The sequence below is a fragment of the Planotetraspora sp. A-T 1434 genome (assembly GCF_025420585.1).
Taxonomy (GTDB): Bacteria; Actinomycetota; Actinomycetes; order Streptosporangiales; family Streptosporangiaceae; genus JAOEGB01.
This window is the reverse complement of sequence record NZ_JAOEGB010000020.1, coordinates 1-57,671: the sequence shown is the minus strand read 5'-3', so window position 1 is coordinate 57,671 and position 57,671 is coordinate 1. Positions and strand designations below refer to the sequence as shown.

52 protein-coding genes (1 of these 52 running past the window's edge) are annotated in these 57,671 nt (G+C 70.3%); 24 read left to right on the top strand and 28 right to left on the bottom strand.

Annotated features, from left to right (window positions below; genetic code table 11):
- Together N5079_RS24375 and N5079_RS24370 are read left to right on the top strand one after the other, a co-directional pair.
- On the top strand, positions 1-243 hold the 3' portion of the coding sequence (locus N5079_RS24375) for an ROK family transcriptional regulator (protein WP_261586343.1). The gene continues 912 nt to the left of window position 1, outside the view; only the last 243 of its 1,155 coding nucleotides appear in the window; its start codon lies beyond the left edge, outside the window; it ends in the stop codon at positions 241-243.
- An 81-nt stretch (positions 244-324) separates the two neighbouring features.
- Complete coding sequence (locus tag N5079_RS24370; RefSeq protein WP_261586342.1) at positions 325-1,101, top strand: ion transporter; 777 nt, start codon at positions 325-327, stop codon at positions 1,099-1,101.
- Here the strand turns inward: N5079_RS24370 and N5079_RS24365 are convergent, their stop codons facing one another.
- From N5079_RS24365 to N5079_RS24345, 5 genes are all read right to left on the bottom strand, one after another.
- Positions 1,102-1,665: an AAA family ATPase gene (locus N5079_RS24365; RefSeq protein WP_261586341.1), complete on the bottom strand. Its 564-nt coding sequence runs from the start codon at positions 1,663-1,665 to the stop codon at positions 1,102-1,104.
- Positions 1,662-2,186 carry a nitroreductase family deazaflavin-dependent oxidoreductase gene (locus tag N5079_RS24360; RefSeq protein ID WP_261586340.1) on the bottom strand — a complete coding sequence of 175 codons (525 nt, stop codon included), beginning with the start codon at positions 2,184-2,186 and terminating at the stop codon, positions 1,662-1,664. Before N5079_RS24360 ends, N5079_RS24365 begins: the two co-directional genes overlap by 4 nt.
- 313 nt (positions 2,187-2,499) lie before the next feature.
- Positions 2,500-2,754 carry a hypothetical protein gene (locus N5079_RS24355; RefSeq protein WP_261586339.1) on the bottom strand — a complete coding sequence of 85 codons (255 nt, stop codon included), beginning with the start codon at positions 2,752-2,754 and terminating at the stop codon, positions 2,500-2,502.
- 17 nt (positions 2,755-2,771) lie between these two features.
- The gene (locus tag N5079_RS24350; RefSeq protein WP_261586338.1) at positions 2,772-4,133 is read right to left on the bottom strand and encodes a S8 family peptidase; all 1,362 of its coding nucleotides are present in this window, start codon (positions 4,131-4,133) and stop codon (positions 2,772-2,774) included.
- A gap of 294 nt (positions 4,134-4,427) precedes the next feature.
- Positions 4,428-6,062: an LCP family protein gene (locus tag N5079_RS24345; RefSeq protein WP_261586337.1), complete on the bottom strand. Its 1,635-nt coding sequence runs from the start codon at positions 6,060-6,062 to the stop codon at positions 4,428-4,430.
- Between the two features lie 180 nt (positions 6,063-6,242).
- On the opposite strand from N5079_RS24345, the gene N5079_RS24340 reads away from it, so the two are divergent.
- The 3 genes from N5079_RS24340 to folP all read left to right on the top strand — a co-directional run bounded on the left by N5079_RS24340 (position 6,243) and on the right by folP (position 8,520).
- A complete protein-coding gene (locus N5079_RS24340) occupies positions 6,243-6,416 on the top strand; it encodes a hypothetical protein (RefSeq protein ID WP_261586336.1) in 174 nt (57 codons plus the stop codon).
- Positions 6,417-6,752: 336 nt separating this feature from the next.
- A complete protein-coding gene (locus tag N5079_RS24335) occupies positions 6,753-7,622 on the top strand; it encodes a LysR family transcriptional regulator (RefSeq protein WP_261586335.1) in 870 nt (289 codons plus the stop codon).
- Positions 7,623-7,671: 49 nt separating this feature from the next.
- On the top strand, positions 7,672-8,520 hold the full coding sequence (gene folP, locus N5079_RS24330) for a dihydropteroate synthase (RefSeq protein ID WP_261586334.1): 849 nt from the start codon (positions 7,672-7,674) through the stop codon (positions 8,518-8,520).
- Here folP and N5079_RS24325 read toward each other — a convergent pair.
- From N5079_RS24325 to N5079_RS24315, 3 genes are all read right to left on the bottom strand, one after another.
- Complete coding sequence (locus N5079_RS24325; protein ID WP_261586333.1) at positions 8,507-9,925, bottom strand: pyridoxal phosphate-dependent decarboxylase family protein; 1,419 nt, start codon at positions 9,923-9,925, stop codon at positions 8,507-8,509. The genes folP and N5079_RS24325 overlap by 14 nt on opposite strands.
- Positions 9,922-11,274 (bottom strand): sensor histidine kinase, encoded by a 1,353-nt coding sequence (locus N5079_RS24320; protein WP_261586332.1) that lies wholly within the window; start codon positions 11,272-11,274, stop codon positions 9,922-9,924. Before N5079_RS24320 ends, N5079_RS24325 begins: the two co-directional genes overlap by 4 nt.
- A 64-nt stretch (positions 11,275-11,338) precedes the next feature.
- Positions 11,339-12,013 carry a response regulator transcription factor gene (locus N5079_RS24315; RefSeq protein ID WP_261586331.1) on the bottom strand — a complete coding sequence of 225 codons (675 nt, stop codon included), beginning with the start codon at positions 12,011-12,013 and terminating at the stop codon, positions 11,339-11,341.
- A gap of 148 nt (positions 12,014-12,161) precedes the next feature.
- Between N5079_RS24315 and N5079_RS24310 the strand changes: the two genes are divergently transcribed.
- The 4 genes from N5079_RS24310 to N5079_RS24295 are packed head-to-tail and all read left to right on the top strand — an operon-like array spanning position 12,162 to position 15,555.
- Complete coding sequence (locus tag N5079_RS24310) at positions 12,162-13,301, top strand: LolA family protein (protein WP_261586330.1); 1,140 nt, start codon at positions 12,162-12,164, stop codon at positions 13,299-13,301.
- A gap of 5 nt (positions 13,302-13,306) precedes the next feature.
- Entirely contained in the window at positions 13,307-14,251 is a 945-nt protein-coding gene (locus tag N5079_RS24305; protein ID WP_261586329.1) for an ABC transporter ATP-binding protein, read from the top strand.
- Complete coding sequence (locus tag N5079_RS24300) at positions 14,238-15,050, top strand: ABC transporter permease (RefSeq protein WP_261586328.1); 813 nt, start codon at positions 14,238-14,240, stop codon at positions 15,048-15,050. Before N5079_RS24305 ends, N5079_RS24300 begins: the two co-directional genes overlap by 14 nt.
- A gap of 34 nt (positions 15,051-15,084) precedes the next feature.
- Entirely contained in the window at positions 15,085-15,555 is a 471-nt protein-coding gene (locus N5079_RS24295; RefSeq protein WP_261586327.1) for a hypothetical protein, read from the top strand.
- Here the strand turns inward: N5079_RS24295 and N5079_RS24290 are convergent.
- The 3 genes from N5079_RS24290 to N5079_RS24280 are packed head-to-tail and all read right to left on the bottom strand — an operon-like array spanning position 15,485 to position 17,875.
- A complete protein-coding gene (locus tag N5079_RS24290; protein WP_261586420.1) occupies positions 15,485-16,285 on the bottom strand; it encodes an ATP-binding cassette domain-containing protein in 801 nt (266 codons plus the stop codon). The two genes, N5079_RS24295 and N5079_RS24290, sit on opposite strands and share 71 nt — an antisense overlap.
- A 35-nt stretch (positions 16,286-16,320) precedes the next feature.
- Positions 16,321-17,118 (bottom strand): ABC transporter permease, encoded by a 798-nt coding sequence (locus tag N5079_RS24285; RefSeq protein WP_261586326.1) that lies wholly within the window; start codon positions 17,116-17,118, stop codon positions 16,321-16,323.
- Complete coding sequence (locus tag N5079_RS24280) at positions 17,111-17,875, bottom strand: ABC transporter permease (protein ID WP_261586325.1); 765 nt, start codon at positions 17,873-17,875, stop codon at positions 17,111-17,113. Before N5079_RS24280 ends, N5079_RS24285 begins: the two co-directional genes overlap by 8 nt.
- 207 nt (positions 17,876-18,082) lie before the next feature.
- Between N5079_RS24280 and N5079_RS24275 the strand changes: the two genes are divergently transcribed.
- From N5079_RS24275 to N5079_RS24265, 3 genes are all read left to right on the top strand, one after another.
- Entirely contained in the window at positions 18,083-19,063 is a 981-nt protein-coding gene (locus N5079_RS24275; RefSeq protein WP_261586324.1) for an alpha/beta hydrolase, read from the top strand.
- A 210-nt stretch (positions 19,064-19,273) separates the two neighbouring features.
- Positions 19,274-20,803, top strand: a complete 1,530-nt coding sequence (locus N5079_RS24270) for a serine/threonine protein kinase (RefSeq protein ID WP_261586323.1) — start codon at positions 19,274-19,276, stop codon at positions 20,801-20,803.
- 20 nt (positions 20,804-20,823) lie between these two features.
- The gene (locus N5079_RS24265; RefSeq protein ID WP_261586322.1) at positions 20,824-21,627 is read left to right on the top strand and encodes an ABC transporter ATP-binding protein; all 804 of its coding nucleotides are present in this window, start codon (positions 20,824-20,826) and stop codon (positions 21,625-21,627) included.
- 65 nt (positions 21,628-21,692) lie between these two features.
- On the opposite strand, the gene aceA is transcribed toward N5079_RS24265, so the two are convergent.
- The gene (gene aceA / locus N5079_RS24260; RefSeq protein ID WP_261586320.1) at positions 21,693-22,985 is read right to left on the bottom strand and encodes an isocitrate lyase; all 1,293 of its coding nucleotides are present in this window, start codon (positions 22,983-22,985) and stop codon (positions 21,693-21,695) included.
- Positions 22,986-23,228: 243 nt separating this feature from the next.
- Here aceA and N5079_RS24255 point away from each other — a divergent pair, with 243 nt between their 5' ends.
- From N5079_RS24255 to N5079_RS24245, 3 genes are read left to right on the top strand one after another with little or no spacing between them, the layout of a single operon-like run.
- Positions 23,229-24,701, top strand: coding sequence for a helix-turn-helix domain-containing protein (locus N5079_RS24255; RefSeq protein ID WP_261586319.1), 1,473 nt, complete (start codon positions 23,229-23,231; stop codon positions 24,699-24,701).
- A gap of 36 nt (positions 24,702-24,737) precedes the next feature.
- Entirely contained in the window at positions 24,738-25,715 is a 978-nt protein-coding gene (locus N5079_RS24250; protein ID WP_261586318.1) for a glucosyl-3-phosphoglycerate synthase, read from the top strand.
- Between the two features lie 29 nt (positions 25,716-25,744).
- On the top strand, positions 25,745-26,971 hold the full coding sequence (locus tag N5079_RS24245) for an acyl-CoA dehydrogenase family protein (protein ID WP_261586317.1): 1,227 nt from the start codon (positions 25,745-25,747) through the stop codon (positions 26,969-26,971).
- 108 nt (positions 26,972-27,079) lie between these two features.
- Here the strand turns inward: N5079_RS24245 and N5079_RS24240 are convergent, their stop codons facing one another.
- Positions 27,080-29,149: an MMPL family transporter gene (locus tag N5079_RS24240; RefSeq protein WP_261586316.1), complete on the bottom strand. Its 2,070-nt coding sequence runs from the start codon at positions 29,147-29,149 to the stop codon at positions 27,080-27,082.
- Positions 29,150-29,254: 105 nt separating this feature from the next.
- Here N5079_RS24240 and N5079_RS24235 point away from each other — a divergent pair, with 105 nt between their 5' ends.
- Positions 29,255-29,785, top strand: coding sequence for a MarR family winged helix-turn-helix transcriptional regulator (locus N5079_RS24235; RefSeq protein WP_261586315.1), 531 nt, complete (start codon positions 29,255-29,257; stop codon positions 29,783-29,785).
- A 41-nt stretch (positions 29,786-29,826) separates the two neighbouring features.
- On the opposite strand, the gene N5079_RS24230 is transcribed toward N5079_RS24235, so the two are convergent.
- From N5079_RS24230 to N5079_RS24205, 6 genes are all read right to left on the bottom strand, one after another.
- Complete coding sequence (locus N5079_RS24230; protein ID WP_261586313.1) at positions 29,827-31,047, bottom strand: putative PEP-binding protein; 1,221 nt, start codon at positions 31,045-31,047, stop codon at positions 29,827-29,829.
- A 410-nt stretch (positions 31,048-31,457) separates the two neighbouring features.
- Positions 31,458-32,018 carry a carboxymuconolactone decarboxylase family protein gene (locus tag N5079_RS24225; RefSeq protein ID WP_261586312.1) on the bottom strand — a complete coding sequence of 187 codons (561 nt, stop codon included), beginning with the start codon at positions 32,016-32,018 and terminating at the stop codon, positions 31,458-31,460.
- Positions 32,018-32,617: a TetR/AcrR family transcriptional regulator gene (locus N5079_RS24220; RefSeq protein WP_261586311.1), complete on the bottom strand. Its 600-nt coding sequence runs from the start codon at positions 32,615-32,617 to the stop codon at positions 32,018-32,020. Before N5079_RS24220 ends, N5079_RS24225 begins: the two co-directional genes overlap by 1 nt.
- Before the next feature lie 93 nt (positions 32,618-32,710).
- The gene (locus N5079_RS24215) at positions 32,711-34,882 is read right to left on the bottom strand and encodes an FAD/NAD(P)-binding protein (protein WP_261586310.1); all 2,172 of its coding nucleotides are present in this window, start codon (positions 34,880-34,882) and stop codon (positions 32,711-32,713) included.
- Between the two features lie 192 nt (positions 34,883-35,074).
- Entirely contained in the window at positions 35,075-35,584 is a 510-nt protein-coding gene (locus tag N5079_RS24210; RefSeq protein ID WP_261586309.1) for a GNAT family N-acetyltransferase, read from the bottom strand.
- 211 nt (positions 35,585-35,795) lie between these two features.
- Positions 35,796-36,236 (bottom strand): winged helix-turn-helix transcriptional regulator, encoded by a 441-nt coding sequence (locus tag N5079_RS24205; protein WP_261586308.1) that lies wholly within the window; start codon positions 36,234-36,236, stop codon positions 35,796-35,798.
- Positions 36,237-36,350: 114 nt separating this feature from the next.
- On the opposite strand from N5079_RS24205, the gene N5079_RS24200 reads away from it, so the two are divergent.
- Entirely contained in the window at positions 36,351-37,259 is a 909-nt protein-coding gene (locus N5079_RS24200; protein ID WP_261586305.1) for an NADP-dependent oxidoreductase, read from the top strand.
- Between the two features lie 243 nt (positions 37,260-37,502).
- On the opposite strand, the gene N5079_RS24195 is transcribed toward N5079_RS24200, so the two are convergent.
- Both N5079_RS24195 and N5079_RS24190 read right to left on the bottom strand, forming a co-directional pair.
- Entirely contained in the window at positions 37,503-39,497 is a 1,995-nt protein-coding gene (locus tag N5079_RS24195; RefSeq protein WP_261586304.1) for an HNH endonuclease signature motif containing protein, read from the bottom strand.
- 437 nt (positions 39,498-39,934) lie between these two features.
- Positions 39,935-40,987 (bottom strand): GNAT family N-acetyltransferase, encoded by a 1,053-nt coding sequence (locus N5079_RS24190; RefSeq protein ID WP_261586303.1) that lies wholly within the window; start codon positions 40,985-40,987, stop codon positions 39,935-39,937.
- 147 nt (positions 40,988-41,134) lie between these two features.
- On the opposite strand from N5079_RS24190, the gene N5079_RS24185 reads away from it, so the two are divergent.
- The 3 genes from N5079_RS24185 (at position 41,135) to N5079_RS24175 (ending at position 45,160) form a co-directional block, all read left to right on the top strand.
- Positions 41,135-41,710, top strand: coding sequence for a hypothetical protein (locus N5079_RS24185; protein ID WP_261586302.1), 576 nt, complete (start codon positions 41,135-41,137; stop codon positions 41,708-41,710).
- A 240-nt stretch (positions 41,711-41,950) separates the two neighbouring features.
- Complete coding sequence (locus N5079_RS24180; RefSeq protein ID WP_261586301.1) at positions 41,951-43,720, top strand: DUF262 domain-containing protein; 1,770 nt, start codon at positions 41,951-41,953, stop codon at positions 43,718-43,720.
- 183 nt (positions 43,721-43,903) lie between these two features.
- Complete coding sequence (locus N5079_RS24175) at positions 43,904-45,160, top strand: cytochrome P450 (protein ID WP_261586300.1); 1,257 nt, start codon at positions 43,904-43,906, stop codon at positions 45,158-45,160.
- On the opposite strand, the gene N5079_RS24170 is transcribed toward N5079_RS24175, so the two are convergent.
- Positions 45,142-47,481 carry a lantibiotic dehydratase family protein gene (locus N5079_RS24170; protein WP_261586299.1) on the bottom strand — a complete coding sequence of 780 codons (2,340 nt, stop codon included), beginning with the start codon at positions 47,479-47,481 and terminating at the stop codon, positions 45,142-45,144. The two genes, N5079_RS24175 and N5079_RS24170, sit on opposite strands and share 19 nt — an antisense overlap.
- An 89-nt stretch (positions 47,482-47,570) precedes the next feature.
- Between N5079_RS24170 and N5079_RS24165 the strand changes: the two genes are divergently transcribed.
- Entirely contained in the window at positions 47,571-48,446 is an 876-nt protein-coding gene (locus N5079_RS24165) for an acyl-CoA thioesterase (RefSeq protein ID WP_261586298.1), read from the top strand.
- On the opposite strand, the gene N5079_RS24160 is transcribed toward N5079_RS24165, so the two are convergent.
- The 5 genes from N5079_RS24160 to N5079_RS24140 are packed head-to-tail and all read right to left on the bottom strand — an operon-like array spanning position 48,436 to position 52,874.
- Complete coding sequence (locus N5079_RS24160; RefSeq protein ID WP_261586297.1) at positions 48,436-49,203, bottom strand: ABC transporter permease; 768 nt, start codon at positions 49,201-49,203, stop codon at positions 48,436-48,438. The two genes, N5079_RS24165 and N5079_RS24160, sit on opposite strands and share 11 nt — an antisense overlap.
- Positions 49,200-49,970: an ABC transporter permease gene (locus N5079_RS24155; protein ID WP_261586296.1), complete on the bottom strand. Its 771-nt coding sequence runs from the start codon at positions 49,968-49,970 to the stop codon at positions 49,200-49,202. Before N5079_RS24155 ends, N5079_RS24160 begins: the two co-directional genes overlap by 4 nt.
- Positions 49,967-50,905, bottom strand: a complete 939-nt coding sequence (locus N5079_RS24150) for an ATP-binding cassette domain-containing protein (RefSeq protein WP_261586295.1) — start codon at positions 50,903-50,905, stop codon at positions 49,967-49,969. The genes N5079_RS24155 and N5079_RS24150 overlap by 4 nt, the downstream gene beginning before the upstream one ends.
- A 40-nt stretch (positions 50,906-50,945) precedes the next feature.
- The gene (locus N5079_RS24145; protein ID WP_261586294.1) at positions 50,946-52,463 is read right to left on the bottom strand and encodes a GMC family oxidoreductase; all 1,518 of its coding nucleotides are present in this window, start codon (positions 52,461-52,463) and stop codon (positions 50,946-50,948) included.
- A 3-nt stretch (positions 52,464-52,466) separates the two neighbouring features.
- Positions 52,467-52,874 (bottom strand): VOC family protein, encoded by a 408-nt coding sequence (locus N5079_RS24140; protein ID WP_261586293.1) that lies wholly within the window; start codon positions 52,872-52,874, stop codon positions 52,467-52,469.
- Positions 52,875-52,953: 79 nt separating this feature from the next.
- Here N5079_RS24140 and N5079_RS24135 point away from each other — a divergent pair, with 79 nt between their 5' ends.
- On the top strand, positions 52,954-53,970 hold the full coding sequence (locus tag N5079_RS24135) for a phosphate acyltransferase (RefSeq protein WP_261586292.1): 1,017 nt from the start codon (positions 52,954-52,956) through the stop codon (positions 53,968-53,970).
- On the opposite strand, the gene N5079_RS24130 is transcribed toward N5079_RS24135, so the two are convergent.
- Complete coding sequence (locus N5079_RS24130; RefSeq protein WP_261586291.1) at positions 53,904-55,163, bottom strand: condensation domain-containing protein; 1,260 nt, start codon at positions 55,161-55,163, stop codon at positions 53,904-53,906. The two genes, N5079_RS24135 and N5079_RS24130, sit on opposite strands and share 67 nt — an antisense overlap.
- Before the next feature lie 154 nt (positions 55,164-55,317).
- Between N5079_RS24130 and N5079_RS24125 the strand changes: the two genes are divergently transcribed.
- Together N5079_RS24125 and N5079_RS24120 are read left to right on the top strand one after the other, a co-directional pair.
- A complete protein-coding gene (locus N5079_RS24125; protein WP_261586290.1) occupies positions 55,318-56,217 on the top strand; it encodes a ferritin-like domain-containing protein in 900 nt (299 codons plus the stop codon).
- 8 nt (positions 56,218-56,225) lie between these two features.
- The coding region (locus tag N5079_RS24120) for a condensation domain-containing protein (RefSeq protein WP_261586289.1) at positions 56,226-57,671 on the top strand (1,446 nt) is incomplete at its 3' end.

Below are 57,671 nucleotides of genomic sequence, written 5' to 3'. Positions count from 1 at the left end.
GGCGCGGTCAACCTGCTCAACCCGGCCGTCGTCGTGCTTGGAGGAGACGTGGCCGAGATGTTCCAGCCGCTGGTGTCGGGCGTCCGCGAGGTCGTCTACCAGCGATCGACGCAGCTCTCGACGCGGAGCCTGCGGATCGAGCGCAGCCGCCTGGGGCCCGGCGCAGGCATCACCGGTTGTGCCCTCCTCGTCATCGACCACGTCCTGTCGGCGGACGCCATCGACGCGGCGACGCCCCGCTGACGCCGGGGGCGGGCGGCTCGCCCGGGGACGCGACACCGGTATAACTGGTTGCGCCCACCGAGTCACCCCCCAGGAGCATGTGTGCGTGAGCGCGTCCGCCGCGTGATCGAGTCGAAGCGGTTCCAGCAGCTGATCATCGTGGTGATCCTGGTCAACGCCGCCACGCTGGGCGTCGAGACCTCGCCTCAGGCCATCGCCCGCTACGGCGTGGCGCTGCACGTCGTCGACCACGTCGCGCTGTACGTCTTCGTGGCCGAACTGCTGGCCAAGATCTACGTCTACCGCCTCCGCTTCTTACGCGACCCGTGGAACGTCTTTGACGCGATCATCATCGGCTTCTCGTTCCTGCCCACCGCCGGCGGCCTGTCCGTGCTCCGGGCACTGCGCGTGCTCCGCGCCCTGCGGCTCATCTCGGTCGTGCCGTCGCTGCGGCGCGTCGTCTCCGCCCTGCTGACGGCCGTGCCGGGGATGACCTCGATCGTCGTCCTCCTCGGGCTGGTCCTCTACGTCGCCGCCGTCATGGGCACCAGGCTGTACGGCACCGCCTCTCCCCGGTATTTCGGCGACCTGCCGACCTCGCTCTTCACACTGTTCCAGGTCATGACCGGCGACGGCTGGTCGGAGATCACCCGCGAGTTGATGGTGACGCACCCCTCGGCCTGGGTGTTCTTCGTTGTGTTCGTGCTCATCTGCACGTTCGTGGTCCTCAACCTCTTCATCGCGGTCGTGGTGAGCGCGATGGAGGAGGAGCACCGAGGCGAGCAGACCCCTGACCAGACCGTCCTGGCGGAGGTCATGGCACTCAGGGCGGAGATCCAGAGTCTCCGCGAGACCCTGCTCGACCGGGTCTCCTCCTGATCACGCCGCCGCGACCCGGCCGATCTGCTCATCGAGGGACGGGGCGCCGAGACGGTTGTCGATCTCGACGTACGGCACGGCCGGCGGCTCGTCGACCCTGATCGCCTTCAAGAACTCCTCGAACCGGTCGAGCTTCTGACCGTCCCGGTGCGAGCCACGCGCGGTGAGGCGTTCGCGCAGGGTGGCGGCGTCCGACCGCACCCAGACGAGACGCACGTCCGGACCCCCGAGCTCGGCGACCCACTTCTCCCACAGCCCCGCGTCGTGGACCTGGCTCGTGAAGGGCCCGCCCAGCATCACCGGGCAGCCGTGCGCGCGGATCTCCCTCGCCGTGGCCGTGAGCCCGGCGTACTCGTACCGCTTGATGTGCTCGTCATACCAGGGGCCCTCCCGCTCGCCCGGCGGCCTGCCGTGCGTCGCGAGGGTGGCCTCGACGAAGCCGCCGTAGAGCGTGTCCTTGTCCAGCAGGGCCGGAACCGGATCGAGATGGCGCAGCAGGATCGCGCAGACCGTCGACTTGCCCGACCCCGGCGGCCCCGACACAACCCACGACGGCGCGGTCATGCCGGCGTCAGCCTGAAGACGCGCAGCTCCCGGCCGGACTTCTCCGTGTAGCGCTCGTAGAGCGGCCAGTTGGCGAGCAGGCGCTGCCAGGCGTCGTCCCGTTCGGCGCCTTGGAGCAGCACTGCGGTGACGGCCATCTCCCTGCCGCGGAAGCCGACCTTCGCCACGGGCGTCTTGATCAGGTTCGACGTCCAGGCCGGGTGGCTCTCACGCCCGAAGTTGCTGCCCACGACCAGGAACGAGCCGTCGGGCTCGGGCCGGCAGGCCAGCGGCGTCTGTCGTGGCTCGCCGCTCTTGCTGCCCGTCGTCGTGAGGAGGAGGTGGGGGATCACCTGGTCGCCCATGAGGATCCTGCCGCCGCTGAGCCGGTACACCAGCCGATCGGCGTGCGGCACGATCTTCGGGGCGATCCAGGCGAACCCGTCGGTGCCGGAGAGCCACTGGAAGAACGACCGCAGCGCCCCGCTGATGCGCCCTGTGACGCCGGCAGGTGCCCCGCCGCCCGAGCTCTGATCCGCCATGGCCACCTCGCATCGAAAGACGGTCTCCACCGTAATGTCAACGGCCGAGCCAGGTCCATACGCGATCTTCAGGCCAGGGGTGTCTCGCCAGGATCGATCCGGGCCACTGGGGTGGGGCTGGAAGTCCCTGCCACACGGTCCTTTCGGCTCTGCGCCTGCGGTCCGAGGACTGCCACAGTGACGGTATGACCATGAGTTCGAGCGCCACGCGCGGCGCTGAGAAGCGGCCTCAGGCGCGGGGGCCGCGGACCGCGCCGGCTCCTGCCGTAGACGCGATAGCGGACCGGTATCCGGTGCGACGCTCTCCAAACCGTTAGGACGGCGGGCCGTAGGGCTCGATGCGGGGGTTGGAGTAGGGGCCCGGATAGTGGGTGGAGTCTCCGGCCGCCGCGTGGATCCGGCGGCCGGTCTCCTCGGAGACCCGCAGGGCGTACAGGCCCTCGTCGGGGTCGATGGGCACGAGGCCGTAGGAGCCGTCCACCTCGTCCTCGGCAAGCTCCAGCTTCCGCATGGCGGACTCGAGAGTCGCGTCGCGTGGGAGCCGTACGGTGATGAGCACGCTGGTCACGGTGGCGCTCCCTCGTCTCAGGCCGCCTTCGCCGCCCTCCGCCGGAGGGCCGCGATGATGCCGGCGACATCCAACACGCCGTATCCGTAGTCGTAGTCATACCCCACGACGCCGCGATCATCGGCCGTACGGCGGAGCAGGGTCCGGAGCTGGCTCGGGGGCAGCTCGGCCGAGGACCATTGGGTCCGGATCGCGGCGACCAGCCCGGCGGCCACCGGGCAGGCGGCCGAGGTGCCGGAGTCGGGCTCGGCGTCGCCGAAGGCCCTGGATCCGGAGAAATGGGTGTACGCGCAGACGTCGGGCTTTCGGGCGGTGAGCCGTCCGGGGCCCTGGGAGGAGTAGCCGACGCGGTCGCCGTCGGTGTCGACCCCGGCGATCGACAGCACCCGGCCGTGGGAGTTGGCCCCGGCGATGGGCCGGTCGGGGTAGGCGCACCGGCCGTCCTTGCACTCCCTCCCGCAGTTCCCGGCGGCGAAGAGGATGTCCGCGCCCGCCTGGGCGAGGCTGCCCACGATGACGTTGAACGGATGGGCCGGGTTGTCCGAGTAGTTGCCGGGATGGCCTGGAGGGAAGTCCCACCGCGGTGAGAACGACCCCCAGCTGTTGCTGATCACGAGTGCCCGCGACTCGGCGGGCTGGGCGTCCAGGACGCCGCGCAGGTGCGCGTACGCGGCGATCGCGTCGGAGAGCAGGCCATCGAGCTCGGAACCGCCCGAGCGCTGTGAGAGCAGCACGGAGACGTCGATCAGCGACGCCTGCGGCGCGGCGATGAGGGCGTCGAACGCGCACATCGAGCCGTGGTCGACGTCGAACTCGCCGGGGATGCCCGTGACACCCGAGGGGCTCCAGCTCCGCTCCTTGTCGATGGTCAGTCCGCGGCCCAGTGCCTTGGTGACGTGGGCGGCGTTGATGCCGGTGTCGGCGATGGCGAGAGCGACGCCGGAGCCGTCCAGCCCTTCGGCCGCCAGGTCGGCAACCCTCAGCAGGCGCTCCACGTCGTGCCAGTCGCCCACCGGGTCGTCGCCGCCGCAGGTGAGCGTCTTTTCGATCTTCGGGTCCGCGAAGACGCCCACGACATCCCTGTGGGAGGCGGGCAGCAGCGAGACGCGGGTGGAGATCTCGTCGTCGGCGATCTCTCCCCGGACGAGTACGGACGCCTCGTCGGGGGCCATGGAGTAGATCAGCGGCTGGTTGAGCGACAGGGGGTCGCCGCCGGGTGCGGCGGGAATCGGGCGGGGGACCGCGACGGGCGTGAACGAGCGGTCCAGGACCACCCCGGGCAGCCCGTCGGCGACGTCCGAGGCGCTGGTGACGACCGACGGGTCGGCCACGGCGGCGACCAGGTCGAGACCGGGACGCAGCTGGATGAGTACGCGCACGTCAACTTCACTCCGTGACTAGTGGCGAACGATACGTAATCACAGTGGTGCATGTCGTAAGGCCCGTCCACCGGTTTGGTCCCTAATCCAAAATCGAGCTTAGGGGCGGAGCGAAATAATCCTCACGTATCCGAGATCTTTGTCGTGCCAAATGGCCGATGCTCTCCGCCTGCGAGATGAGCTGGAATTACGCGGTTCCTTTTCCTGTCACGCTGGATCGCTTCGGCTGTGGCGAGGCGTGTCCTATTGATTCCGATTCGGTCGCGCCATGCTTTCCGCTCAACCAGATTTCGGCTAGAAGCCGCACAGCTCCGCGAGGCTCTTGGCCTTGCCGTTCGGCGTGGGCGTCTGGAGGGGCGTGGAAGCCGTCGGACTGGGACTGGCCGAAGGCGTTTCCGAAGGCGTCCCGGAAGAGGTCCCCGACGTCGCCGGTGACGTCGCCGAGGGCGCCGTGCCGGCGGCGACGACGCGGCTGTCGGCCATGGACTCCCTGATCGCCTGCCTCACCAGCGTCCTGATCTTGTTCCAGTCGGCGTTGCCGGGATAGATCAAGGGCGGCACGAACTGCAGGCTGGTGATCTTGGCACCCTTCACCTTGAGGCCGAGCGGGACCAGATGCTCCAGAAGGTCACGCGGGATGTCGGTCTGGAACATGTGCCGCGCGGCCTGGGCGATCCTGGTGAAGTTGGCCAGCACGGTGGCGGGCGTGACCTGCTGCGCCAGCGCGCCGATGACGCAGCGCTGGCGGGACATCCGGGAGAAGTCGTCGCTGTCCACCCGCGACCGGCCGTACCAGAGCACCTCCTCGCCGCTGAGCGTCCGGTAGCCGGCCTTGATGGTGCCGGCGGTGCCGAAGTGGCCGCCCCACTTGATGTCCCGCTCGACGCGGATCCTGAGCCCGCCGACCGCGTCCACCAGCGCGGCGAAGCCGAACATGTCGACGATCGCGTAGTAGTCGATGGGCAGGCCGAGCGTGTAGCCGATGGCGTCCTTGAGGGCCTCGGGGCCCTTGTGCTTGCCGCCCATGACCTGCGGGTTGTTCTCGGCGTAGTACCACACCGAGTTGAGCAGGCCCTGCCCCTCGGCGTTGAACCCGTTCGGGAACTGCTTGGAGAGCGGGCTGCTCGGAGGGAAGCGCACGAACTGCAGGTTGCGGGGCAGGCTGAACAGCACCGTGTTGCCGGTGGCGATGTTGACGCTGGCCACGGTCATGGAGTCGGTGCGCACGCCGACCCGGTTGCCGGCGGCGTCCCCGCCGACCAGCAGGAAGTTCACCCGCTTGCGGCCGTTCCACGGGTCCTCGGCCCTGACGGGGGAGGGGGTCGAACCGGCCGCTGGGCCCCTGAACATGTCGTTGAGAGTTTCGCTTCCCGTCTTGACGGTGCTCGCGGTGAGCGCGAAGGGGGCCATCACGGACACGCACAGCACACCGGCCACGACGCCGGCCACGACCTGGCCCCCCTGCGGGAGAAGCTGGGGGCGGAGCGCGACGAAGGAGAGCACCACCAGCGCGAACCAGGCGAGCGCGCACACCCCCGCGCCGATCATAATGGCCGTCAGCGTGCTGGGCCGGACCGCGGCGCCCGCGTTGCCCGAAAGTTGCAGCGCGAAGGCGACCACCGCCACCAGCGCGAGGCCGAACGTGCCCAGCAGGACGAATCCCGTACGGCGCCTGCCCGCCCGCAGGTGCGCGGCTCCGGGGACCAACGCCGACAGGGCGGTCCAGCCGATGAGCGAGGCGGTCGTGAGCGGACGGGCGTACCGCGGCCCCTTAGCCGTCTCCCGCTGCCGCCGCCTCGTGCCGCCGGGACCGTCCGCACCTCCGGGACCGTCCGCACCTCCGGGGCCACCTGTGCCTCCGGGGCCACCTGTGCCTCCGGGCATTCCGCCGCCGGCGACGGTGGCGTCAGCGGGTCCCCCGCCGGGCATGGTTCACCGCTCTCTCCTCCGTAAAGCTTGGGTAGGGATTCTAGCCCCCATATCCGGACAAGTCTGTTGTTCTTCAGGCTCCGGTCGAGCACCGGTGCGACGGTGTGCGACGTCGTCGGCTCGGGCCTCCGCGGGGTCGGCTTCTCCGATGGCTGGGACGACGGCTCGTACGACCCGTGAGTGAAGGTCGGCAGCGCGATCGGGGAGACCGGCTCGGGCCCGCGCGCCGCCTTGAGCAGAGCGCCCACGACCACCAGAGCCACGAATCCGAACGCCAGCACGCCGACCAGGGCGCCGATCAGCACGCCGGCCCCCGCCTTGCGCCTGGGCGGCCGCCAGTTCGGCGGCGTGTAGCGCGGCGGGCCGTACGGGCCCCTCGGCGGGCCGGGCGGTGGCGGCGGCATCCAGCCAGGTGGCGGCGGCCCAGGTGGCAGGGCATGTGGCACGCCATGCGGAGGGCCATGTGGAGCGGCATGTGGAGGGCCGGGCGGCGGCGGGGGCGGCGGATACTGCCGGTATTGCGGATGCTGCGGCGCCACGACTTTTCCCCCTCTGCATATTTGGGGCATAACAATACTGATTTAACATCCGTCACGGATGTAGCAGTATTCGGGCACAATACGTAATCAGCCGAGGTGATCTCTGCGATGTTCCGGATTCGCCGGGCTCGTCTGCCCTAGCGTTTTTCGCATGAATCTGCAGCAGCTCCGTTATGTGGTCGCCACCGCGGAGCACCGCACAATGACCGACGCCGCCAGATCGCTTTACATCGCGCAGCCCGCGCTTTCCCGCGCGATCCGCGATCTGGAGCGCGAGCTCGGGATGACGCTCTTCGCGCGTTCCGGCAGGGGAGTCGTCGTGACCGCGCAGGGACGCCGGGTCGTCAAGCTCGCCCGGGAGGCGCTCGACGCCGTCCGGGAGATCGAGGCGCTGGCGACGCACAGCCACTCGGCCGGGGCGGAGCTCCGCATCGCCTCGACTCCCAGCCTGGAGCCGGGGCTCGCGGGACGCCTGTTGCCCGCCTATGTGGCGGAGCATCCGGGGATCCGCGTGCAGATCGTGCGGTGCGACGGACGTGACGGCGTGGTCAGCGCGGTCCGCGAGCAGCGCGCCGACCTCGGCCTGACCGATCTTCCGGTGCCGACCGACCTCGTCAGCCATCCGCTCGAACGCCAGGAGATCGTGCTGATCTCGCCCCCCGGCGCCGACCTGCCCGACCCCGTGCCCGTGTCCCGGCTGAACGGCATGCGGCTCGTGCTGCCCGCCCCCGGCAGCCCGAGGCGGCGGGAGTTCGACCAGATCTTCGCGACGTACGGCGTCCGCCCCATCCCCGCGGTGGAGTCGGACGAGCGCGGCGGCTGGCTGCGCGCCGTGCGCGAGGGCAGGGCGTCCCTGCTGTGGTACCGCGGCATGGCCGAGCAGGCCGCCCGCGCCGGGCTCGTCGTCCGCACGCTCGACCCCTCGCTCAAGAAGATCATCGCGGTGGTGCACGCCCGGCGGAGGCTGCCGGTCATGGCGCAGGACTTCCTGACCCTCGCGGAAGGCGGCTCCGCCGCCTGATCGTCGCGCACCACTTTTGGAGCGATCCAAAGGGGATAGGGTGACGTCGATGTCCACTCTGATGTCTACTCTGCGCCTTCGAGGCCGTTCCTTCGGGCCGGGCGACTTCGCGGTCATGGCCGTGGTCAACCGCACGCCCGACTCCTTCTACGACAGGGGAGCGACCTACGGATTCACCGCCGCCGTCGACGCCGCCTCCCGCCTGATCGACGAGGGCGCGGACATCGTCGACATCGGCGGCGTCAAAGCCGGTCCGGGGGACGAGGTCGACCCGGCCGAGGAGATCCGCCGGGTCGCCGAGGTGGTCGCCGCCGTCCGCGACCGCCACCCCGATGTGATCATCAGTGTGGACACCTGGCGGGCAGAGGTGGCCAAGGTCGTCGCCGAGGCGGGGGCCGACCTGCTGAACGACACCTGGGGCGGTGTGGACCCGGGGCTGGCCGAGGTGGCCGCGACGTACGGCATCGGCCTCGTCTGCGCCCACGCCGGGCGGGTCGAGCCCCGCACCAGGCCTCATCGCATCGCCTACGCCGACGTGGTGGGCGACGTCATCGGTTACACGACGGCCCTGGCGGAGCGGGCGGTCTCGCTGGGGGTCAGGCGGGACGCCGTCCTCATCGACCCCGCCCACGACTTCGGCAAGAACACCTGGCACTCGCTGGAGGTCAGCAGGCGCCTCGGCGAGATGGTGGCCACCGGCTGGCCGGTGCTGGTCGCCGTCTCCAACAAGGACTTCGTGGGCGAGACACTCGGCGGTCTCCCCGTCGAGGAGCGCCACGCCGGCACGCTGGCCACCCTCGCCGTCTCGGCCGCGCAGGGCGCCCGGGTCTTCCGCGTCCACGACGCCGCGAGCGCCCGTACGGCTCTCGCCGTGGTGGGCCGTCTCACGCGTACATAGCCGACAGGAAGCGGACGAGGACGGTCTCGCGGGTGTCGGCGGGCAGGGCGTCGAGCACGGCGTTCACCACGGCCATCCCTCCCAGGTCGGTCCCTCCGAGCTCGATGCCGACCGACGCGGCCAGCTCGGTGAACGTCGCGTCGTCGAGCGCGTCGAGGTCGAGCCCGGCGATCAGCTCCGGCAGGCCGTCCGGGACCACGGCGGGACCCTTCCGGCGCGCCGCCTCGGCGGCCTCGGCGATGACCTTCAGCAGCGCGTCGATCCCGGCGAGTGTGACGCCGGTGACCGTGATGTGGAGGTTGGCCGGGATCCCGGCGTACGACAGCTGCGGCTGGAGGAACCACCCGAGCCGCCGGGCCTCGTCGGACACCACGAACACGTCGACCTCCGGCGACCCGGCGATCGCGACGAGCGACGCCTCCGGCTCGCCCAGTACCCGCAGGCCGGGGATCTCGCCGACTCCCTTGACCAGCCGCCGGGTGGCCTCCAGCGTCGTACGGCCCAGCTCCAGGTAGCCCTCCCTGCCGAGCGACCGGAGGGTGGCCCACGCCCCGCCGAGCGGACCGGCCGACCGGGAGCTCTGCACGGTGGCGTTGATGATCGTGTAGCCGGGCCAGGCCGCTGAGGCGAAGTAGGCCTTCCTGCGCAGGGCGGCGTCCCGGAACAGCAGCACCGAGGCGCCCTTGGGCGCGTAGCCGAACTTGTGCAGGTCGCAGGAGATCGACGTGACCCCCGGGACGCCGAGATCGAAGGGCGGGACGTCCGCGCCCGCCTCGCGGAGCCAGGGCAGCAGCCAGCCGCCCACGCAGGCGTCCACGTGGCACAGCACGCCCTTCGACGACGCCAGCGCGGCGATCTCCTCGACGGGGTCCACGACGCCCTGCGGGTACGACGGCGCCGACGCCACGACGAGGACCGTCCGCTCCCCGATGGCGGCCTCGACCGCGGCGGTCGAGGCCCGGAACGTGACCGGGTCGACCGGGACCGGCACGACCTCCAGGCCGAGGTAGTGGGCGGCCTTGTGGAACGCCGGATGGGCCGTGACCGGCACGACGATCTGCGAGCCCCCCGGGCGGGAGTCGCGGGCGGCCTTGACGGCCAGCATGATCGACTCGGTGCCGCCGCTCGTGAAGATCCCGGGGGCGCCGGGCCTCCCCAGCAGCTCGGCGACCGCGCCGACGACCTCCTTCTCCAGCGCCACCATGCTGGGGAACGCCGTGGGGTCGAGCATGTTGACCTCGAGCATCTCCGCGTAGGCCAGGTGCGCCGCCTCGTGGACCTCCGGCCGGCCGGTGTCGTAGACGTACGCCGTCACCTTGCCGCCGCGGACGGGAAGGTCGGCGGCCTTCAGCGCGGACAGCTCGGCCAGCAGCTCCTGCGCGGGCCTGCCGTACGGGGGGATCATGTGGTTCTCCTGAGGGGTAGGCGCACGACGGCGCGGAGGCCGGGGGAGGCGTCCTCCAGACACCCGGATTCCAGGTGCACCGTGCCACCGTAGGCCTCCACCGTCGTCCGGACGATGGCGAGGCCGAGCCCGGCTCCGCCGTCGTCGCGGCTGCGCGCGCTGTCCAGGCGGGTGAACCGGTCGAAGACCCGCTCCCTGTCCTCTGCCGGGATTCCGGGGCCGTCGTCGGTCACGGTCAGCTCGGCCGTCCCGGCGTCCGCGCGCAGCCCGACGGTCACGGTCGCGGCGGCGTGCCGTACGGCGTTGTCGATCAGGTTGGTCAGCACCCGCCCGAGGTCGAGGGGGTCGCCGAGGACGGTCGCGGGGGAGGCGATCTCGGGGGTCAGGCCGTACCGCTCGGCGGTCTGGGCCGCGAGCTCGGCGAGGTCCACCGGCTCCCGGCGGGCCGGACGGCCCTCGTCGAGCCGGGCGAGGGCGAGCAGGTCCTCGGCCAGGCGGGTGAGCCTGAGGGTGTCCTCCAGGACGCCCTCCGCGGTCTCCCTCCAGTCCTGTCCCTCCGGGTGGCTGAGCGCGACCTCCAGCTGGACGCGGATGCTGGCGAGGGGGCTGCGCAGCTCGTGGGCGGCGTCGGAGACGAGCGCCCGCTGGCGGGCGTCGGCCTCCTCCAGCCGGGCCAGCATGTCGTTGAGGGTGGCGGCCAGCGAGTGGACCTCGTCGCGCGCCTCGGGCACGGGCAGCCGCCGGGAGCGCTCGGTCCCGCTGATCTCGGCCGCGCCCCGGCGCAGCAGCGCGATCGGGCGCAGCGTGCGGCCGATGACCAGCCAGGACGCGGCGGCCAGCAGCGCCAGCAGCAGCGGCATGCCGACGATCAGCACGTGGGCGGTGGTCGTCAGCGCGTTGCCGATCTCGGAGAAGGGCCGCGCCGCGATCACGGTCATGCCGCCGTCCGCGCGCAGCACCCTGACGCACAGCGGCCCCGGCAGCGCGTACGGCCTGCCGTCCACGAACCGGGGTGCCGCGGCGCGCACGGCGGCCTCCCGCTCGCGTGGCGGCAGCAGCGGGACGAGGCGGTCGGTGTTGGGTGTGGCGTTCACGATCCGCCCGGCCGGGTCGAGCACCTGGACGATCGTGTTGTCCACGGTGACCACCGGGTCGGACAGCCGGCCGGCGTCGGAGAGGGCGACCACCTCACGGCCGCGCCGGTACACCTCGTCGTCGATCGTCGACAGCAGCGCCCGTCCGAGCACGCCGACGAAGACGTACGCGGAGGTGGCCAGCGCGAGGGCGAGCACGGCGGAGGCGGTGGCGGTGAGCCGGAACCGCAGGCTCTTGCGCCGCCACCACGCCACAGGATTAGCCCCAGGATTAGCCACAGGATTAGCCACAGGATTAGCCACAGGATTAGCCACGGGGTCAGCCGCCATCGCCGGCCAGCCGGTAACCGACACCTCGGACGGTCTGGAGCGCGTTGCGGCCGAACGGCGCGTCGATCTTGCGACGGAGGTAGCCGACGTACACCTCGACCACGTTCGGGTCGGTGTCGTAGGTGTCCCACACGTGTTCCAGGATCTCGGTCTTGGACACGACCTCGTCATGCCGCCGCAGCAGGAACTCCAGCAGGGCGAACTCGCGGGGGGTCAGCTCGATCGGGGCGCCGCCACGGGCCACCAGCCGCCGCGCCGGGTCGAGGGAGAGGTCGCCCGCTGTGAGCACGGCCGGGCGGCGGGCCCCGCCGCGCCGCAGCAGGGCCCGGAGCCGCGCGACCAGCACGACGTAGGAGAACGGCTTGGTGAGGTAGTCGTCGGCCCCGAGGTCGAGGCCGTCGGCCATGTCATACTCGCCGTCCTTGGCCGACAGCATCAGGATCGGCACCCAGTTCTCTTCGGCGCGAAGCTGCTTGCACACGTTGTAGCCGGACATCCCCGGCAGCATGATGTCGAGCACCACCGCGTCGTACTCTCCCAGACGGGCGAGGTGCAGACCCTCGCGGCCGTCGTAGGCCAGGTCCACGGCGAACCCCTCCGCCTGCAGTCCCCGCTGCAGCGCCGCCGCCATCCGCCGCTCATCCTCGACCACCAGCACTCGCATTGCCCCATCTTGTCCTGTCGGGGACCGGCGTGGCTGAGAGCTCTCTCAGCCTGTCTCAGCGCCGGCACAGGAACGATCGCGCAGGCTTCGGTTGCCGGGTTCACCGACAGTCAGGGACCGGTTTCACCGACCATAGTGGAGATGTGACATGTCGAAGGCAGCACGCGTCGTGAGATGGGGAGTGCCCGTCGCCGCGATCGCGGTGGTGGCGGCCGCCGTCGGAACGGGCCCGGTGATCGCCGCCGTCCAGGGCGACCCGTCCCTTCCGGACCGCACCGCTCAGCAACTGCTCGCGGACGCCGCGCAGAAGTGGCAGACCGGCCGGATCCCCCCGATGTCCGGCACCATCGTCGAGACCGCGTCGCTCGGCCTTCCGGCCCTGCCCGGGGTGGGCGGCGGCGGCGGGAGCTCGCCCACCTCGCTGCTGTCTGGCTCTCACCAGCTCAAGGTCTGGTACGGCGGGCCGGGACAGGCCCGGGTCATGTTGCCCGGCGAGATGAGCGAGACCGACGTCATCGCCAACGGCGGCCAGGTCTGGTTCTGGGACAGCGGCGACAACAAGGCGACCCACCTGAAGATCCCCGCCGGGGAGAAGACCACCCCCTCGCCTCTGCCGTCTTTCGCGACGCCGCAGAAGGCCGCGGAGGAGGCGCTGAAGGCGGCCGGCGGGGACACGGCGATCAGCGTGGGGAACGACGCGACGGTCGCGGGACGGGCCTCCTATGAGGTCGTCCTCACGCCGAAGGCGGCCACCTCGCTGGTCAGGGACGTCAGGGTGGCGCTCGACGGGGAGACGCTGATCCCGCTCCGGGTCCAGGTCTACGCCAAGGGGGCGGCCGAGCCGGCCTTCGAGGTCGGGTTCGACTCCGTCACGTTCTCCCCTCCGGCTCCGGAGAACTTCACGTTCACGCCGCCGCCCGGCGCGAAGGTCGTGGAAGGCTCCACCCCGTCACTGCACGGCGACGGCAGGCCGGGCCCGCGCGGCGGTAAGCCGGGCCCAGGCGACGGGGGACGGGTCGTGGGTTCGGGCTGGGAGAGCGTGATCGTGGCGCCCATCTCGAGCGAATCGTCCGAATCGCCCGAATCGTCCAGAGGGTCCAAGGGGGCCGACGCGTCGCAGGCGTTGGCGAGCGTGCTGAAGTCGGCCACGCCGGTCAGCGGGCCCTGGGGCAGCGGCCGGCTGCTGCGGAGCAAGCTCGTCTCGGCCCTGGTGACCGACGACGGGCGGCTGATCGCGGGCGCGGTCACCCCCGAGGTCCTCTACAGGGCGGCGGGCACGGCCGGATGAGTGCGGTGACCGAAGCGGGGGCGCTCGTCGGGGCGCCCCCGCCCGCCATGGGCGATCACGCCATCGTGACCACCGGCCTGACGAAGCGCTTCCGCGGCGGGCAGATCGCCGTCGACCACCTGGATCTGGCGGTGCCGCGCGGGTCGGTCTTCGGGTTCCTCGGGCCGAACGGCTCGGGCAAGACGACGACGATCCGCATGCTGCTCGGCCTCGTCGCCCCAACCTCCGGCGGTTTCTCGGTCGCCGGGGAGGTGGGGGCCCTGATCGAGGGGCCGGCCTTCTACCCGTACCTGTCGGGCGAGGCCAACCTGCGCCGCTTCGACGCGGCCGACCCGGGCGCCGACGCCCGGACGGCGAGGAGCCGCATCGGCGAGGCGCTCGAACGGGTGGGGCTGAGCGCCGCCGCCCGCAAGCGGTACCGGGCGTACTCGCTGGGCATGCGCCAGCGGCTCGCCATCGCCGCCACGCTGCTGCGTCCGAAGGACCTGCTGGTGCTCGACGAGCCGACGAACGGCCTCGACCCGCAGGGCACCCGGGAGGTGCGCGCGCTGATCAAGGAGATCGCGGCGGGCGACACCACCGTGTTCGTCTCCTCGCACCTGCTCGCCGAGATCGAGCAGATGTGCACCCACGCGGCCGTCATGCGGACGGGCCGGCTGGTCGCGCAGGGCTCCCTCGCCGGGCTCCGGTCGGGCGGCGGCCGCCCCCGGCTCCGCGTGGAGACGCCGGACGTGAAGGAGGCGGCGGCGGTCCTGGACGGGGCCGGGCTGGCCGGCGTCCTGATCGGGGATGGCGAGGCCACCGCCGAGCTCGGTGACGCCGTCCCCGAGCGGATCTGCGCCCTGCTCGTCCACGGGGGCGTGGCCGTCCGGGGGTTCACGGTCGTGCGGCCCACTCTGGAGGACGTGTTCGTCGGCTTGACGGGGGAGGGTTTCGATGTCGAGGCATGACATGAGGCTGCTGGCGTCGGAGGTCGGGCTGACCTTCCGCCGGCCGCGGAACCTCGCGATGCTGGGCGTCCTCGCGGCCGTGCCGGTGCTGATCGGGGTGGCGATCCGCGTCGTGGCGGGGGACGACGGCGGCTCGATCATCGGCCAGGTGGCGGGCAACGGGCTCGTGCTCACGTTCGCCGCTTTCTTCATCATGCTGCCGCTGGTGCTCCCGCTGGCGGTGTCGGTGGTGGCCGGGGACGCGATCGCGGGCGAGGCCGCGCAGGGGACGCTCCGCTACCTGCTCGCCGCCCCGGCGGGCAGGACGCGGCTGCTCGTCCTGAAGTACGTCAACATCGTGATCTACTGCCTGGCCGCGTGTGCCGTGGTCGCGTTGTCGGCACTCGTCGTCGGGCTGGCGCTGTTCCCGGTGGGGCCGGTGACGCTGCTGTCCGGCACGACGATCCCGGCGGCCGAGGGGCTGCTCCGCGTGGGGGTCGTCGTGCTCTACGCGGCGGCGGGGATGGCGGCCCTGGGCGCGATCGCGCTGGCGGTCTCCACGCTGACCGACGCCCCGATCGGCGCGGTGGCGGCGAGCGTCGTGCTCGTCGTGGTGGGTCAGGTGCTCGGCGCGATCCCGCAGATCTCGGCCATCCGGCCCTACCTGCTGACGTCGTGGTGGAGCTCGTTCAACGGGGCGCTGCGGGCTCCGATGGCGACCGACGACATGGGCCGCGGCCTGCTGGCATTCGCGGCCTACATCGTGGTTTTCGGGTCCATCGCATGGTCTCGCTTCACAAGTAAGGACATAACTGCCTAAGAAGCACTATGGTTGCCGCCGGAAGGGCGGTGCGATGCGGCACTTTTTCGGGCTCTTGGCGGGTGTCGTCGTGGCGGCGGCACTCCTCCTCGGCGGTGGGTGGGCGGCCCAGGAGGCGGTCCGCGGCGCGGCCCAGAACCTGGATCCGGCCAAGGACACCCGGCTCCTGATCGCCATCGGCGTGATGGCGGTGGCCGGTCTGGTCGTCGGTCTGGTGCTCGTCGGGCGGGTGTCCCCGCTGGCGACGTTCGTCCCCTCGATGGCCCTGCTCGCCTGGACCGTGGTCTACGTCCTGGACGTCTCGCGGGCCGCGTCCCTCGTCCCCACCGGGGCGGGAGTCCAGCAGGAGCTCCTCCAGGCCGGCAAGGGCATGCTCACCCTGCTGTCCACCGGCGTGTACGGCATGCTGGGCGTCGCCCTGTTCCTTCCCGTGCTCATGCCGTCACGCTGGGCGGGTCCTGCGCGGGACGATGAGGACGAGTACGAGGAGACTCCCGGCTACTGAGGTAGAGGTGGGCGACGACGTCCTCGATGGAGGTCTCGCCCGGAACCATCGCCCGCAGGTCGCCGACCGTGCCGTCGAAGGCCAGCCGGCCGTGGTCGATCAGCATCACTCTCCGGCAGAGCCGTTCGATGTCGCCCAGGTCGTGCGTGGTCAGCAGGACGGTCGTGCCGTGCTCGACGCTCCGCCGGCGCAGGAAGTCGCGCACCCCGGCCTTGCTGACGACGTCGAGGCCGATCGTCGGCTCGTCGAGGACGAGGACCGCCGGGTCGTGGAGCAGGGCGGCGGTGATGTCTCCCCGCATCCGCTGCCCGAGGCTGAGCTGCCGCACCGGAGTCGCGAGGAAGTCGCCCATGCCGAGGAGCGAGCACAGCTCGTCCAGCCGCTCCCGGAACATCTTTCGATCTACTTTGTACAGGAGCCGGATCAGTTCGAAGCTGTCCTTCAACGGCAGGTCCCACCACAGCGTCGTCCGCTGGCCGAAGACCACGCCGATCCTGCGGGCGAGAGCCGTACGGCGGCGGGACGGGTCGAGACCGGCCACCCGCACGTGACCGGAGGTCGGCGCGAGGATGCCGGTGAGCATCTTGATCGTCGTGGATTTCCCGGCGCCGTTCGGGCCGAGATACCCGACGAACTCGCCGGCCTCCACGCTGAAGGACAGGTCCTGTACGGCATGCACCACCGAGCCGCGGACCTTGAAGGTCCGGCCGACCCGGTCGACCTCAATGATCACTTGGGCTCCCCGTCTCTTCTCAAGGACACGACCTAACTGCCGGTCGATCGGTAGCGGCGGATCCCGGCGCGCCAGGCGAGCCCGGCCACGAGCGCCAGCGCCAGGGCGGCGGCCGGGGAGAGGAAGCGCAGCCAGTGCGGCAGGTCGAGAGGGTCCTCCAGGTCGAGAACGTAGAGCCCCGGCTGCCAGTTGACGAAGGCCAGCGGCAGCACGAAGGTGACGCCGCGGACGAGGTTGTCGCCGTAGACGCTCAGGGGGTACTGAACCAGCGTGCCGCCTCCGTAGGTGAAGGCGTTGGCCACCTCGGGGGCGTCGGTCAGCAGGAACTGGGCCGCGCCGCCGAGGGCCCAGATCGCGGTGAAGATGACGATCCCGGACAGGACCATCACGGGGATCATCCAGGCCCGCTCCAGAGGCACATGGACACCGGAGAGGCCGATTCCCAGCACCAGCGCCCCCTGGAGGACCCGGCCGATCCGGTGCGGCACGAACCGGTCGGTCGCGACCTGCACGAACGGGCTCACCGGCCGGACCAGCATGGCGTCGAAGGTGCCCGCCTTGATGTGCTGGCTGATCCGGTCCAGGTTGCTGAACATCAGGTCGCCGACCGAGAAGGCCAGACCGGCCGTGCCGTACAGGAACATGACCTCGGAGAGGCCGAAACCGCCGAGCGTGGTGGTGTTGGCGAAGATGACCCAGATGACGGCCGCGTCGAGGCCGCCTAGCACGAATCCGCCAAGGGTCATGAGCGTGAACGACAACGGATACTGCGCCGCCGCGCGGGTCCACGTCCACGCGAGCAGCGCGTAGGTCCTAACGGGACTAACCACCCTGGATCACCACCTTCCGGCGGGCGGCGGTGGTGGCGAGGGCTCCGAGGCCGAGCAGGGTCAGCGCCCAGAACCCCTGGAAGGCGAGGGCCCCGGCGACGCCGGTCTTGCCGAGATACACGTCGGCGGGCACCTGGACCATCGCCGCCCACGGCAGCGAGCGGGCCAGCGTCCCGAGCCACCCGGGGAAGAGGACCAGGGGCAGCATCAGGCCGCTGAAGAACGTCGTGAGGACCATCGACATCACGGACAGGCCCCGGTCGTCGAGGACCCAGCACGAGGCGAGCGCGACCAGGTAGCGCCAGCCGAAGCTGACGACCACTCCCAGGAGGAAGCTCGCCGCGAAAGCGGCCCACGTGCCGGCGTCGCCGGGGGTCACGATGCCGAACAGCAGCGCGCCCGCGATCGTGGGCGGGACGCTGCGGGCGAGGAACAGGTAGATCGCCCGTCCGAGGTCCTCCGACAGGCACCAGAGCTGGAGCGAGGCGGGGCGGACGAGGTCGAGCGCGATGTCCCCGCTGCGGATCCGCTGGGGGAGCTCCAGGCCGCCGCCGAAGACCTGCATCGGCCCGATGTACGCCTGCGTGAGGAAGCAGTAGGTGACCGCGTCGGTGACGTCGTACCCGCCGAGGCCGGGCCGGGAGCGCCATAGGGCGATCAGGACGTACGCGCGGAGGACTCCGAAGACCGTGTTGGTGAACGCCCCGGCCGCCGCGGCGGCCCAGTAGGCCGCGTGCTTGCGGAAGCCGTATCCCACCAGTCGTAGATAAAGGGTCGCGCACCTCCGCAGACGGGGACCTGGCGATCTTAGAGCATCGGCGGCGCTTTCGGCAGAGGGCATCCGGAATACCTGGCCACTTTTGGGGGATCCTTCGGCTGTGACCGTTACCACACTGTAACGCCGCCGTAAGATAGGAGAAACATAGCGACCGGTAGAACGAGTACCTACCTTATGGGAGGTTTCATGCCGGATGGGATCAATGTAGACGTTCGTCCGGAATATCCGGTCAGCTGGCAGGCGGCGGCGCTCAACGGAGTGCTCCGCGGGACCATGAAGCCGATCTCCGCCATCCTCCTCCGCAACACCGCCGGCATGGCCGTGGCCAGCAGGTTGATGTGCTTCGGCGAGCGCGTTCCGGGCATCCTTCCCAAGCATGTGTCCATCACCCCCGAGCGGTTCGGCGCCTGCTCGGGCGAGTGGGTCCGCGGCGACGCCGACCTGGACGAGAGCAAGGTCGTGCTGTACTTCCACGGCGGCGGCTACTTCATCTGCTCTCCCGCCACGCACCGCCCCATCACCTGGCGGCTGTCGGCCACCACCCGGCGCCCGGTGCTCGCCCTCGACTACCGGCAGGGGCCGGTCCACTCGCTGGCCGAGTCGCTGGCCGACGCGCTGGACGCGTACCGCTGCCTCCTCGATCGCGGCTACGCGCCGGACGACATCCTGCTGGCGGGGGACTCCGCCGGCGGCCACCTGACCCTGGCGACCCTCCTCTCCCTGCGTGACAAGGGCATTCCCCTGCCCGCCGCGGCGGTGTGCCTCTCTCCATGGACCGATCTCAGCGACACGCGGCGCCAGGTGAAGGCCTGGACCGACCCCATGCTCCCGGTCGGGCGCGTCGACTGGCTGGCCCGGCGCTGGACCGACGGCCTCGACTGCCGCGACCCCCTGGTGTCCCCCGTTTACGGCGACTACACCGGCATCCCCCCGCTGATGATCGTGACGGGATCGACGGAGGTACTCAGGGACGATGCCCGCAGGGTCGCCCTGAGCGCCCGCGACAACGGCGTCCCGGTGACCTACGAGGAGTGGAACCGGATGCCCCACGTCTTCGCCATCCTCGCCGACGTCGTCCCCGAGGCGCGGCTGGTCTTCCGGCACATCTCCCGTTTCATCGACGCCGTCGCCGGTCGCGCCGCCGAGCCCGGTGCGGAAGCCGCCTGATGTAGTCCTCTGTGACTCATGAGATCGCTGTGACCTGCCATTTCGCAAACCTCTCTTACTCTTCGGTGGCATTGGGCTTACCTGTCATGCCGCTTGCGGCTAGTTGGGCCCGTGGCGCGTTCCAACGGGCCACAGTGTGCTGTGCGGTGGTTCCGTGAGAGAGGTAACTTCCGGATGGCACGTGGCGCACACAACGGCTTGGCTCCCGGCGTGCGGCCTCTTACGGTGGGCGACCCGGTCATCATCGGGCGGTACCTGCTCCTCGGCCGCCTCGGCACCGGCGGCATGGGCGTGGTCTACCTCGCCGAGCAACCGCGCGGCGGCCTCGTCGCGCTGAAGACCCCCCACGCGACGCACCTGCCGGACCCGGTCCTGCGTGCGCGGTTCGCCGAGGAGGTCGAGTTCTCCCGCCGGGTTGTCCCGTTCTGCACGGCGGCCGTGATCGAGGACGGCATGGACCGGGACCGGCCCTACCTCGTCACCGAGTACATCCCCGGCCCCGCGCTGTCGCAGGTCGTCGCCTCCCGGGGGCCTCTCACGCCCGACCTCGCGTACGGCGTGGCGCTCGGCGCCGCCGCGGCCCTGGCGGCCACGCACGAGGCGGGCCTGGTCCACCGCGACCTCAAGCCGGCCAACGTGCTGCTGTCGCCCCGCGGGCCGTTCGTCATCGACTTCGGCATCGCCCGCGACGTGGACACCACCATGGCGCACACCCAGGCCGGGCAGATCATGGGCAGCCCCGGCTGGGTCGCCCCCGAGCGCCTGACCGGGGGCCACGCCATTCCGGCCTCGGACGTCTTCTCCTGGGGCTGCCTTGTCGCGTTCGCGTCCACCGGCCTCCATCCGTTCGGCAGCGGCGAGCTCGACGTCCTGACACGGCGCATCCTCGTCGAGGAGCCGCGCATCTCCGGGGTGCCCAAGCTGCTGTGGGACAGCGTGGCGGCGGCGCTGCGCAAGGATCCCGCCGAGCGCCCGGACGCGGGTGAGCTCCTGTCCGCCCTTCTCGCGGCCGGCGGGGTGGCCATGCCGGGGGACATGAGGGACGCCGTCGGCTCCGTCCTCGACGAGATCTGGCAGCCCGTGCCGTACCCGGCGGGCGGCGGGCGCGTGCGGGTCGCGGACGCCACGACGGGAGGCCGCCCGACGAGCCGTGCGTCGCGCCGCCGCGCCGCGGGGAAGTCCGGGCACGCCACCCACGCGGGCTTCGCCGCGCTGGCGACCGTCACGATCGCCGCGATGACCGTGGTCGCGGCCGGCACGGGAGCGGCCCGCATGCAGGGCACCGCCGAGCCGCCGCCCGCGCTCCCCGTCGTGATCCCGGGGGAGGACAGCACGCTGACGCCGGACCGGGTGCTCGGCACCTCGCGGCCGCCGGTCACGGCTCACCCCGCGCGAAGCGCCCGTCAGCGCGTGACGGTGAGCGCCAGTCCACACCGGATGGGGGCGACGCCGGAGGACCCGTGGAGCTCGGTCGTGCCGTCCCCCACGGGCCACGGCGGAACGCCCGCGCCGCCGCCACCGCTCCCGCCCGACGACCAGTGCTTCAACAAGAAGGGCAAGCCGAAGAACTGCAAGCCGACCCACGCTCCGACCCGAAGTCCGAGCCCGGTGCCGTCGTCCAGCATCAGCACGGAGCCCCAGTGGGGTGACGGGGAGTCGCCTCAGCCGAGCGCCTCACCGTCGTCGTCCGCCTCCGCGACGACTCCCTCCTCGGGGGCCTCGTCGTCCGCCTCAGGGTGAACTCCGGCATCATTTGCCGCATGGATGCGGCGCTGGAACTGAACGATGTCACCGTCCGCGTGGTCGGACGGACCCTCGTGGCCGGAGTGGACTGGCGCGTCGAGTACGGCCAGCACTGGGTGATCCTCGGGCCCAACGGCGCCGGGAAGACGACGATGCTGTCCGTGGCCGCCGCCGTACGGCATCCCAGCTCGGGGACGGCCAGCGTGCTCGGGCGGCGGCTCGGCCGGGTGGATCTGCGCGAGCTGCGGCGGGACATCGGCCTGGTGGCGGCCAGCCAGCGGCTCGTCGACGAGGCGCTGCTGGAGGAGGAGGGCGCGACCGCCCTGACCGTCGTGCTCACGGGTCACACGGGGACGAGCGCGCCCCTGTGGGACCGGTACGGCGAGGCGGACCGGGAGCGGGCGCTCGGCCTGCTGGCCGACCTCGGCTGCAAGGACCTGGCGGACCGCCGGTTCCAGGTGTGCTCGCAGGGCGAGCGGGCGCGGGTCCGGGTGGCCCGTGCGCTGATGGCCGATCCGGCGATCCTGCTGCTTGACGAGCCCTTCGCGGGCCTGGATCTGCCGGCCAGGGAGGACCTGATCGAGGCGCTCGAGGATCTGGCCGCCACCCGCCCCGGCCTGACGACCGTGCTCGTGACGCACCACCTGGAGGAGGTGCCGTCCACCACGACCCACGCGCTGCTCATGAGGGACGCCCGGGTCCTCGCCGCCGGCGTGGTGGGGGAGGTCCTCACCGGGGACAACCTGTCGGCTTGCTTCGGGCGCCGGCTGCGGCTCGACTCCGCCGACGGCAGGTGGTACGCCCGGGCGCCGCGTTCATAGGCCTGGGCACGTGAGAAGGCCCCGCCGAGGCGGGGCCTTCGATTTCGACCTGCGTTCCGCCTGGGTTAGTGAGCCTCAGCGAACTGCGACTCCTCCGTCGAGCCCTTGAGGGCCGTCGTGGACGAGTCCGGCGCGATGGCCGTGCTGACCAGGTCGAAGTATCCGGTGCCGACCTCACGCTGGTGGCGGGTGGCGGTGTAGCCGCGCCGCTCGGCGGCGAACTCGGCCTCCTGGAGCTCGACGTAGGCGGACATGCCCTCGTCCGCGTAGCCCTGCGCCAGGTTGAACATCGAGTAGTTCAGCGAGTGGAAGCCCGCGAGGGTGATGAACTGGAACTTGTACCCCATGTGGCCGAGCTCGCGCTGGAACTTGGCGATCGTGGAGTCGTCCAGGTGCTTCTTCCAGTTGAACGACGGCGAGCAGTTGTAGGCCAGCATCTGGTCCGGGTACCGCGCCTTGATCGCCTCGGCGAACTCCCGGGCCACGTCGAGGTCCGGCGTGGAGGTCTCCATCCACAGCAGGTCGGAGTGGGGCGCGTAGGCCAGGCCGCGGGCGATGCAGGAGTCGACGCCGTTGCGCACCCGGTAGAAGCCTTCGGCCGTGCGGTCGCCCGTCACGAAGGCGCGGTCGCGGGGGTCCACGTCACTGGTCAGGAGCGTCGCGGCCTGAGCGTCGGTCCGCGCGATGACCAGGGTGGAGACGCCCGCGACGTCCGCCGCCAGGCGGGCCGCGTTGAGGGTCTTGATGTGCTGGCCGGTCGGGATCAGCACCTTGCCGCCCAGGTGGCCGCACTTCTTCTCGGAGGCGAGCTGGTCCTCCCAGTGCACGCCCGCCGCGCCCGCGGCGATCATGCCCTTCATCAGCTCGAAGGCGTTGAGCACCCCGCCGAAGCCGGCCTCGGCGTCGGCCACGATCGGCGCCAGCCAGTGCGGCGCGTCCTCGTCACCCTCCGACCAGGTGATCTGGTCGGCGCGGAGCAGCGCGTTGTTGATGCGCCGGACCACGGCGGGGACCGAGTTGGCCGGGTAGAGGCTCTGGTCCGGGTAGGTCTGCGCGCCGAGGTTGGCGTCGGCGGCGACCTGCCAGCCGGACAGGTAGATGGCCTTCAAGCCGGCCTTCACCTGCTGCACGGCCTGGTTGCCGGTCAGCGCGCCAAGGGAGTGGACGTAGTCCTCGGTGTTGAGGAGGTGCCACAGCCGCTCGGCGCCGAGCCGGGCCAGCGTGTGCTCCTCCTGGACCGACCCGCGGAGCCTGATCACGTCCTCTGCCGTGTAGGTCCGCTCGACGTTCTTCCACCTGGGGTTGGTGTCCCACTCGTTGCGCAGCTGCTCGGCTGCCGCGGTAAGGCGGTCCGACATGACTGTCACTCCCTCGTTGCGTGCTCTGTCGTCACCTGGGTGCTTGGTTCGAGTTTGTGTCGATATCAAGAGATCAACAAGGAGGGTTGTCCGGAAAGAACTTGAGAATTTTCCGATCAACGAAGACTGGCGGGTATTTAACAGTGAAGAAACGCCGAGTTTTCGCTTTGGACTAGACCAATCCTTGTGGCTTAGATCACCAAGGGGTGGAAGAAACGTCGAATTTCCGCTTAGGATCGGGCTATGCCCTCCTTGCTAGGCGAAGAACCGCTGTCTTTGACGCAGGAGCTGGACCTGCTGGCCTTCGGCCAGCGGCTCAAGCACCTGCGCAGGCAGCGCGGTCTCACCCTCTCCGAGCTGGGCGACCGGGTCGGGCGCGCGCCCAGCCAGCTCTCGCTGCTGGAGAACGGCAAGCGCGAGCCCAAGCTGTCGCTGCTGAAGTCGCTGGCCGCCGCGCTCAACGTGCCGGTCGAGGAGCTGCTGCGCCGGCAGGCCCCCAACCGGCGGGCGCAGCTGGAGATCGCCCTGGAGGAGGCCCAGCGCGACCCCCTCTACACGAGCCTCGGGCTCAGCCGGCTGAAGGTCTCCGCGCGCGTTCCCAACGACGTGCTGGAGCACATCCTCGGCCTGTTCGAGGAGCTCAAGGCCCGTGAGGCCAAGGGGACGGCGACCCCGGAAGAGGCCCGCGCGGCCAACGCCGAGCTGCGCCGGAAGCAGCGGGAGCTGGGGAACTACTTCGAGGAGATCGAGAAGGCCGCCGCCGAGTCGCTGGCCGCCGTGGGCTACCGGACCGGCGCGCTCTCGGAGAGTACGGTCCAGGCGCTGGTCTCCCACTTCGGCTTCACCGTGCACACGGCCCAGGACCTGCCGCGATCCGCCCGCTCGGTGACCGACCTGCGCAACCGGCGGATCTACCTCAAGCGCGAGCAACTCGGGATGCACACCCCCCGTACGGTGCTGCTGCAGACGCTCGGCCACTTCGCGCTCCAGCACCACAAGCCGCGCGACTTCGCCGACTTCCTGCGTCAGCGGGTCGAGGCCAACTACTTCGCGGCGGCCGTGCTGGTCCCCGAGACGGCGGCCGTGCCGTACCTGCGGGAGGCGAAGCAGGACCGGGCCCTGTCGGTGGAGGACCTGCGGGACGTGTTCGCCGTCTCATACGAGATGGCCGCCCACCGGTTCACCAACCTGGCCACCCGGCACCTCGACCTGGTGTGCCACTTCGTCCGGAACGACGCCGGCGGGATCATCTACAAGGCGTACGAGAACGACGGGATCGTCTTCCCCGCCGACGAGCAGGGGGCGATCGAGGGCCAGCGGATGTGCCTGCAGTGGTCCGGCCGCCAGGTGTTCCAGTCGCCCGACCGGTTCTCGCTCTACTACCAGTACTCCGACTCACCCACCGGGACCTACTTCTGCGTCGCCCATGTCGATCCCTCGCAGGAGAAGGACGTCGCGATCACGCTCGGCGTGCCGTACAAGGAGTCGCGCTGGTTCCGGGGCAGGGAGACGACGAACCGGACCAAGTCGAACTGCCCGAACGGCGAATGCTGCCGCAGGCCGCCGACGGAGCTGGCCCAGCGGTGGGAGGGCTACGCCTGGCCGTCCGCGCGGGCGAACTCCCATGTCCTCGCCGCGCTGCCGCCCGGCTCCTTCCCCGGTGTGGACGAGGCGGACGTCTACGCGTTCCTGGAGCGCCACGCCGCCATAGGCTGATGCGCGTGGATATAGGGGACTTCGGGGGAGGCGTCCGTGCTGCCTGAGGTGGACGCCTGGCTGCGCGGCCGCACGTCGTCCGCGGGGGACTGGCCGATCGCCGCGCTGCTGGCCGCGAAGGGGGCGACCACGATCAGCGTGGTGCTGCCGGCGCGGAACGAGGCCGCGACCGTCGGGGAGATCGTCTCCGTGATCCGCGAGGACCTGATCGAGGCCGTGCCCCTGGTGGACGAGCTCATCGTCATCGACTCCCGGTCGACCGACGACACCGCGGCGCGGGCCGTACAGGCCGGAGCGAAGGTGTTCGCGCAGGACGAGATCCTGCCGGAGCTGGACGGCGAGCGCTACGACGGCAAGGGCGAGGCGCTGTGGAAGTCCCTCGCCGTGACGTCGGGCGAGGTCGTCGTTTTCGTCGACGCCGACCTGCGGGACTTCCGGACGTCGTTCGTCACCGGGCTGCTGGGGCCCCTGCTGGCCGACCCGGCCGTGGCGTACGTCAAGGGGGCCTACGACCGGCCGCTGATCGGGGTGGAGGAGCGCGACCTGCGCACCGGCGGCGGGCGGGTGACCGAGTTGGTCGCGCGGCCGCTGCTCAACCTGCACTGGCCGCTGCTCGCCGGGTTCGTGCAGCCCCTCGCGGGGGAGTACGCGGGACGGCGCGCCGCCCTGGAGCGCGTCCCCTTCGTCACGGGCTACGGCGTCGAGCTGGGACTGCTGGTCGACCTGCTGGGGCTCCTGGGACTGGACGCTCTCGCCCAGGTGGACCTCGGCCACCGGGTGCACTCCCATCAGTCCACGGAGGCGCTGGGCGGGATGGCCGGGCAGATCATGCACACCGCCTGGTCGAGGCTCGAACGACAGGACAAGATCATTCCACTGCACGCGCCGGAGTCGCGGCTCACCCAGTTCACGCGCGGGCCATCCGGGCACCGTCCGGTCGTCCGGGACGTCGCGGTCGCCGAGCGGCCTCCCATGCTGACCGTGCCGCAGTACGCGTCCGTGCGTGGGCGATAGGCGAGGGGACTGATGTTACCGTTGGTAACATGACCGAGAGCGTGAGCGGCTTCTGCCCTGAGTTGAGCGACGACGTCCGCGAAGTGCGGGACTGGGTTCGCGAGTTCGCCCGTGACGTCGTCCGCCCCGCGGGGGCCGAATGGGACGAGCGGGAGGAGACGCCCTGGCCGGTGATCCAGGAGGCCGCCAAGATCGGGTTGTACTCGCTGGATTTCTTCGCCGGGCAGTGGTTCGAGGAATCCGGGCTCGGGCTGGCGGTGGCGTTCGAGGAGTTGTTCTGGGGGGACGCCGGCATCGGCCTGTCGATCGTCGGCACCGGTCTCGCGGCGGCGGCCCTCGCCTCGAACGGCACGCCCGAGCAGATGGGGGAGTGGCTGCCCCAGATGTTCGGCAGTGTGGACGACGTCAAGCTCGGCGCGTTCTGCGCCTCCGAGCCCGACGCGGGATCGGACGTCGGCGCGATCCGCACCCGCGCGGTCTACGACGCCGCCAAGGACGAGTGGGTGCTCAACGGCGTCAAGACGTGGGCGACCAACGGCGGCATCGCCAACGTCCACGTCGTGGTCGCCTCGGTCGACCCGTCGCTGGGAACGCGTGGTCAGGCGTCCTTCGTCGTCCCGCCGGGCACGCCCGGACTGTCCCAGGGGCAGAAGTTCAGGAAGCACGGCATCCGCGCGTCGCACACCGCCGAGGTCATCCTCGACGACGTCCGGGTGCCCGGCGACTGCCTGCTCGGAGGCAAGGACAAGCTCGACGAGCGGCTCGCCCGGGTCCGCTCCGGAGCGCGTGGCGGCGAGCAGGCCGCCATGCGGACCTTCGAGACCACCCGTCCCGTGGTCGCCGCCATGGCCGTCGGCATCGCCCGGGCCTCGTTCGAGTACGCCAGGGACTACGCGCGGGAGCGGGAGCAGTTCGGCCGCAAGATCGGCGAGAACCAGGCGATCGCGTTCCTCCTCGCCGACATGGCCACCCGGGTGGACGTCGCGCGGTTCATGACCTGGCGGGCGGCCTGGATGGCCCGGCACGGCCGGCCGTTCGAGCAGGCGGAGGGCTCGATGAGCAAGCTCGTCGCGAGCGAGACCGCGGTCTGGGTGAGCGAGCAGGCCATCCAGATCCTCGGCGGAGCCGGCTACACCCGCGAGCACCCCGTGGAACGCTTCCACCGCGACGCCAAGATCTTCACCATCTTCGAAGGCACGTCCGAGATCCAGCGCCTCATCATCGGCCGCGCCGTGACCGGCCTCCCCGTCCGCTAGAATTTCCGCAGGTCAACGGCCTCTGCTCAGGAGCAACCCGCGCATCGCACCCTCGTCCCCGGACAAGGCGGGGACTTGATCTCAGGTCGGCGGTCGTCGCGGCCCGCCTCAGCTCGCCACCGTCGTCTCGGTGTGAACGGCGCCGGAGACACCGGGCCGGGACGGGGCGCTCGGCCACCAGAAACGGTCGCCGAGGAGTGTGACGAGGGCAGGGACGAGGACGCTGCGGACCAGGGCCGTGTCGAGCAGCACGCCGAAGCCCACAATGACGCCGATCTGCGTCAGTGTGATGAGCGGGAGCACTCCCAGCACGGCGAACACCGCCGCGAGCAGGACGCCCGCGCTGGTGATGACGCCGCCGGTGACGGCGAGCGCGGTGACGACCCCCCGGCGGGTGCCCTGGCGCGCCGCCTCCTCGCGGGCACGCGTGGCGAGAAAGATGTTGTAGTCGATGCCGAGCGCGACCAGGAAGAGGAAGCTCAGCAGCGGCACGCCGAGGTCCAGCGCGGGGAAGCCGAAGAGCTGCCGGAACGCTAACCACCCCGCGCCGAAGCTGGCGGCGAAGCTGGCGACCACGGTGAGCACCAGCGTGACGGCGGCCACCACCGACCGGAGCAGGAGCAGCAGCGTTAGGAGCACCACGGCGAGCACCAGCGGGATGACCAGCCTCTGGTCGCGGGTCTCGGCGGCGCGTTCGTCGAGGTCGGTGGCCTCCGGCCCTCCCACCACGGCGTCCGCCCCCGGCACGGCGTGTACGGCGGCGCGCACCGCCTTCACGGCCGCGAAGCTCGCCGCGCTGCCCGGGTCGGCCTTCAGGACGACGTCGGTCCGGGCGTAGCCGGACGAGCGATCGGTCACCGTGGCGCGCACGACTCCCGGAACGGCTGAGGCGGCGTTCTTGACCTGGTCGGCGGCCGAGGCCCGGGAGATGACGACGACGGGCTGCGCGCTCCCAGCCGGGAACGCCCGGCTCAGCGTCTCCTGCCCGGCGATGGCCTCCACCCGCTCGCGGAACCGCTCGGTCTGTGCGAGCCCGCTCCGCACGCCGACCGCGCCGAGAGCGAGGACGGCCAGCACGATGACGCTCACCGCCGTCATCAGCGCGGGGCGCCGCGACACCGCTCCGCCCACGCGCGCCCACAGCCCGGTCCGCGTCGGGTCGTCCTGGCCCACCTTGGGTGCGAACGGCCAGAACAGCCCCCTGCCGAACACCACGAGCACGGCCGGCAGCACGACCAGCGCGTACACGACGGCCGTGACGATGCCGACGGCGCCCGCCATGCCGATGCCGCGGCTGGACGGCGACAGGGCGAAGACCAGGGTGAGAAGCGCGAGGGTGACGGTCGCCGAACTGGCCAGGATGGCCGGCCCAGCCGACCTGACCGCCTCCCCCATGGCGGCGTGACGGTCCTCGTGGACCCGCAGCCGCTCGCGGTAGCGCGCGATGAGCAGCAGGGCGTAGTTCGTTCCCGCGCCGAAGACCAGCACGGACGTGATGCCGAGGGTGGAGTCGTCGACCGTCAGGCCCGCCGTGCGGGTGAGGATGGCCACGACCTTCGCCGCGACCTGGTCGGCCATCCCGATGACGCTCAGCGGGACGAGCCACAGCCAGGGGCTGCGGTAGGTCAGGAGCAGGAGGACGGCGACGACCGTCGCCGTGACGGCCAGCAGCGTCACGTTGGCCCCCTCGAACACCGAGGCCAGATCGACCTTGAAGCCCGCGCCGCCGGTCACCTCGGCCCGGGCGCCCGCGGGTAGTCCTTTCCTCGCCTCGGTACGGATCTTCCGTACGGCGTCCGTGAGCTGGGCGAGCGGGAGCGAGCCGGAAAGCGGGACCGGCAGGAGCGCCACGTCCTGCCGGGGAGAGAAGACCGGCGGTGGCACCTGACGCCGCAGAGCGACGGCGGCGAGGCGCGAGGCGTCCTCCTCGATCGCCGTGCGATCGGACGCGCTCAGGCCGCCGGCGCGGCTGTAGACCACGAGGGCGGGGTCCACCTGGGCGCTCGGCAGCCGCTGCTCCAGCCGGGCGACCGTCGCCGACTCGGCGCCGCGCGGGAGGGCGGCGGCGGGGTCGGTGTTCACCTTCGAGGCTCCGCCGAAGGCCAGCGCCAGGCCGGACAGGACGACGGCCACGGCCAGCACGGCCCACTTGCCACGGGGACCGGAGAAAATGGACAACCTAACAGGCCTTGCTGGGCTCATCGGTTCTCTTTCCATCATGGAATAGTTCAATGATGGAAACATAAGCCGAGGCGGCGGGCGACGGCAACATGGAGGAGGACCGTGACCGAAGACCAGCGCGCCGCCGACCCGGTTGAGCTGATGAGCCTCATGCGGCGCCTCAACGTCGAGGTCGACCGGTTCAGCGAGCAGTTCGCCATGGACCACGGGCTCCATCGCACCGATCTCAACGCCCTCGTCGTGATCATGGACGCCTCGCGCGAGGGGCGCCCGCTGAGCCCCGGAGCGCTCGGCGTTGCTCTCAACCTGAGCGCACCGGCCACCACGGCTCTGATCAACCGGTTGGAGCAGGCCGGCCATCTCGAACGGCATCGGAGCGCCACCGACCGGCGCAAGGTCGAGCTGGCCATGCACCAGAAGGCCGCCACGCTGGCCGCCCGGTTCTTCGCTCCTCTCGGGCAGGAGATGACCGCGGCGCTGGACGAGTTCACCGACGAGGAGCGCCGCCTGATCAGCCGTTTCCTCGCCCGCAGCATCGAGGCGACCGTGACGGCCCGAGAGCTGTCCGCGCGACAGGACGCGCACGAGGGCACGCAAGATGCCACGCACAAGGGCGGGGACGGTCTGGAGTGAGGATCGTATGCGTGCTCCGGCCGAGTGTAGCTCGCGAGGCGCTATCGCGAGTTCGTCTCCTGCGCGAGTTGTCGCAGCTCAGCGGTGCACATCATGAACCTGTCCGTAGGGAGGTGCTGCACGTAGAAGTCCAGGTCGACGCCCAGTGCGAACACGTGAACCGGGGTGCCGGTGCTGCTACCTGATTCAACCGCCTGGCGCAGGCCGGCCATGACGGCCGGATGCCGTGTCTGATAGGAGGGGGCGACCAGGTGGTTGCCCCTGTCCGCGGCGAGGTAGAACTGGGTCAGGTCCTTGGTCCCGACGAACAGTTCACTGGCTCCGGCGGCGCAGAATTCGGCCGCCGAATGAACGGCGGCTGGAGTCTCGACAAAGACCGAAAGAGGCATGTCTTCGGGCAGGCCGAGGTGCAGCCGCAGTCGCAGGAATTCGTCCTGGTCGTTGATGAACGGCACCGCGAAGCTCACTCGCGCCGACTCTGGGCCCAGGCGTTCCCGTACGTGGGCGCGGAGGGCCTGGAACGCCTGTGGGTAGTGGTGCTCCTGCAGCAGCCCTCGTGCACCGTGCAGACCGAGTTCCGGATTGGGTTCGTGGTCGACCTCGACCCCGGTGGTGATCTGAGCGGCGTCGTCCGACCGAAGGTCGAGCAGCCTCATGACAAGACGTTGGCCGGGGAGAAGTTCTTTGGCGAGCGAGCACAGCTCCGACGCGACGGCGGTCCCGTAGCGCTCGGCCTCATCGGCTCCTGCCCTGAGCGAGTCAAGTGGGCTCAATCCTGCCGAGAGGCAGACGAATTCCTCGCGAATGAAGTAACAGTCCACTTGCTCGACACGCGGGGTGAGCGCGTTCAGCGACTGGATATCTTTCGCGTCAGCGATGACCACACAGATCGAGCTGAGATCACCGGGGGCGACGACCGAGGATTCCGGAGATCGCCCAGAAGACTCGGCTTCGCCGAGCACGACTGACTCGCGATCGGTCCGAACCGTGACGTGACCGACAAGTCCGCCAAGATCGGATGGGGCAACTCGCAGGACAGGAATTCCTCGGGTGCGGCACAGGGATTGCATGTGACCGGTTCGACCACCACGGGAACAGATCACGGCGGAAGACGCGATGATGGCATCGTAGAGTTCCGGACCAAGCGCTTCGACGACCAGCACGGAACCGTCGATGGGTTTCCTGGTGTGATTGCAGACACCACGAACACTCGTCGATGGCGAACCGGCGAGCAGAACCCCTGGAATCTCACGAGGACTCACGGTAACCTCCCCCTGGTTTCCGGTCGGGTTACGGACGTCGAGAGCACCAGGTGCCTTCATGGCGACCCCCTCATGCCGCCCGCCGTTCCGGCGCGGGGGTTCGGCGCACGGGCAAAGCCGCCCTCGAACATTGCCCGAACGGTCGGCAGTACAAGTGCCCCGACGTTGTCCACGATCCACTGCATCTGGTGGGTGCCATGACACGAGCCTCGCAGTCGTTCGGTCGGCCGCGCGTCTTCTCGACTGCTGATCAGTCGCGTCTCCTTCAAGTCGAATCCTGACGATAAATCGGGACGTCAGGAGCGCAACCGGGAAGCGCCCGCTGTTCGCGGAATCGCGCTAGCCTGGATCGGCGGCTTTTCGACAACGTGTGCCCGGGCATTGGTCAGCGGGCGACAGCGGCGACCTGATCACATCGCCTGCTCGTGGGTCCACTGCTGGTCCTGCCACGCGGGGTCCAGCGGGATGTGGGTGATGTGGTTGGTGTAGTTCGACAGCGTCTTCATGCCGACGCCGAGCACGATGTCGAGCACGTGGCGGCGAGTGTGGCCGGCGGCCAGGAAGGCCTCGATCTCGGCGTCGTCCACCGAGCCCCGCTGGGCGACCATCGCCTGGGTCAGGCGGCGAACGGCCTCCAGCTCCGCGTCTGGGAGCTGCTTGCCCTCGCGTAGGGCCTGGACCACCTCGGCCGGGATGTGGGCGCGCAGCGCGAGGGTGGAGTGCGCGGCCACGCAGTACTCGCAGCCGTTCTCCACGCTGGCCGTGATCAGCACCACCTGCTTGGCCGCCAGGGACAGCGACGACCTGCCGAACTGTTCGGCCAGCGCGTTGTAGCCGGCCAGCAGCTCGGGCGACTCGGCCATCACCGCATTGAGCGTGGTCACGAACCCCATGCGCTTTTTGGCGGCCTCCAGCATCGGGCGCGCCGCCTCGGGTGCGTCGCTCTCGTCGTAGACGCGGAAATCGATCATCATCTCTCCTCAGTGGTGGTGAACCCGTCCAGGACGGCTCGCGCCCCGGCCAGCAGGTCGGCCGCCCTGGCGCCGGCCCGTGAACGCAGGTTGACCCCGTAGGCCAGCAGCGCCAGCGTCTCGGCACCCGCCTCCAGGTCCAGGCCGGGCCGTACCTGGCCGCGGTCACGTGCCGCCTCCAGCGCGGCGCGCATCGCGGCCCGCAGGGCGGCGTGGTGCGCGTCCAGGACCTGCCGGATCTCGGAAACCTCACGGGCGGCACTGGTGTGCGTGTTGGTGACCAGGCAGCCCCAGCGGGCGCGCTCACCCGCACAGCGCGCCGCCACCAACTGCTCGAAGAAGCCGGCGATGGCGGGCAGGCCCCGTCCGTCGGCGGCCAGTGCGTCGAACACCGGCCGCGAGCACCGCTCCAGGTAGCGGCGCAGCGCGGCCGCCTGCAGCCGCTCCTTGCCGCCGAAGGTCGCATACAGACTGGACCGGCTCAGCCCGGTGGCCTGCACGACCTCGGCGATGCCGGTGACATCGGCGCCGCGCTCCCAGAACAGGCGCACCATCTGGTCCAGCGCCACCTCCGGGTCGAAGTGCTTGATGTCGGGCATCGCGAACCTCCATCCTGGAACGACCGGTCCAAGATAAGGGAGTAAGGCGATAAAGGGCAACCCACGCCCGCTGCGGGCGACGGCATCTCCGCTTCAGCTACTCGATTCCGTCGGTTCCGTAAGTCCAAGAATGGAACGGAGATCTCGCGGCGTCACGGACAGGTCTTTCAGCTTCACGGTGGCAGCAGCGTTTACGGCGAACCGCAATGCGTGATTCGTGGCGGAGATGCCGCCGTTCCGAGTCGTGATGGTCCGAAGCGTCTGAATGCTCTCTTCGAGGCGGGCCTCCAGGGCTTGGCGGTCGCGGCGCCGCCGAGCGGCCATTCTCCGCACGTCGAGCATGATCGCATGCAAGGCCGCCTCGTTCGCCTCCTCATCCGGGGTGCGGGTCAACGTCGCGGCTACATCGTCGGCCTGCTCGTCGTAACAGGACTCAAGTTCGTGCAGCACGGTGGCCGCAACCTCCACCGAGTGGTTCTTGATCGCGGCGAGGTTGAACGCGAACGCCCCCGTTCGCCCGTATCGAACGATCTCGTCGCCCTCGCGCGGACCGCCTACCACGAAGATCGGGCCAGATGGGTTGCCCTCCGGTCCGACGAGGTGGCCGCGGCTGTCCACCTCAACTCCCCGTCCGGTGCGCCGATGCGGTAAGGCGATTCCTTTCCTCAGGAGGTTCCCCCAGAGCGTTGAGTCAACGCGCTCGTAGTCGGACTCCCGTCCGAAGTTCGAGATCACGAGATCAGCCTCGATAGTCTGCGCCGAAGCCTGCCCTGCGACGGACAGGACCAGCGTGCCCGCCTCAGTGGTGCGGATCTCTTCGACTCTTCCGGCGGTGCGGATGACCTGCCCGCCATCGGCCATCGCGGCATCAACTATCTCGGTCGTATAAGCCACAGCGCCCACTCGCAGTATGGCCAGCAAGCTTCCGTAGCTGTCGAGGAGCGCGCGGAGATCGGAAGACGGTACGCGCTCCAGGATTTCGGGCAGATAGGGCTCCCACGATTTGGCGACTCGTTCTGTTATCACATCTGGTGACACTTCGGGATAGTTGTGGGCGACGGTGGCGCAGGCCCGCTCCCATTCGTCCTTGAACCGCCGAACGAAATCCTTCCGCCCTTCGTAGACGTCACCGTGGAGTTGAGGGGGCGGCAAGCTGAGGACGCGGTGCTGATGATCCGGGGGATAGGTCCGGGGCGTCAAGCCGGAGCGCGAGATCATGTAAATCTTTCCCCTGTGGCCGCGGCGCAGGAGAAGCGTCGCCGAGTCGTACGCGCTGAGCAGCGTACCGACGATGGCCACGACGGCGTCCCGCCGAAGGCCGAGAATTCGCTCTATCCCCATCTCCGAGTACGGGTGCCGTATGAACGAGGGATGGTCCGTCACGCCGGCCGCAAAAGATGGTTGCTTCGTCTCGAGGCCAGTCGCGAGAATGACGTGGTCGGCTTCGAGGACCGCTCGGTCGGTTTCGTCGTCACCTGCCGGCGAGGAAAAATTGCCGACGACAACGTGAACGTGGTCACCGAGGAATTCCAGATCGACCACTTCGCCGCCTGCTTCGACCAGGGTCACGCCTTCCGACGCTTCACGAGCAGCTTCGGCGAGGCGGCTGGCGAGATAGTCGGGGTAGATTCGGCGGGGAGCGGGCCCGGACTCGGTGAACTCGAAGTTCCGCCATTCCGCGGGCCAGTCGGTTCGGTCGGCTTCGTGGTTGGCCCACAGCACGAAGTCGTCGACGTCCTCCCGGAACACTGACATGCGGCCCGCTTGGATGTTGAAAACGTGGTGCCAGTGGTTGCCTGCCCGGTGATACGCCACCCCGGCGCCCCGATATTGGGGACGCCGCTCGAGTAACACGACCTGCAAGGGCTCCCTGGCAAAACGAAGAAGGCGGATGGCGGTGGCGGTACCTCCCAGGCCCGCTCCGACAATGGCAACTCTGCGGTTTCGGTCGGCGCATTTCACCTTACGACCCCTGTCCTCTCTGGCATGGCCGGCGAAAACCGGAAGACTTGACCGAGGTCGCGTCGTTCCCGTGGAGCGGATCGAGTAATCAGTGGGTACGCTATCGCCGATCACGCTCCGGAAGCACTGGTCGAGGCCGTGTGACTCATTCGAAATACGCCGATGGAGCAGTGCGTGGGTGTCCTTGTACGGCTCGATGCCAGGCTCGACGAGCAGTACCTGCAGGCGCGACTCACGCAACGTCAAGATCACCAGATCAACGGCGAGCAGTACGACAGGCGGCACCCTTGGGCCGTCGGTCATGCGGCTGAGGTGAATCTGACAGAAGTAGCCGCGAGGTAAGACGTACCAGACCCACGACGGCCCGGCACCGCACTCGCGCGATCTTTGACGGATCCTGGCAGACGGTGCACCGCCGCCCCTTACCGGACTGTTATCTCTGACCCGCCCGCAAGGTCGCCGTCGGGGCTTCGTGACCGTGGGCTTCTTGGGCTGTCACTGAAGGATCAGCTCGTACTCGACCTGCTGGACCGGGTTGCCGTCACCGAAGTCGTGGTCGCGGACCGCACCTGACTCGGAGAAGCCGCTCTTGGCGTAGAAGCGGCGCGACTGAGGCGTGTCACGGAGCGTCCACAGATGGGCCCGCCTGAAGCCGTTCTCGCGCATCCTGTCCAAGGAAGCGGTCATCAGGACACTCGCGACACCACTTCCCCAGCCATCGGGGTGCCCGTAGAAACCGAAGATCTCCGCCGACTCCGGTCGCGTCGGCGAGGAGCCGAAGTAGGAGAAGGCCAGCGGTCGCCCATCCAGCGCGGCCAGCAACACAGTGCCCTTGACCTCGGCGAGTACGTCATGCCATCTGTTACGCCGGTGTCTTACCGCCTCGGCGAAGAACTCCGGGGGGAAGAAGCCGGCATAGGCGGCCTCCCATGACTCCGCGTGGATCTCGCCCACTACGTCCCCATCGCCAGATGAAGCCGGGAACACGGTGAAGTCTCTGGTCACAAGATCACACTACTGGACCATGACCACTTTATGCCAAGTCTATGTAATTGCGACTGCCTTGCGATAAGGGCTGTTCTTGGGGTCGTGCTGCAGTAGCCCCGCTGCTGGGTAGCCTCCGGATCCCGGTGTAAATCAGGCGGGCGTGGTTCCCGGCTTCATGATGATGCAAGCCCGAATGTTTCGTGCCTGGGCTGGTGGCGATCAATGCCGGCTAGGTGGTGCGGGTGTCGTACTTCTCCCGGTTGGCGAGCACCTCGTCCATGTGTGTCTCCGCCCATACCTTGATGCCGCGCATGAGGTGGTGGAGCGAGTATCCGAGGTCGGTCAGCTCGTAGGTGACTGTGACTGGCACGGTCGGTGTCACCGTGCGGGTGAGCAGGCCGTCCCGTTCGAGGGTGCGCAGCGTTTGGGTGAGCATCTTTTGGCTGACTCCGGCCAGCCGGCGGGAGAGTTCGGAGTAGCGCATCGACCGTGGCTGGCCGGCGCAGTCTTTGCCGGGGTTCGGGCCGTCGCTGCCGAGCGCCGCCAGGACCAGGGACACCCATTTGTCGGAGATCCGGTCCAGGAGCTGGCGGCTCGGACAGCTCGCCAGGAAGGCGTCGTACTCCAGCTTCGCCTGCGCCCGTTGCTGGGCCGCCGTCATGGTCGGCATCGGTGGCTCCTTCCTACCGCTCGGTGGCATACGCACTTCGAAGTGCGTACTTCCCGTTGGAGACTTACCCGTCCATTGTGGTGCAGCAGCTCTGGTTTCTCCACAGGAGGCAATATGTCCACCACCTTCCGTACCGCGGTCGTCCGCACCCCGGGCGGTCCTGACTCCATCGAGATCATTGACGTGCCCATCGTCGAGCCGGGCCCGGGTCAGGTCCGGGTCGAGATCGCCGGGGCTGCGGTCAACCCCGTCGACCTGGCGGTCGCCGCCGGGGTGTTCCACGGGCGCGGGCTGATCAACCAGCCCCACCACACCGGTCTGGGCTGGGACTTCGCCGGCACCGTCACCGCAGCCGGCCCGGACGTGGACCTCTCGGTCGGCAGCCGGGTCGCGGGGCTGGTCGACGGGTTTGACCGCGACTTCGGCACCTACGCCGAGCAGCTGGTCGTGTCGGCGAACGACACCGCACTCGTGCCCGGCGGTCTCGACCTGGCCACGGCAGCCACCGTCCCTCTCAACAGCCTGGCCGCAGCCCAGCTGGTCGACCTGCTCGGCGACGGCGAAGGCCGGAGCCTGCTGGTGACCGGCGCCGCGGGCGCGGTCGGAGGGTACGTCATCTCACTCGCCCAGGACCGCGGCTGGCGGGTCACCGGACTGGCCCGGACCCAGGACGAGGAGTTCGTGCGCAGCCTCGGCGCCACCTTCACCACACGAGCGACGCCCGGCTGGGACGCGGTAGCCGACGGCGCCGCACTCCAGGAACAGGGCATCGCCCTCGTCCGCGACGGCGGCCTGTTCGTCGGCGTGCAACCAGGTGCGGCGCCTGCAGAAAAGCGTGGCATCACCGTCCGCGTGGTGGTGACACGGCCCGACGGTGCCCGGCTTACGCAGCTCCTCGACGCCACCGCGAGCGGCCGCCTTCCGGCTCGCGTGCACGCCGTCGTACCGCTCGACCAGGTCTCCTCCGCCCACCGCGAGGTCGCAAAGGGTGGCGTGCGTGGAAGGTACGTCCTTCAACCCTGAGCTCCGCCCTGCCTCACTTCCTCGGGCCCAGATCATCACCAGCTCACCCGCCCCACCTGTGTTCCTGGTTCCGGCGGATACATCCCTTCGACACAGCCGCAGCCACCTCGACTCCGGCTGACCCGACGATGCTCCGCCCCGGACGGTGAGCAGTCCGGGGACTGCTGGACCGCTACAACGACGCCGGCTCGTCGGGATAGGCGACTTCAAGGCGGACGCCGCACGTCAGCTTGTCTGCGCGTGTCACCGTCTTTGATGAGGTGGTGTGGGGGCGGGGTTGTGGAGTGTCTTTCCTGTTGGGCTGGTGACGGTGACCGAAGCGTCGGCGTTGAGCCGGATGGTCCAGCCGAGTCGGTGGACGAAGTGCAGGTGGTGGCGGGCGCACAGCAGGACGAGGTTGGCCATGGTGGAGGGGCCGCCGTCGTGGCGTTCGATGATGTGATGCGCTTGGGCCCTGGTGGCGGGGGTGTCGCAGCCCGGCCAGCGGCATCGGCCGTCGCGGAGTTCGACCGCTCGCCGAAGTCGGTAGGGCACGGCGTCTTCGGGGTCGGAGACGTCCAGGATGAGGCTTTTGCCCCGGGTGGCCGCGAGCAGGACCCGGGCCACCTCGGCGGTGGCAGTGATGTCCCAATCCTCGCCGTCTCCGCACTCGGCGCCGCTTCCACACCTGTGCTCGCCACGGTCCTGGCCGCTTCCGCGCCCCTGACCTCCATACCCTTGGGAGCCGGCACTCGCGCTGCGGCCGCCGGTGAGGCCGTCGGCGAACCGGTCCCCGTGGTGGGTTGGGTTGTCGTCCACGCGGCTGCTGCCGGGGGTGGTGAGGGTGGCGTTCAGAGTCGCCCGTAGGCAGGAGCCGAGCCCGGCGGGGCCGGACAGCGCTTCGGCGGCCCAGGCCAGCAGTTCCTCGATCAGGGCGGCCTGCTCGGCAGCGGGCAGCGCGTCGAACGCCGCTGGCTTGGCGGCCGCTCTTACCGTGCTGGTCTCAGCGGGGCCGGGCGACGTACCGTGTCTCGTCGCGCCTGGGCCTGCCGCGCCCGGCGGTTGTCCGCCTGCCTGTGTTCGGTCTGTACGTGGGCATGGGCCTTCCGTGTGCACGGCGTTGGGGTGTTGCGCGTCGGGCCGGCTCGGGTGTGGCGGGGGTGGTGCCGGGACGGGGGAGGGGCCGGCCGGATGGGCGGGCGGGAGCCAGCCGTGCTGGGTGAGGGTGTCGATCAGGGCGTGGGTGAGGGTGATCAGACGGGCGGGGCCGACGGGGTGGGCGGTGACGATGCCCTGGATGCCGGCGTCGCAGGACAGGGCGTGGGCCAGCCAGGCCGACCGGGTCCGGGTCCAGGCCAGCTCGGCCCCCTCGGCGCCGGGCAGGCGGCGCAGGGCGGCCAGGTCCAAGGTGGCCTCGATACGCGGCTTGCGCCCGGCCGCCTCGGGCAGCATGCCCGAATCGACCAGCCGGGCCATCGCCTCGCGCAGCGCGTCATGATGCCGCTCACCCGTGCTGCGCCCATCGTCGGGTCCCTGGCGTTTGCCGAGCGCGGCAAGGACCATGGTGACCAGTTCGGTGGTGTCGGCCGACAGGCTGCCGTTGATGCGGCCCACGCCGTCGACCGTCGCGGCCACCGTGACGTGGTTGCCGCTGCCGTCATCGCCCGGCTCGGGGCGGGCCCGGCGCAGCATCTCCCCGGCCACTTTGATGAGGTCGGCCTCGCTGACGCCGCCGATCCGGGCGGTGTCGGTGAGCACCGCGCACGCCCACGCGCGGACCTCGCGCGGCAGCCGTGCGACCCAGGCCAGGATGCGGTCGGCGATCGACGGGGAGATCGCCGCCTCGGCCAGCGCCTGCCACAAGCGCGGATGCTCCCGCAACCGCCGGGCGCGCAGCCCGTCACGCCGGGCCTGATCGTCATCGACACCCAAGATGAGCTTTTGCCACGGCCGTAGCCCGCTCTGCCCGTCGTCTTCGAACCCCCGCCCGGCCTCCAACGCCGCGAGCGCCGCCGCCCGGGCCGCGCACATCCGCCGCGCGGCCTCCTCCAGGCCGATCAACCGCTCGGCCACCACCGCCGACGGCTGACCGGCAGGATCGTCACCCACCAGGAACGACAGCCCGGCCTGGACCATCGCCAACGCCTCGGCCGCCGTCGCGGGCTCCGCCCCCATCTCCCGCCCGGCCTCCGGCCCGGCACCCGTCGCACCGCAGGCGCCCGCGAACGGGTCGTCGGGGGACACGAACAAAGCAGGCACCTCCCACCAGGAGACGAAGACGACCACCCCGGCCGACCCGGGGCCTTCCCGCGATCACGCTCAACACGGTTAAAGGCTTCATCACTGATGGCGCATGGCACCCGAACCGGCACCCGCCTACTAAGCTCACCCAACGGCTGCCTCGATGTTATCCGAACACCCGCTCGACAACAAGCCGTAACAGCCCCATTGAGCTGCGGAAACCTGAATTAGCTGGGGTTCCGACATGCCGCGCGACACGGGAGCTTTGGCGGGGTAGGCGGGTAGGTCGTGCGGCGCGGGGCTGGCCACATCGGGCACTCGTCAACGGCGTGAATGGCGTCAACGCGATCGGCGGCGGTCTGTGTCACTGGGGCGCTGCGTGACTATCCGTTACAAGTAGGAGGTCTCCGAGTCGCCGGCCGCTCTGCCCCAGGCTTAATGCCTCCGAAGCGGCGTCACCGCTTGTCGTCCTGTCGGTCGCGCTGCCAGAGGCGTTCGCCGTCTTCGATGTGCTCGGTCGGTGTGAGCCCGAGTCGGGCGGCCACGGCCATGGAGGCGTGGTGGCTCGGGTGGATATGGGCCTGGATCCGTGACACGGCCCTGGCGTCGAGCCACGAGACCAGGGCGGCCGCGGCCTCGGTGGCGTAGCCCTGACGCTGCCAGGGCAGCCCGACCACCCAGGCGATCTCGGCCCGTCGTCCCTCGTCCATGACGGTCGCCTGTACGGTGCCGACGGCCTGACCGTCGGAGCGGCGGCGGATGATCCAGTTGAGCCACTCCTGCCGGCCGTCCGGTGACCGTCCGGCGGCGAGCCGGCTGTAGCGGGCTCGCAGGTCCGGCAGGGTCGGCGGGGATCCGCCGGTGAACGCGTACAGTCCGGGGTCGCCCAGCACCTCGACCATGTCGGCGGCGTCCTCGACCGTGAGCGGGGTCAGCGCGATCCGCTCTGTCGCGATTCTGTCGTCCTGCCGGGTCGCCAAATGGTACGTCCAGCCCGGCTGCCAGTCGAAGGGGTCGCCGACGAGGTCCTCCAACGGCAGGCCGTTCAGCAGGTGCTCCAGGGCCCACCGATTGGCCGAGTGGGCGATCACGAGTACTCGGGCGCCGGGGAATGAGACGGCGAGGTCGTCGAGGAAGGCGCGGGTGCGGGCGACGACCTGCCGGTAGCTCTCCCCGCCCGGCCAAGGCACGTCGATGTGCGCGGCCCGTTCGGTGGCGAGCCGTGCGACGGGCATCGCGGTCAGCCTGCCGTAGTCGCACTCGCGCAGTCGCGCGTCCTGGCGGATCTCGATGTCGTGTCCCGCGAACGCGATGCGCGCGGTGTCCACGGACCGGTGCAGGTCGGAGGTGAAAACCACCGCGAGCCCGTCATCGCGGCGCCGGGCACCCAACTCGGCGGCCTCCTCCCGGCCTCGCGCCGACAGTTCGCCGGGCAACTGGCCGGTGGCGATCTCGGCCTCGTTGTCGGTCGTGGTCGAATGTGTCTCGTAAACGATCGTCACCGTCACAGCGCCCTCCATATCCTTCACGCCACCCCCGAGAACTCTGCGACCTCAGGATTTCGTCACACGATTTCCCGGACCACGCCGGAAGTCTCGCCGGTACCCGGACCGGCCGCCAACCGGATTTCCGGCAGGCGAGGATAAGGTCGGTGCGTGGCGATCGCCGAACGTTCTGAGATTCGGGCAGTACCCGTACTCAAGTGGTGGTGGTGGCTATGGCTCGCCGGCCCTACCGGCATCGCGTCAGCCATGACATTGCTCGCCGCCGTTCCTCCGGGCGGCCACTTTTTCGGCATCATGGCTGCTGTCGCCATCTGGCTGTTCGCCGGAGTGGTGTGGTTCATCCTGCTCGTCGTGAGCCGCGATTTCAGACGCCGCAACTGGATCACCTTGACGCCCGTCGTCGCCGCGGTGACCGTCACCCTCGTGATCGTTGGTGTTCCGATGCGCACGGCCTTTCTCATCTCCGAACCGGCACTCACGGCGTACGTCGAGTCGCTCCCCAAGGACCACGACTCCGTGTGGACGGACAGGTTCGTGGGCCTCTTTCCCATCCGCAGCGTCTATCGGACCGGGAATGCGGTCCTTCTTGATGTGGACGGTTCCGGAGGGTTATTGGAGCAATGCGGATTCGCCTACTCGCCCCACAGTCAGGTCAAGGACCTCCCGGTCTCCACAGAAGATCACCTGACCGGCAACTGGTACGTGACCTGCACCGACTTCGACTGACCTCGCCAATAGCGCTTGAGAGCCAAGGACCGTCGCCTTCAGTCGGACACGGGGTTCTCCCGGTGAAGACCCGTGTTATATGGCAATTACCTATTTTGTCCTTGCGGATCTTGCCCTAAAGGTCGGCCCGAATTCCGGCGACCGGTCGAAACGACGCCTGTTTCGTTATCGGGATCCGATGCGCGGGGCTGGCGCGGTCCATACCCTCGTCGAAGACCAATGCGACGCGAGGGGATAAGCGTGACTGTCGAGGCTTTCGGCATCGAGAAGGAGTTCCTGCACGACCTGTTGAAGCAGGTCCGCACCGGGCGGATTCAGCTCCCCGATTTCCAGCGCGGCTGGGTCTGGCCGCATCGTGGGATCACCGGCCTGCTCGCCTCGATCTCCCTCGGCTATCCGGTCGGCACGCTGATGACCCTACAGGCCGGAGGCGACGCCCGGTTCAAGCAGCGTCCCCTCGAAGGCGCCGCGCCCACGGTGACGAAGAGGGCCGACCGGCTGCTTCTCGACGGCCAGCAGCGGATGACGTCGCTGTTCCAGGCGCTGATGCTGGGCGAGGCGGTGCAGACGCGGGACGACCGCGGAAAGAGCATGTCCGGCTGGTTCTACGCGGACATACAGGGGGTGCTCGACAGTTCCCTGGACCGGGACGAGGCGATCCGGTTCATTCCCGCCGACAAGCGCGTGCGGGATTTCCGCGGGCAGGTTCTGGAGGACTATTCCGACCCGGCGAAGGAGTATGAGGGGCAACTCTTCCCCCTCGTTGCGATCTTCGACCATAACCCGTGGATGACTGGATATTTCCGGCATTGGAAGTTCGCGCCGGAGCACATCCAGCTGTGGACCGCGTTCACTGACTCGTTCATCAAGCGCTTCGAGCAGTACCTGATCCCCGTGATCGAGCTCGGCCGCGACACCCCGCGAGAGGCCGTCTGCCAGGTATTCGAGAAGGTCAACACGGGCGGAGTGACGCTGACCGTGTTCGAGCTCCTCACCGCCACCTATGCGGCGGACGATTTCGACCTCAGGCGCGACTGGGCGAAGATCCGGGGACGCTGGAACGACCAGCAACACCGTCTTCTCGGCGATGTGCAGCCCACCGACCTGCTCCAGGCGGTGACCTTGCTGGCCACCCAGGCGCGGCGGCAGGCGGCCATCGCGGAGGGAGCCGACAGCGACCGCGCCCCGCGCATCGGGTGCCGGCGCTCGGACATCCTCGGACTCAGCCTCGAGGAGTACCGTCAGTGGGTGCCCAAGGCCGTCGCCGGTCTGCTGCAGGCCGTGCGCTTCCTGCACAAGCAGTGCATCTACGACACCAAATTCCTTCCGTACGGAAGCCAGCTCATCGCGCTGGCGGCGATCTTCGCGACGCTGGGGGCCGAGGCCGAGGGGATGCACGCCCGGGCCCGGATCGGGCAGTGGTACTGGAGTGGGGTGTTCGGTGAGCTGTACGGCGGGACGACCGAGGGCCGGATCGCCAGAGACCTGCCCGAGGTTGTCGCATGGGTACGTGGGCAGACGGAGGAGAATCCTCGTACGGTCAGGGATGCGAGATTCCTGCCCGAACGGCTGACCACGCTGCGCACCCGCAACAGCGCCGCCTACAAGGGTCTCTACTCCCTGCTTCTCAAGGCGGGAGCCAGCGACTGGAGGACCGGCGACACGGTCAACGCGGCCGTCTACTTCGACGACGCGATCGACATTCATCATGTCTTCCCGAAGGCGTGGTGCGAGGACAACGGCATCCCGGTCAGCGAGTACGACTCGATCGTCAACAAGACGCCGCTGTCTGCGCGCACGAACCGGATCATCGGAGGTCACGCCCCGTCCGAATACCTTCAGCGGCTCGCCAACAGTGGAAAGACCGAGATCCCTCTCATCGGCAAACACGTGGTCCGGCACATGATCGACGTTGACCTCCTGCAGAGTGACGACTTCGAGGGCTTCTTCGAGCACCGCAGGAGCGCGCTGATCGCGGCCATCGAAAACGCCATGGCGGGCCGGGAGTGACAAGCTCAGACTGTGCTGTGAGGTGGCATCGCCGGCGGGTAGCCGGTCCAGGAGCCAAGTGCCGGCGCCTGGATGGCCCCGGCACGAGCCTGCCGGGCCGCTGAGTCGCCGAGGGGTATTGCTTCTTGGTTCACGTATCTATGATGTGAAGGGCGACCGAACACAAGATACAGCGGAGGCGTCATGTCCGTACCGACGGGTGCCGAAACGCTCCTGATGGAGCTCATGATGAAGACCCCGGAGACGGTGCGGGACCCGTACCCGCACTATCACGCGCTCCGGGCGGCCGATCCGCACTATCGGCTGGAGATCCCCGGGCAGGGGTCGGGCTGGGTGCTGACCACGTACGACGACTGCCGGTTGTCGATGAAGAGCCCGGCGTTCGACAAGTCAGGCGTACGGCCGAAGTTGGGCAAGGAGCGCGGAGACGAGCGGATCAGGACCCTCCTGTTCCTCGACGGGCCGGAGCACACGCGGCTGCGCGGGCTGATCAGCAGCGCCTTCACACCGCGCCGGGTGGAGAAGCTGCGGCCGAAGTTGGAGGCCCAGGTGGCCAAGCTCATCGACCCCATGCGCGAGAGCGTCCCGGCCGGTGGCGGTGAGGTCGACCTGGTCAAGGCGTTCGCGCATCCGTTGCCGATCGCGGTCATCGGCGAGCTGGTCGGGGTGCCGGAGGAGGAGTGGGCGCGGCTGCGCGAGCTGACCAAGCGGGCCAGCACGGCCGTCGACACGGTCTACATCCACGACCTCGACATGCTGCGCGAGGCGGACGCGGCCATGACCGAGATGGAGGAGTACTTCACCGAGCTGCTCGAACAGCGGCGCAAGGATCCGGAGGACGACCTGATCTCGGGCCTTTCCACGGTCGAGATCGACGGCGACCGGCTCAGCGTCGAGGAGCTCGTCTCGGTGGTCGTGCTGCTGTTCAGCGCCGGATTCCACACGATGACCGACCTGATCAGCCTCGGCACGTCGGCGCTGTGCCAGAACCCCGAGGAGATGGCCCGGCTGCGGGCCGACCGGTCGCTGCTGGGCCCGGCGGTCGAGGAGTTCCTGCGGTTCGACTCGCCGATCCAGATCACCGGCCGTAGCGTCATTCAGGACACCACGCTCACCGACGGCACCGTGGTCTCGGCGGGGGAGCAGATCGTCGTGGTGATCGGCGCGGCCAACCGCGACCCGGTCAAGTTCAAGGACCCCGACAAGCTCGACCTGACCCGCTACGCGGGCGCGCAGCCCGCCGAGCCGCCGCTGTCGTTCGCGTGGGGCGCCCACCACTGCCTCGGCGTGCAACTGGCCAGGCTGGAGGGGACGCTGGCGTTCGGTGCGCTGCTCGACACGTTCGCCGACATCCAGCTCGCCTCGCAGGACTTCGACTACAAGGCGAGCGGGATGTTCCGGGGGTTCAGCACGCTGCCGCTTCAGGTCGTGCCGAGCTGATCGACGAACTGCAGCCGTAGCTCACTGGTGTACAGCTCGCCCTCGGCGTCGGCCAGCCAGGTCTCGCCGGGGGCGGGCGACATCTCGCTGAAGGTGACGGTGGCCCCCGGCGTCTCGGCAGCGGCCCGCACAAGCTGCGCCAGGTTGGCCACCTGCACCTCGCTGCCGAAGTCCGCGAACACCGGCTTGGGCTCGGTGCTGATGGCCGCGAACAGGACCCTGGGCAGGCCGGTACGGCGCAGCCAGCGGTGCGCGGCCACGAACAGTTCCTGGTCGCCCGCCCCGCGCGTCCACTCCAGATCCGTGACCGGGAATGAGCGCGACGCGCGGAACAGCACGAGGCCGTCGATGGTGACCCGGGGCGTCCGCTCGTGCCCGCGGACAACCAGCTTGAGCAGGTCGACGATCTCGTTGACCGTCCACATGCCGCAGATCTCGGCCACGTCGAACCAGCGCTCCGACCCGGGCACGCCCGCTTCGAGCCGGCCGTCGGCGACCCGCCGTACGCGCAGGCCGCACAGTGGCAGCAGCCGGTCGGTGTCGGGCGCGGGGAACTGCGACACGCACAGCCACCAGTCGTCGGGTCCCTGCCCGGCGTATGCTCTCGCGACCACCTTGGGGAAGTCCTTGACCGGGCTGAGCATCACCCGCCCGCGCGGGATGATCGTGTCGAACATGCGCCGCCGCTCGACCGGGTCGGGATGCGACCACGACATCGCGCCGCACTCGATCGGGCTGTAGGTCGAGTGCGCCTCGCCGAGGATCGCGTAGAACTCGCCGCGCGCGAACGCCTCCGGGTCGGTCGCGGCCAGATGGAGGTCGACGCTGTGGATCCGGCCCCAGGTCCAGCTCGGCGCAGACGCGGGGAACGCCGCGCGGACCAGCGGCCCGAGCGCCTCGCTGGTGTGCGCGATCTCGGGGGCGTCTGTGTCCATGCCGAGCAGGTCGCGCCAGCGTCGGGTGAACTCGGCCATCAGCCGGTCCAGCGGCCGGTTGCCGGGGATGAACACCTGGTCAGCGACCGAGAAGACCAGCTCGTTGAAGCCGACGTCCGCGCCTTCCGCGGTTCCCGAAGCGGTCGTCAAGGCGTCGAAGGCGTCCGACAAGGTGGCGCGCAGGGCGCGCGCGGCCTCTTCGGCGAACCAGCGGAACCCGGTCAGCAGCAGTCCCAGCGGCTCGGCCACCGCTTCCAGCACCTGCGGGCCGAATGACACCTCGACGTCGCGGGTCGCCTCCAGGTAAAGCAGCCGCCGTCCGCCGTACGCCTGGCCGGGGCGGCGGCTGGGGTCGACGCCGGTCAGCTCGGTGAAAACGGTCTCCAGCTCCTGCATCCGGGTCACCAGCGTGGCCGGCTCGCGGCACTCGGCGACCGCGCTCACCGCGGCCTCTATCCGGTCGAGCCTGCCGAGCGCCGCCGCGCGGACCCGCGGGTCGCCGATCCGGCCGAGCCGCTCACGCAGGTCCACCTCGGCGCGCTGACGCAGCGAGCATTCCAGGTCCCAGAAGGCGAGCTGCCTGCTCACCAGCCCCTCAAGGGCGGCGAAGACCTCTTCCTCTTCGTACGGCAGGGCGGCGGCCACCTCGCGAGCGCTCCGCGTGTGGTCGAGGAGCGCGAAGACCTTCGCCTCGAGCGGCTCCAGCGTGACCGGGCCGCCCAGGGTGAGCAGCGTGACGCCGTCGCCGGCGAGGTGGCAGGCGTGGTGCGGGCGGGGCGCGACCCACGGCCGGATCTCCGGGTCACGGCCCATGACCTGGGCGAGCGTGTCGACCGCCCATGGTTCGAGGAACACGCTGCGCGAGCCCGTCACGGCCGGGCCCGGTTTGAGCCGCAGCGGCTCGCCCTCGTCTCGCAGAGCGAACCAGACACTCGGGCCGAAGAAGCCGATCGTCTCGTTCTTGGCGCAGTAGCGCGTCCAGTACTTCGCCAGCAGCCGCTGCCGCTTGCGCAGGCGCTGGTTACGAGGGGTGTCGCGGCCCGTCTCACCCAACGGCACGATCATGGACTCGACCACGTCCGGGTTCTGCCAGGCGATGGCCTCCAGGACGTCGGCGCGGCGGGCGACCGCGGCCAGCCGCTCGTTCTGGCGCTCTCCGGCGGCCCGGGCCACTTCGGCCAGCCGGGCCCGGGCCGCTCCGGTGTCGCGACCCTGTTCCTCCGCGTCGAGCAGTTCGCCGACCGCAGTGACATATGCGTCATCGGACAGGCGCAGCAACTGCCCGATCGGGAATCCGGCGCTGCGCAGGACCCCCTGGGACCATAACCCGAAGTTTTGAGGGAGGGAGATCAGCTTTCCGGAGGATGCTCCAGTATCACCGTACATGCCGTCAATCTAGGTAGCCGTTCCGTCGTTGTCTAGATTGTTCTATCTTTAACTAGATAACAGATACAAGATCAATGGAGGGCTCGGCGATGGCGGATCTTGGGCTGGACACGGACGTCGAGCAGCTCGATGACCTGCGCTTCCGCGCTGTGCTTTCGGAGGACTGGAACGTTTGGGGGCCCATCGGGGGCTACCTCGCTTCGGTCGCGCTCCGCGCGGCGGGCCGAGCCTCGGGCATGGCCCGGCCGGCGAGCATCAGCTGCGACTTCCTCAACGTCGCGCGGTTCGAGGAGGTCGGCATCGAGGTGACCCGGCTGCGGTCCAGCCGGCGGACCGAGGCACTGCGCGTCAGCATGACACAGCGCGACCGGGCCGTGCTGGACGCGACGGTGTGGGCCGCCGCGGGCGATCTGGCCGGGCCGGACGAGCGCCTGGCCGCGGCGCCCGAAGTGCCCGAGCCCGAGCGGGTGCCGACCATCGAGGAGCGGGCCGCCGAATGGGGGCAGATGTCGTTCCCGCAGCTCGCCAACTGCGAAACCCGGCCGATTTCGTGGTTCGAGGGCATGCCCGGCGGCTTCGGCGAGGTGAACATGCGCGGCTGGATGCGGTTGCGCCCGCGTCCGGTCTTCCCCGGCGACCTGTGGCTGGACGCCTGCCGCGCGCTGCTGCACATCGACACCTCCGCGTTCCCCGCGGTGCTGCTCGCCTGCCCGCCCGGGGTGCCGTTCTTCGTCGCCCCCACCATGCAACTGCAGGTGTCGTTCCACGACGCGGCACCCGAGGCCGAATGGCTGCTGGTCGAGGGCTACGGCATGTCCGTGCGGCACGGTCTGGCGGCCGGCCGGGCGGCCGTGTGGTCGCCCGACGGGCGCCTGATCGCGACCGGGGCCCAGCAGATGCTGTGCCGGGTGGTGGAGACCGAGCAGTTCGGTGAGTCGGCCCCGCCCACCAACGCTAGGTCGTAGTCCGGGCGGCGAACCGCCGTACCGCGAGGAGGGCGCACAGCGCGCTCACTCCCAGCGTCCACGCCAGCGTCTGCAGCAGCGGGACGGCCACCGGGCCGCCGCTGGACAGGCCGATCATCGCGTTGTCGGCCACCGACAGCGGATTGGCCCGGACGACCGGCCGCACCACCGACGGGAAGTTCTCCACCGGCACGAACCCCGACGACAGGAAGAACAGCAGCAGCGTCGGCCCGTTCAGCGCGTTCAACGGCCCGAGGTCGGTGCGGGCCGCCAGCGCCACGAGCACCGCCACCCACGACATCATCATGGCGAACAGCGCGAACACCCCGAAGTACGCCAGCGCCGCCGGCGTCCCCTGGGTGAACCTGAACCCGGCGGCGTACGCGACGGCGGTGGCCACCACGGCCGTCAGCAGCCCCGAGCAGACATCCCCCGCCACCCGGCCTGCCAGCACGGAACCGAACCTGATCGGCAGGGTGCGGAACCGGTCGAGCATGCCGTCGTTCAGGTCGCGGTAGAACCCGACCGACGCCAGGCCCGCGCCCAGCGTGGCCGTGGAAACAACGATCAGCGGCGCCAGGCGGCCGATGTACCCGAACGTCCCGGCCGAGTCGCCGATCAGGCCGCCGAGCAGCGCCAGCATCATGAACATCAGGATCAGCGGCATGACGAGCGCGCTCAGCACGCGCGCCGGGGAGCGCAGGAACCGGCGCAGGTTCCGGCCCGCCATCAGCGTGGCCTGCATCGTGAAGGTCATGACATCCTCCGGAACGCCGCCATCGCCGACCAGGAGAACAGCAGGGTCAGCCCGGCGATCCAGGCCACGGCCTGCCACACCGGCGCGTACGAGGGACCGCCCGCCGCGAGGGCGCGCAGCCCGTCGGCGACGGCCGTGAACGGCGAGACCCGCACGACTGGCTGCAGCCAACCGGGAAAGCCCTGCACCGGTACGAACGCGGTCGAGAAGTTGACAAGCGGCAGGAAGGGCACGAACAGCATCGCGGTCACCGCGTCGACCCGCCGCATGGCCACCCCGAACGCGCCCGTTCCCGTGGCCAGGGCCACCCAGAACGCGAGCGCCAGCACCAGGAACCCCAGCGCCCCCAGCGGCCCGCCCGCGAACCGGAACCCGGCCAGCAGCCCCGCCAGCACGACGACCAGCACCGAGATCGCGGCCGGGAGCAGGTCGGCGGCGAGCCGTCCCGCGAGGATCGCCCCCCGATGGATCGGCATCTGCCGGTAGCGGTCGAACAGCCCGCTGCGCTGGTCGCGCCACGCGAACTGGCCGGTCGCGATCGCGCCGAGCCCCATCGCCTGGACCACTATCCCCGGCGGGAAGAAGGCGCCGAAGTCGACGCCGCGGCTCATCAGCAGGTCGTGCAGCACCACGTAGAACGCGACGAAGAACAGCAGCGGGTTGACGACCGCCGCCACCAGCCCCTTCACGTTGAGCACCCGCAGGTTGCGCGCCGCCAGCACACCCGCGTCCCGCACCAGCCCCGCGGCCGGGGTCGCCGCCGTCATCGCGCGCCTCCGGCGTCGGCGGTCAGGGCGAAGAAGGCGTCGTCCAGGGTGGGGCGGCGCAGGGCGATGTCGTCGGGCTCGATGCCGGCGGCGTCCAGGATGCGGACGACCTCGGTCAGGGTCCAGGTGCCCTTGGCGGGGACGAGGATCGCGTCGTCGGCGACGCCCGCGTCCGGCAGGCTCGGGCGCAGCGCCGCGAGCGCCTGGGCGCGGACCCCCTCGTCGGCGATCATGACGACACAGAACGAGCCGCCGACCTGGGCCTTCAGCGTGTCCGGGGTGCCTTCGGCGATGACCCGGCCGTGGTCGATGACGACCACCCGGTCGGCCAGAGCGTCGGCCTCGTCCAGTTGCTGCGTGGTGAGCAGGACGCTCACGCCGAGGTCGCGCTGCTCGCGGATCAGGGCGTGCAACTCCTGGCGGCTGCGCGGGTCGAGGCCCGTCGTCGGCTCGTCGAGGAACAGCACGGGACGCCGCACGACCAGGCCGACCGCCAGGTCGAGGCGGCGGCGGGTGCCGCCGGAATAGGTGCCCGCCGGTTTGCCGGCGACCTCGCCCAGGTCGAACCGCTCGACCAGTTCGTCGGCGCGTTTCCTCGCCTGGGCCGCCGGCTCGCCGAGCAACCGGCCGAAGAAGACCAGGTTCTCCCGGCCGGTCAGCAGCTCGTCGACGGCCGCCGACTGCCCGACGACCGCGATCTGTCCTCGTACGGCAGGGGCCTCGGCGACGACGTCGTGTCCCATGACCGTGGCGCGGCCCCCGTCGGGGCGGATCAGGGTCGTGAGACATCCGATGGTGGTGGTCTTCCCGGCCCCGTTGGGGCCGAGGACGGCGACGACGTGGCCCGCGGCCACCTGGAACGAGACTCCCGCGACGGCGTCGACCTCGCCGTACCGCTTCCGCAGACTCTCGACGTTGACCGATATCCCTTCCATGGCAGTCACGATATGTGGATTTGTCGCGCAAATACTAGAGTCAAATAGCAGATAGTACTATCCGGCTCGCGTGCTCGCCGATCATCGCGCAGGCCAGCGCGGTCGGGGCGCGCAACGGCACGGGGACGACCGAAGCGTCGGCGACCCGCAGGCCCTCCACGCCGCGCACCCGCAGCCGCTCGTCCACCACTGCCTCGGGGTCGGTGTCCGGGCCCATCGCGCAGCCCCCCTGCAGCGACCAGCGGCTGGTCGTCGTGTGCGTGAGCAGCCCGTCGATCCGCTCGTCGTCGGCCATCGTCGCGTCGTCGACCAGGCCGAACCGGTCGACGTACGCGGTGAACTCGGCCCGGTTGGCCATCTCCCACGCGTGCCGCAGCGCCGCCCGCATCCGGGCCAGATCGCCCTCGGCCGAGTAGAAGTTGAGCTCGACGAGCGGCTGGTCCTTCGGATCCGGGCCGCGCAGCGTGATCCGGCCGCGCGAGGCCGGCGCGAGGTCGCCGACGCTGACCATGCTCAGCAGGTCGCTGCCGATCATCGCGGCCAGCGGCGGGATGTCGATCCCCGAGAAGAACACCAGATACAGTGACCCATCCTCGTATCCGGGGATCCGGTCGCGCCCGGCGACCTGGTTGGTCTCCCACCAGTCCGCGCCCGCGCTCGCGGCCGGCACCACCGGGATCGCGGCTCCGGGCTGGTCGATGACGCGGCGCCCGACGCCCGGCGCGTCGAGCACCACGTCGATGCCGAGGGCCCTCAGCTCCCCGGCCGGGCCGATCCCGGACCGCAGCAGCAGCGCCGGGCTGTACGGCACGCCCGCGCACAGCACGACCTCGCGGCCCGCGATGAACTCGCCGTCCACCTCGACCCCGGTCGCCCGGCCGTCGGCGACGACGACCCGGTTCACCTCGCAGTCGCCGCGCACCGTCAAGTTGGGGCGCGACCTGGCGGGGTCGACGAACGCGGTGGCCGACGAGACCCGCGACCTGCCCGCCCGGTTCTGCGGGTAGATTCCCACTCCGGCCGCGTCGGGGGCGTTCAGGTCGGCGAGGTCGGCATGTCCGCAGGCCCGTGCCGCCGCGAGGAGCGCCGCCGCGCCCGGCGCCAGCTCTGACGCGGCCCAGCGCGTGATCGGCAGCGGCCCCCCCGACCCGTGGTACGGCTCGTGCCCGAACTCTGCGTCGGTCTCTATCGCCCGGAAGGACTCCAGCACCCGGTCCCAGCCCCACACGGGCAGGCCGAGCGCGGCCCACGCGGCGAAGTCGGACGCCGGGGGCCGGATCGCGCCGCGCGCGTTGGTCTGCGACGACCCGCCGACCACCCGGCCGCGCGCCACGATGCCGCGCCGCTCCCCGACGAGGGCGGCGTCCAGCCCCCAGTCGTAGCGCGGGTCGAGCACCTGGAACTCCTCGCGCAGGGCCGGCGGCAGGCTCGCCGCACCGGCGAAGTCGGGCCCCGCCTCCAGCAGCAACACGTGTCGTGCGGGGTCCTCGCTCAGCCGGGCCGCGAGCACCGAGCCGGCCGTGCCCGCCCCGACGACGATGACGTCGTAGCCGGTCACGGGTCAGCCCATCGCCGGGTGATAGGTGCCGAAGCTCCACACGTTGAGCTCCGGATCGCGGACGGTGTAGCCGCTGCCGCCGTAGGACTCGTCGCGGAGTTCGCGGACCACTTCGGCGCCCGCCGCGACGGCTCGCTCGTAGTGCGCGCCGATCTCGTCGGAGCCGAGGATGACGTACACGGCGGCGGGGCCCATGTCCACCGACAGACGGTCGTCGCCGCCGTCGGAGTGCGGACCGAGCATGATCATGCCGGTGCCGTGGCTGAGCTGGGCATGGCCGATCTGGCCCGAATCGTCGCGGGCGACGAACACGGCGGCGAAACCGAGCGCGCCGGTCAGCCAGTCGATGGCCTTGTCGACGTCCCGGTAGCGAAGGGTCGGGATGATCGTGGGTGCAGGTGAGCCGCTCATGTGTCTCCTCCATCGTCGGAGCCAGCAGACATCAGATACGAGATAGCTTAGTGTTTGCCGGGTGAGAGGGTCGCGGACAATGCGGCGGAGAATTCGGCTCGCCGTGGACGCCGTGGGTGGCGACCTCGGCCCAGGACCGGTCGTGGAGGGCGCGCTGCGCCTGGCCGACCGCTACGAGATCGTGCTGGTGGGGTCGCGTGACGAGCTCTCCCGGGCGGCGGGGGGCAGGTTCGCGATCCTGGACGCGCCCGAGCGAGTGGCGATGGACGACGACCCGATCGCCGTCACAAGGGCCAAACGGCGCTCGTCGCTGATGGTTGCCGCGGGCGCGGTCGCCGGTGGGTTCGCCGACGGAATGGTGACGACGGGCAACACGGGCGCGGCCGTGCTCGCCGCCGCCGTGCGGATGCGTCGCGCGCCCGGCGTGCTGAACCCGGCGCTGGCCACGCTGCTGCCCGCCCCGGGCGCGTCCCCGACCGTGCTGCTCGACGTGGGCGCGGCCACGGAGTGCCCGGCCAGCTGGCTGGTCCAGTTCGCCGAGCTGGGCGCCGCGTACGCGCGGCTGCGCCTGGGCGTGGACCGGCCCAGGATCGGACTGCTGTCCAACGGGGAGGAGACCGTGAAGGGCGGTCCCGTGCAGCGGTCGGCGGATGTGCTGATCGCCGCGCTGCCCGAGCGCGTCGGGCGATATGTCGGCCATGTCGAGGCGTACGAGCTGTTCACCGGGCGAGTGGACGTGGTCGTGTGCGAGGGACTCACCGGGGACATCACGCTCAAGACCTACGAGCGGACCCTGGACGCGACAGCCGAAGTGGCGCTGGCCGCCATCAGGGCCACGCTCGGCGACGCGGCGAAACCGGTGACATCGGCCGTGTCGTCGGCGATCCGGGCCCAGCTGGCCGCCGAGCCGGGCGCCGTGCTGCTCGGCGTGCGGGGGGTGTGCGTCGTGGCGCACGGCGCGGCGAACGGGGCCGACGTGGCCGGGGCGATCCAGGTCGCGGCGACCTGCGTGGAGCTAAACGTGGCGGGTCAGGTGCCGAGCTGGGCGACCGGCGCGCCGTCGTCGCGGGCCACGGCGGTCGCGGCCGAGACGTAGCCGGACAGCAGCCGGGCGGCCGTGTCGTCGTCGAGCCGGGGCGTGTAGAACAGGACGGCGCGCAGGCCCCGGCCGCGCGGCGCGATGGCCAGCTCCACGCCGAAGCGGCTGCCGATGCCGTCCGGCACGAGCAGCTCGAACTCCAGCCCGGCCGCGCTCGCCGTGAAGTCCAGCTCGGCCATCATCTGGAAAACCACGTCGTCGACCCGCCCGCCGCCCGGGCTCGTCGTCGCCTCCAGGGGGAGGGTCTGGTACGGATGCTCCTGGTAGGCGAGGGCTCCCGCGACCGTCGCGTGCGTGGCACGCACCAGATCGGGGAATCTCATGCTCTCGTCGAGCCGGGTCCGCAGCACCACCATGTTCGCCAGGAAGCCCACGGTGCCCCGGGACTCGGGCCGGGCGCGGTTGGCGAACAGCGAGGCGACCGGCAGGTCGTCCTGCCCGCACGCCTGCCGGAGGACCGCGTAGTAGAGGGCCAGCGCCACGGTGAACAGCGTGGTCCCGCAGTCGCGGGCGATCTCGCGCAGGCCGTCCACGACGTACGAGGGCAGATCGGCCGTGACCATGCCGGGCGTCGCGCCGGGCGGCGGCTCGCGATAGGGGAGCCGGGGGACCCGCAGCCCGGACAGGCGGTCCCGCCAGTAGTCGCGATGCCGGTCCAAATCGGGCCCGTCGCACAGGTCGCGCTGCCACTCGGCGAAGTCGCGGTACTGCCACGAGGGCGCGGTCAGGTTCGCGGGCCGCCCGAGCGCCCTGGCGTAGCGAAGGCGGAGCTCGGCGAACAGGATCCCCGTGGACCATGCGTCGGTGACCAGGTGGTGCAGGTTCAGGCAGAGCGTGTGGTCGGCCGGCCCGGCCCGCCACAGGGTGGCCCGCGCGGGCCACGACGCCACGTCGATGGGCCGCGAGAGCTCGGCGTTGACCGCGGCGTCGTCACATGAGTCGACCACGGTCAGCGGTAGCGGCCGGGGCGGGTGGACGACCTGCCTCAGCGCCGGACCCCGGCCGGTGAACGTGGTGCGCAGCGACTCGTGGGCCTCGGTCAGGCCGTCCAGCGCGGCCTGGAGCGCCGCGATCTCCAGCGGGCCGCGCAGCCGGCACAGCAATGGGCAGTTCAACGCGCCGTGCCCGGCGCGGTAGTGGCCGATCATCGCGAGCAGCCGCTGGCCGATCGACGCCGGTACCTCGATCACCATGGTGACTGTAGCAAACAACATACAAGAAACAAGATGGAAAGTCTGGTGTCCGGCTCGCGGGTCTGGTTATCTGGGCTTCATGTCCGGCTTGTCGGTGACCACCCCGGTTCAGGCGTGGCTAACCTGGAAATACGAGTCAGAGTCCCCTACGGTGCTGTCGCTGTACGAGCGGGCCAAGCAGGCGCAGTGGAACGCGACGACCGATGTGGACTGGAGCATCGACGTGCCGTTCGGGTGCCCGCTGCCCGACGACTCGTCGTTCGCGATGGCCTCCTTCGCGTCGTCCCCGCTGGCGCGGCGCGGCCGGCCCATGTGGGACACCTTCCGCTGGGAACTCCAGTCGTGGATGGTCAGCCAGTTCCTGCACGGCGAGCAGGGCGCGCTCGTCGTCGCGGCCCGGCTGGTCGAGGTCGTGCCCGACCTGGACAGCAAGTACTACGCGGCCAGCCAGGCCGCCGACGAGGCCAGGCACGTGGAGGCGTTCTCCCGTTACCTGAACGAGAAGGTGCCAGAGCCGTACCCGATCACGCAGCCGCTGCGCGAGCTGCTGGAGGACCTGCTGTCCGACTCGCGCTGGGACATCACCGCGCTGGGCATGCAGATCATCGTCGAGGCGCTGGCCATGGCCGCGTTCCGGCTGGCGCACAGCACGTTCCACGACGATCTGATCTGCGACATCACCCGGCTCGTCGCCCGCGACGAGGCCAGGCACGTGACGTTCGGCGTCATGTCGCTGTCCGGGATCTACCGGGAGATGACCACGGCCGAGCTGGCCGACCGCGAGGACATGGTCCTGGAGGCCGCGGTGCTCATGCGGCGCCGGTTCCTGCTCGAGGACGTGTGGGAGCGCATCGAGGTCGACCGCGCCGAGGGCGTCGAGTTCGCCGCCCACGACGATCTGATGGTCAAGTACCGCCAGGCGGTCTTCTCCAAGGTCATCTCGGCACTCAACAACATCGGGCTGCTCACCCCTCGCGTGCGGGGCGGCCTGGAGAAGCTTGAACTCATCGGGTTCGCCGATCGGGCGCTGCGCCCCGGCTACCGCAGATAGGGCGGCACATGCTCAGTATCGACGGGATGCGCGGCGACATCGCCGAACGCCTTGGTGAGCCGGTGGAGCGCATCGGGGACCACGACGACCTGCTCGGGCTCGGGCTCGACTCCATCGGGCTGATGAGGCTGGCCGCGCGGTGGGGCAAGGCCGGGTCGGGCGTGACCTTCGCCGACCTGATCGAGCACCGCACGCTGGCGCAGTGGTGGGAGCTGATCCTCAAGTCGGGCGGCGCCCATGAAGACGGCGCCCATGAAGACGACGCCCGGGAGCCGGTGGCCGAGCCCGCCCCCGAGATCGACGAGACGGCGCCGTTCGCGCTGGCCACCATGCAGCACGCGTACTGGGTGGGGCGGACCGACGGCCAGGTCCTCGGTGGCGTCGGCGCCCACTTCTACAACGAGTTCGACGGTCACGATGTGTCGCCCGAGCGGCTGGACGCGGCGGTGCGGCGGCTGGTGGCGCGGCACCCGATGCTGCGCTGCCGGTTTCTGCCCGACGGCAGCCAGCAGATCATGGCGGAGAGCACCTGGCCGGGTCTCACCGTACGGGACCTGACGGCCGTCGCCGACCTCGACGGGGAGCTTGAGCGGATCCGCGCGGAGTTGTCGCACCGCAAGCTCGACGTCGGGCGCGGCCAGGTGCTCGACGTCTCGCTGAGCCTGCTGCCCCGCGGGGCCACCCGTGTCCACGTCCAGATCGAGATGCTGGCCGCCGACGCGCAGAGCTTCCGCACCCTGCTCGGCGACCTGGCCGCCCTCTACCGGTGTCCCGGAGAGGACCTGCCGGCCATCGACTACAGCTACCCGCGCTACCTCGCCGCGTACGCCGCGAGCACCCGGGCCGACTATGAGCGGGCGCGTGACTACTGGGCCGGGCGGCTGGCCGAGCTTCCGGGCGGCCCGGAGCTGCCGACCGCCGTCGCGCCCGAGCGGCTGGCCGACCAGCGGATCACCCGCCGGTACGTCACGGTGCCGGCCGAGCGGTGGGACAGGCTCGCCGCGCGTGCCCGAGATCACGGCGTGACGCTGTCGATGGTGTTCCTCACCGCGTTCGCCGAAGCGCTCGCCGCCTGGAGCGCCACCGACCGGTTCGTGCTCAACCTGCCGCTCTACGACCGGCGTCCGCTTCACCCGGACGTGCAGAGCCTCGTCGGCGACTTCACGAGCCTGCTCCTGCTGGACGCCGACATGTCGGGCGAGGAGAGCTTCGCGGCCCGCGCCACCGCGATCCAGCGCCGGTTCGCGGCCGACGTCGCGCACAGCACGTACTCGGGCGTCGAAGTGCTCCGCCAGATGGCCCGCGCGCGCGGAGCCGTAGCCGCGCCCGTGGTCTTCACCAGCGCGCTGAGCCTGGGCGAGCTGTTCGGCCCCGACGTGTGCGCCTGCTTCGGCACCCCCGGCTGGACCATGTCCCAGACGCCGCAGGTGTGGCTGGACTGTCAGGTGACGGAA

Bases quoted from the DNA above. Each gene is read 5' to 3' on its own strand.
- folP (WP_261586334.1), top strand. From the start codon at position 7,672: ATGTCCACTCTGATGTCTACTCTGCGCCTTCGAGGCCGTTCCTTCGGG.
- N5079_RS24135 (WP_261586292.1), top strand. From the start codon at position 52,954: ATGCGGCGGAGAATTCGGCTCGCCGTGGACGCCGTGGGTGGCGACCTC.
- N5079_RS24215 (WP_261586310.1), bottom strand. From the start codon at position 34,882: ATGACCGACGGCCCAAGGGTGCCGCCTGTCGTACTGCTCGCCGTTGAT.
- N5079_RS24245 (WP_261586317.1), top strand. From the start codon at position 25,745: ATGACCGAGAGCGTGAGCGGCTTCTGCCCTGAGTTGAGCGACGACGTC.
- aceA (WP_261586320.1), bottom strand. From the start codon at position 22,985: ATGTCGGACCGCCTTACCGCGGCAGCCGAGCAGCTGCGCAACGAGTGG.
- N5079_RS24360 (WP_261586340.1), bottom strand. From the start codon at position 2,186: ATGGCGGATCAGAGCTCGGGCGGCGGGGCACCTGCCGGCGTCACAGGG.
- N5079_RS24265 (WP_261586322.1), top strand. From the start codon at position 20,824: ATGGATGCGGCGCTGGAACTGAACGATGTCACCGTCCGCGTGGTCGGA.
- N5079_RS24150 (WP_261586295.1), bottom strand. From the start codon at position 50,905: ATGGAAGGGATATCGGTCAACGTCGAGAGTCTGCGGAAGCGGTACGGC.
- N5079_RS24325 (WP_261586333.1), bottom strand. From the start codon at position 9,925: ATGATCCCCCCGTACGGCAGGCCCGCGCAGGAGCTGCTGGCCGAGCTG.
- N5079_RS24310 (WP_261586330.1), top strand. From the start codon at position 12,162: ATGTCGAAGGCAGCACGCGTCGTGAGATGGGGAGTGCCCGTCGCCGCG.
- N5079_RS24335 (WP_261586335.1), top strand. From the start codon at position 6,753: ATGAATCTGCAGCAGCTCCGTTATGTGGTCGCCACCGCGGAGCACCGC.
- N5079_RS24205 (WP_261586308.1), bottom strand. From the start codon at position 36,236: ATGCCGACCATGACGGCGGCCCAGCAACGGGCGCAGGCGAAGCTGGAG.
- N5079_RS24255 (WP_261586319.1), top strand. From the start codon at position 23,229: ATGCCCTCCTTGCTAGGCGAAGAACCGCTGTCTTTGACGCAGGAGCTG.
- N5079_RS24175 (WP_261586300.1), top strand. From the start codon at position 43,904: ATGTCCGTACCGACGGGTGCCGAAACGCTCCTGATGGAGCTCATGATG.
- N5079_RS24300 (WP_261586328.1), top strand. From the start codon at position 14,238: ATGTCGAGGCATGACATGAGGCTGCTGGCGTCGGAGGTCGGGCTGACC.
- N5079_RS24160 (WP_261586297.1), bottom strand. From the start codon at position 49,203: ATGACCTTCACGATGCAGGCCACGCTGATGGCGGGCCGGAACCTGCGC.
- N5079_RS24345 (WP_261586337.1), bottom strand. From the start codon at position 6,062: ATGCCCGGCGGGGGACCCGCTGACGCCACCGTCGCCGGCGGCGGAATG.
- N5079_RS24170 (WP_261586299.1), bottom strand. From the start codon at position 47,481: ATGTACGGTGATACTGGAGCATCCTCCGGAAAGCTGATCTCCCTCCCT.
- N5079_RS24155 (WP_261586296.1), bottom strand. From the start codon at position 49,970: ATGACGGCGGCGACCCCGGCCGCGGGGCTGGTGCGGGACGCGGGTGTG.
- N5079_RS24220 (WP_261586311.1), bottom strand. From the start codon at position 32,617: ATGCCCGACATCAAGCACTTCGACCCGGAGGTGGCGCTGGACCAGATG.
- N5079_RS24365 (WP_261586341.1), bottom strand. From the start codon at position 1,665: ATGACCGCGCCGTCGTGGGTTGTGTCGGGGCCGCCGGGGTCGGGCAAG.
- N5079_RS24165 (WP_261586298.1), top strand. From the start codon at position 47,571: ATGGCGGATCTTGGGCTGGACACGGACGTCGAGCAGCTCGATGACCTG.
- N5079_RS24140 (WP_261586293.1), bottom strand. From the start codon at position 52,874: ATGAGCGGCTCACCTGCACCCACGATCATCCCGACCCTTCGCTACCGG.
- N5079_RS24315 (WP_261586331.1), bottom strand. From the start codon at position 12,013: ATGCGAGTGCTGGTGGTCGAGGATGAGCGGCGGATGGCGGCGGCGCTG.
- N5079_RS24295 (WP_261586327.1), top strand. From the start codon at position 15,085: ATGCGGCACTTTTTCGGGCTCTTGGCGGGTGTCGTCGTGGCGGCGGCA.
- N5079_RS24275 (WP_261586324.1), top strand. From the start codon at position 18,083: ATGCCGGATGGGATCAATGTAGACGTTCGTCCGGAATATCCGGTCAGC.
- N5079_RS24225 (WP_261586312.1), bottom strand. From the start codon at position 32,018: ATGATCGATTTCCGCGTCTACGACGAGAGCGACGCACCCGAGGCGGCG.
- N5079_RS24200 (WP_261586305.1), top strand. From the start codon at position 36,351: ATGTCCACCACCTTCCGTACCGCGGTCGTCCGCACCCCGGGCGGTCCT.